The sequence below is a fragment of the Pseudomonas sp. GW821-FHT10B02 genome (assembly GCF_059415665.1).
This window is the reverse complement of record NZ_JBWKNR010000008.1, coordinates 1-54,524: the sequence shown is the minus strand read 5'-3', so window position 1 is coordinate 54,524 and position 54,524 is coordinate 1. Positions and strand designations below refer to the sequence as shown.

At 63.1% G+C, this 54,524-nt stretch carries 58 protein-coding genes, 2 tRNA genes and 1 pseudogene (1 of these 61 running past the window's edge); 35 read left to right on the top strand and 26 right to left on the bottom strand.

The genetic code is table 11. From position 1 onward, the window contains the following. Window positions 1-37: the start of a hypothetical protein gene (locus AC07OF_RS13690; protein WP_157192033.1), read on the bottom strand. 266 nt of this gene lie to the left of the window's left edge; only the first 37 of its 303 coding nucleotides appear in the window; it begins with the start codon at window positions 35-37; the stop codon falls past the left edge of the window. A gap of 190 nt (window positions 38-227) precedes the next feature. Between AC07OF_RS13690 and AC07OF_RS13685 the strand changes: the two genes are divergently transcribed. After that, entirely contained in the window at window positions 228-434 is a 207-nt protein-coding gene (locus AC07OF_RS13685; RefSeq protein WP_191833711.1) for a hypothetical protein, read from the top strand. Here AC07OF_RS13685 and AC07OF_RS13680 read toward each other — a convergent pair. The 7 genes from AC07OF_RS13680 to AC07OF_RS13650 all read right to left on the bottom strand — a co-directional run bounded on the left by AC07OF_RS13680 (window position 406) and on the right by AC07OF_RS13650 (window position 7,350). Then, window positions 406-1,380, bottom strand: coding sequence for a nucleoside hydrolase (locus AC07OF_RS13680; protein WP_476445501.1), 975 nt, complete (start codon window positions 1,378-1,380; stop codon window positions 406-408). The two genes, AC07OF_RS13685 and AC07OF_RS13680, sit on opposite strands and share 29 nt — an antisense overlap. A 77-nt stretch (window positions 1,381-1,457) precedes the next feature. Then, complete coding sequence (gene rbsD, locus AC07OF_RS13675) at window positions 1,458-1,862, bottom strand: D-ribose pyranase (RefSeq protein WP_495072994.1); 405 nt, start codon at window positions 1,860-1,862, stop codon at window positions 1,458-1,460. After that, entirely contained in the window at window positions 1,859-2,767 is a 909-nt protein-coding gene (rbsK, locus tag AC07OF_RS13670) for a ribokinase (RefSeq protein ID WP_495072993.1), read from the bottom strand. Before rbsK ends, rbsD begins: the two co-directional genes overlap by 4 nt. Before the next feature lie 13 nt (window positions 2,768-2,780). Further along, on the bottom strand, window positions 2,781-3,803 hold the full coding sequence (locus AC07OF_RS13665; protein WP_038609599.1) for a LacI family DNA-binding transcriptional regulator: 1,023 nt from the start codon (window positions 3,801-3,803) through the stop codon (window positions 2,781-2,783). A gap of 3 nt (window positions 3,804-3,806) precedes the next feature. Next, window positions 3,807-4,799: an ABC transporter permease gene (locus AC07OF_RS13660; RefSeq protein WP_157192028.1), complete on the bottom strand. Its 993-nt coding sequence runs from the start codon at window positions 4,797-4,799 to the stop codon at window positions 3,807-3,809. Further along, window positions 4,796-6,346 (bottom strand): sugar ABC transporter ATP-binding protein, encoded by a 1,551-nt coding sequence (locus tag AC07OF_RS13655; protein ID WP_461531161.1) that lies wholly within the window; start codon window positions 6,344-6,346, stop codon window positions 4,796-4,798. Before AC07OF_RS13655 ends, AC07OF_RS13660 begins: the two co-directional genes overlap by 4 nt. 47 nt (window positions 6,347-6,393) lie before the next feature. Continuing rightward, window positions 6,394-7,350, bottom strand: a complete 957-nt coding sequence (locus AC07OF_RS13650; protein WP_495072992.1) for a sugar ABC transporter substrate-binding protein — start codon at window positions 7,348-7,350, stop codon at window positions 6,394-6,396. A gap of 334 nt (window positions 7,351-7,684) precedes the next feature. On the opposite strand from AC07OF_RS13650, the gene AC07OF_RS13645 reads away from it, so the two are divergent. The 3 genes from AC07OF_RS13645 (at window position 7,685) to AC07OF_RS13635 (ending at window position 9,905) form a co-directional block, all read left to right on the top strand. Continuing rightward, the gene (locus tag AC07OF_RS13645) at window positions 7,685-8,773 is read left to right on the top strand and encodes an asparaginase (protein ID WP_495072991.1); all 1,089 of its coding nucleotides are present in this window, start codon (window positions 7,685-7,687) and stop codon (window positions 8,771-8,773) included. Between the two features lie 166 nt (window positions 8,774-8,939). Further along, window positions 8,940-9,209 (top strand): DUF1654 domain-containing protein, encoded by a 270-nt coding sequence (locus AC07OF_RS13640; RefSeq protein ID WP_495072990.1) that lies wholly within the window; start codon window positions 8,940-8,942, stop codon window positions 9,207-9,209. Between the two features lie 6 nt (window positions 9,210-9,215). Then, on the top strand, window positions 9,216-9,905 hold the full coding sequence (locus AC07OF_RS13635; protein WP_157192023.1) for an endonuclease: 690 nt from the start codon (window positions 9,216-9,218) through the stop codon (window positions 9,903-9,905). Window positions 9,906-9,908: 3 nt separating this feature from the next. Here AC07OF_RS13635 and AC07OF_RS13630 read toward each other — a convergent pair whose 3' ends face one another. The 3 genes and pseudogenes from AC07OF_RS13630 to AC07OF_RS13620 form a co-directional block, all read right to left on the bottom strand. Further along, on the bottom strand, window positions 9,909-10,334 hold the full coding sequence (locus AC07OF_RS13630) for an HD domain-containing protein (protein ID WP_157192022.1): 426 nt from the start codon (window positions 10,332-10,334) through the stop codon (window positions 9,909-9,911). A gap of 13 nt (window positions 10,335-10,347) precedes the next feature. Beyond that, window positions 10,348-10,464 (bottom strand): annotated as a pseudogene (locus AC07OF_RS13625) (GNAT family N-acetyltransferase); the annotation flags it as partial. A gap of 155 nt (window positions 10,465-10,619) precedes the next feature. Continuing rightward, entirely contained in the window at window positions 10,620-11,189 is a 570-nt protein-coding gene (locus AC07OF_RS13620; RefSeq protein WP_157192021.1) for an SPOR domain-containing protein, read from the bottom strand. Between the two features lie 195 nt (window positions 11,190-11,384). Here AC07OF_RS13620 and AC07OF_RS13615 point away from each other — a divergent pair, with 195 nt between their 5' ends. Further along, window positions 11,385-11,846, top strand: coding sequence for a cysteine hydrolase family protein (locus AC07OF_RS13615; protein WP_495072989.1), 462 nt, complete (start codon window positions 11,385-11,387; stop codon window positions 11,844-11,846). 60 nt (window positions 11,847-11,906) lie between these two features. On the opposite strand, the gene AC07OF_RS13610 is transcribed toward AC07OF_RS13615, so the two are convergent. Next, a tRNA-Val gene (locus AC07OF_RS13610) sits at window positions 11,907-11,983 on the bottom strand. 262 nt (window positions 11,984-12,245) lie between these two features. On the opposite strand from AC07OF_RS13610, the gene AC07OF_RS13605 reads away from it, so the two are divergent. From AC07OF_RS13605 to AC07OF_RS13575, 7 genes are all read left to right on the top strand, one after another. After that, complete coding sequence (locus tag AC07OF_RS13605) at window positions 12,246-13,571, top strand: alginate export family protein (protein ID WP_495072988.1); 1,326 nt, start codon at window positions 12,246-12,248, stop codon at window positions 13,569-13,571. Between the two features lie 63 nt (window positions 13,572-13,634). Further along, window positions 13,635-15,779, top strand: a complete 2,145-nt coding sequence (locus tag AC07OF_RS13600) for a methyl-accepting chemotaxis protein (RefSeq protein WP_495072987.1) — start codon at window positions 13,635-13,637, stop codon at window positions 15,777-15,779. A 150-nt stretch (window positions 15,780-15,929) separates the two neighbouring features. After that, on the top strand, window positions 15,930-17,084 hold the full coding sequence (locus tag AC07OF_RS13595) for an amine dehydrogenase large subunit (RefSeq protein ID WP_476445512.1): 1,155 nt from the start codon (window positions 15,930-15,932) through the stop codon (window positions 17,082-17,084). A 13-nt stretch (window positions 17,085-17,097) separates the two neighbouring features. Further along, on the top strand, window positions 17,098-17,637 hold the full coding sequence (locus tag AC07OF_RS13590) for a MauE/DoxX family redox-associated membrane protein (RefSeq protein ID WP_495072986.1): 540 nt from the start codon (window positions 17,098-17,100) through the stop codon (window positions 17,635-17,637). Between the two features lie 3 nt (window positions 17,638-17,640). Further along, window positions 17,641-18,282, top strand: a complete 642-nt coding sequence (gene mauD / locus AC07OF_RS13585; RefSeq protein ID WP_495072985.1) for a methylamine dehydrogenase accessory protein MauD — start codon at window positions 17,641-17,643, stop codon at window positions 18,280-18,282. A 21-nt stretch (window positions 18,283-18,303) separates the two neighbouring features. Further along, entirely contained in the window at window positions 18,304-18,825 is a 522-nt protein-coding gene (locus tag AC07OF_RS13580; RefSeq protein ID WP_157192014.1) for a methylamine dehydrogenase light chain, read from the top strand. Between the two features lie 13 nt (window positions 18,826-18,838). Next, on the top strand, window positions 18,839-19,360 hold the full coding sequence (locus tag AC07OF_RS13575) for a cytochrome C (RefSeq protein ID WP_157192013.1): 522 nt from the start codon (window positions 18,839-18,841) through the stop codon (window positions 19,358-19,360). 174 nt (window positions 19,361-19,534) lie between these two features. Here AC07OF_RS13575 and AC07OF_RS13570 read toward each other — a convergent pair whose 3' ends face one another. The 6 genes from AC07OF_RS13570 to paaN form a co-directional block, all read right to left on the bottom strand. Then, on the bottom strand, window positions 19,535-21,022 hold the full coding sequence (locus AC07OF_RS13570) for an aldehyde dehydrogenase family protein (protein ID WP_495072984.1): 1,488 nt from the start codon (window positions 21,020-21,022) through the stop codon (window positions 19,535-19,537). Between the two features lie 35 nt (window positions 21,023-21,057). Beyond that, window positions 21,058-21,456: a c-type cytochrome gene (locus tag AC07OF_RS13565; protein ID WP_157192010.1), complete on the bottom strand. Its 399-nt coding sequence runs from the start codon at window positions 21,454-21,456 to the stop codon at window positions 21,058-21,060. Between the two features lie 257 nt (window positions 21,457-21,713). Beyond that, window positions 21,714-22,631, bottom strand: coding sequence for a transcriptional regulator FeaR (gene feaR, locus AC07OF_RS13560; RefSeq protein WP_157192009.1), 918 nt, complete (start codon window positions 22,629-22,631; stop codon window positions 21,714-21,716). Between the two features lie 102 nt (window positions 22,632-22,733). Further along, window positions 22,734-23,657, bottom strand: coding sequence for a phenylacetic acid degradation operon negative regulatory protein PaaX (gene paaX, locus AC07OF_RS13555; RefSeq protein WP_157192008.1), 924 nt, complete (start codon window positions 23,655-23,657; stop codon window positions 22,734-22,736). A gap of 83 nt (window positions 23,658-23,740) precedes the next feature. After that, window positions 23,741-24,337, bottom strand: coding sequence for a phenylacetic acid degradation protein PaaY (gene paaY / locus AC07OF_RS13550; RefSeq protein ID WP_157192007.1), 597 nt, complete (start codon window positions 24,335-24,337; stop codon window positions 23,741-23,743). A gap of 10 nt (window positions 24,338-24,347) precedes the next feature. After that, complete coding sequence (paaN, locus tag AC07OF_RS13545) at window positions 24,348-26,033, bottom strand: phenylacetic acid degradation protein PaaN (protein ID WP_495072983.1); 1,686 nt, start codon at window positions 26,031-26,033, stop codon at window positions 24,348-24,350. Window positions 26,034-26,426: 393 nt separating this feature from the next. Here paaN and paaF point away from each other — a divergent pair, with 393 nt between their 5' ends. The 15 genes from paaF (at window position 26,427) to paaZ (ending at window position 42,017) form a co-directional block, all read left to right on the top strand. Then, entirely contained in the window at window positions 26,427-27,200 is a 774-nt protein-coding gene (paaF, locus tag AC07OF_RS13540; RefSeq protein ID WP_495072982.1) for a 2,3-dehydroadipyl-CoA hydratase PaaF, read from the top strand. A 43-nt stretch (window positions 27,201-27,243) separates the two neighbouring features. Continuing rightward, complete coding sequence (gene paaG / locus AC07OF_RS13535; RefSeq protein ID WP_495072981.1) at window positions 27,244-28,035, top strand: 2-(1,2-epoxy-1,2-dihydrophenyl)acetyl-CoA isomerase PaaG; 792 nt, start codon at window positions 27,244-27,246, stop codon at window positions 28,033-28,035. A 3-nt stretch (window positions 28,036-28,038) separates the two neighbouring features. Next, on the top strand, window positions 28,039-29,556 hold the full coding sequence (gene paaH, locus AC07OF_RS13530; protein ID WP_495072980.1) for a 3-hydroxyacyl-CoA dehydrogenase PaaH: 1,518 nt from the start codon (window positions 28,039-28,041) through the stop codon (window positions 29,554-29,556). Next, window positions 29,549-29,998: a hydroxyphenylacetyl-CoA thioesterase PaaI gene (gene paaI / locus AC07OF_RS13525; protein WP_495072979.1), complete on the top strand. Its 450-nt coding sequence runs from the start codon at window positions 29,549-29,551 to the stop codon at window positions 29,996-29,998. The genes paaH and paaI overlap by 8 nt, the downstream gene beginning before the upstream one ends. Further along, complete coding sequence (gene pcaF, locus AC07OF_RS13520) at window positions 29,991-31,196, top strand: 3-oxoadipyl-CoA thiolase (RefSeq protein WP_495072978.1); 1,206 nt, start codon at window positions 29,991-29,993, stop codon at window positions 31,194-31,196. Before paaI ends, pcaF begins: the two co-directional genes overlap by 8 nt. Before the next feature lie 86 nt (window positions 31,197-31,282). Next, entirely contained in the window at window positions 31,283-32,596 is a 1,314-nt protein-coding gene (gene paaK, locus AC07OF_RS13515; protein WP_476445521.1) for a phenylacetate--CoA ligase PaaK, read from the top strand. A gap of 267 nt (window positions 32,597-32,863) precedes the next feature. Next, window positions 32,864-33,856 (top strand): 1,2-phenylacetyl-CoA epoxidase subunit PaaA, encoded by a 993-nt coding sequence (gene paaA / locus AC07OF_RS13510; protein WP_157191999.1) that lies wholly within the window; start codon window positions 32,864-32,866, stop codon window positions 33,854-33,856. Between the two features lie 27 nt (window positions 33,857-33,883). Beyond that, window positions 33,884-34,165 (top strand): 1,2-phenylacetyl-CoA epoxidase subunit PaaB, encoded by a 282-nt coding sequence (gene paaB / locus AC07OF_RS13505; RefSeq protein WP_128324817.1) that lies wholly within the window; start codon window positions 33,884-33,886, stop codon window positions 34,163-34,165. A 10-nt stretch (window positions 34,166-34,175) separates the two neighbouring features. Next, window positions 34,176-34,937, top strand: a complete 762-nt coding sequence (paaC, locus tag AC07OF_RS13500) for a 1,2-phenylacetyl-CoA epoxidase subunit PaaC (RefSeq protein WP_495072977.1) — start codon at window positions 34,176-34,178, stop codon at window positions 34,935-34,937. Continuing rightward, the gene (gene paaD, locus AC07OF_RS13495) at window positions 34,924-35,457 is read left to right on the top strand and encodes a 1,2-phenylacetyl-CoA epoxidase subunit PaaD (protein ID WP_476445523.1); all 534 of its coding nucleotides are present in this window, start codon (window positions 34,924-34,926) and stop codon (window positions 35,455-35,457) included. The genes paaC and paaD overlap by 14 nt, the downstream gene beginning before the upstream one ends. A gap of 27 nt (window positions 35,458-35,484) precedes the next feature. After that, on the top strand, window positions 35,485-36,561 hold the full coding sequence (gene paaE / locus AC07OF_RS13490; RefSeq protein WP_495072976.1) for a 1,2-phenylacetyl-CoA epoxidase subunit PaaE: 1,077 nt from the start codon (window positions 35,485-35,487) through the stop codon (window positions 36,559-36,561). Between the two features lie 115 nt (window positions 36,562-36,676). Continuing rightward, entirely contained in the window at window positions 36,677-36,985 is a 309-nt protein-coding gene (locus tag AC07OF_RS13485; RefSeq protein WP_495072975.1) for a DUF485 domain-containing protein, read from the top strand. Further along, window positions 36,982-38,628 carry a cation acetate symporter gene (locus tag AC07OF_RS13480; RefSeq protein ID WP_157191994.1) on the top strand — a complete coding sequence of 549 codons (1,647 nt, stop codon included), beginning with the start codon at window positions 36,982-36,984 and terminating at the stop codon, window positions 38,626-38,628. Before AC07OF_RS13485 ends, AC07OF_RS13480 begins: the two co-directional genes overlap by 4 nt. 21 nt (window positions 38,629-38,649) lie before the next feature. After that, window positions 38,650-39,906, top strand: a complete 1,257-nt coding sequence (locus tag AC07OF_RS13475; protein ID WP_157191993.1) for an OprD family porin — start codon at window positions 38,650-38,652, stop codon at window positions 39,904-39,906. A gap of 56 nt (window positions 39,907-39,962) precedes the next feature. Then, on the top strand, window positions 39,963-42,017 hold the full coding sequence (gene paaZ / locus AC07OF_RS13470) for a phenylacetic acid degradation bifunctional protein PaaZ (protein ID WP_476445525.1): 2,055 nt from the start codon (window positions 39,963-39,965) through the stop codon (window positions 42,015-42,017). A gap of 103 nt (window positions 42,018-42,120) precedes the next feature. Here the strand turns inward: paaZ and AC07OF_RS13465 are convergent, their stop codons facing one another. Next, window positions 42,121-42,558, bottom strand: coding sequence for a hypothetical protein (locus tag AC07OF_RS13465; RefSeq protein ID WP_495072974.1), 438 nt, complete (start codon window positions 42,556-42,558; stop codon window positions 42,121-42,123). Between the two features lie 177 nt (window positions 42,559-42,735). Further along, a tRNA-Val gene (locus tag AC07OF_RS13460) sits at window positions 42,736-42,812 on the bottom strand. Window positions 42,813-42,999: 187 nt separating this feature from the next. Between AC07OF_RS13460 and AC07OF_RS13455 the strand changes: the two genes are divergently transcribed. Next, window positions 43,000-44,283 (top strand): NAD(P)/FAD-dependent oxidoreductase, encoded by a 1,284-nt coding sequence (locus AC07OF_RS13455; RefSeq protein WP_038609560.1) that lies wholly within the window; start codon window positions 43,000-43,002, stop codon window positions 44,281-44,283. Between the two features lie 21 nt (window positions 44,284-44,304). On the opposite strand, the gene AC07OF_RS13450 is transcribed toward AC07OF_RS13455, so the two are convergent. Then, entirely contained in the window at window positions 44,305-45,048 is a 744-nt protein-coding gene (locus AC07OF_RS13450) for a PA2778 family cysteine peptidase (RefSeq protein ID WP_476445526.1), read from the bottom strand. Window positions 45,049-45,209: 161 nt separating this feature from the next. Here AC07OF_RS13450 and AC07OF_RS13445 point away from each other — a divergent pair, with 161 nt between their 5' ends. Then, window positions 45,210-45,386, top strand: coding sequence for a hypothetical protein (locus AC07OF_RS13445; protein WP_198325408.1), 177 nt, complete (start codon window positions 45,210-45,212; stop codon window positions 45,384-45,386). Between the two features lie 74 nt (window positions 45,387-45,460). Here the strand turns inward: AC07OF_RS13445 and AC07OF_RS13440 are convergent, their stop codons facing one another. Together AC07OF_RS13440 and AC07OF_RS13435 are read right to left on the bottom strand one after the other, a co-directional pair. Further along, window positions 45,461-46,210 carry a TerC family protein gene (locus AC07OF_RS13440; protein ID WP_038609554.1) on the bottom strand — a complete coding sequence of 250 codons (750 nt, stop codon included), beginning with the start codon at window positions 46,208-46,210 and terminating at the stop codon, window positions 45,461-45,463. A gap of 30 nt (window positions 46,211-46,240) precedes the next feature. Further along, window positions 46,241-46,480 carry a hypothetical protein gene (locus AC07OF_RS13435; protein WP_038609551.1) on the bottom strand — a complete coding sequence of 80 codons (240 nt, stop codon included), beginning with the start codon at window positions 46,478-46,480 and terminating at the stop codon, window positions 46,241-46,243. Between the two features lie 135 nt (window positions 46,481-46,615). Here AC07OF_RS13435 and nhaR point away from each other — a divergent pair, with 135 nt between their 5' ends. Further along, window positions 46,616-47,512 carry a transcriptional activator NhaR gene (nhaR, locus tag AC07OF_RS13430; protein ID WP_038609548.1) on the top strand — a complete coding sequence of 299 codons (897 nt, stop codon included), beginning with the start codon at window positions 46,616-46,618 and terminating at the stop codon, window positions 47,510-47,512. On the opposite strand, the gene AC07OF_RS13425 is transcribed toward nhaR, so the two are convergent. Further along, the gene (locus tag AC07OF_RS13425; protein WP_157191989.1) at window positions 47,502-48,656 is read right to left on the bottom strand and encodes an MFS transporter; all 1,155 of its coding nucleotides are present in this window, start codon (window positions 48,654-48,656) and stop codon (window positions 47,502-47,504) included. The genes nhaR and AC07OF_RS13425 overlap by 11 nt on opposite strands. 216 nt (window positions 48,657-48,872) lie before the next feature. Between AC07OF_RS13425 and sstT the strand changes: the two genes are divergently transcribed. Both sstT and AC07OF_RS13415 read left to right on the top strand, forming a co-directional pair. Then, on the top strand, window positions 48,873-50,084 hold the full coding sequence (sstT, locus tag AC07OF_RS13420) for a serine/threonine transporter SstT (protein ID WP_157191988.1): 1,212 nt from the start codon (window positions 48,873-48,875) through the stop codon (window positions 50,082-50,084). A 96-nt stretch (window positions 50,085-50,180) separates the two neighbouring features. Next, a complete protein-coding gene (locus AC07OF_RS13415) occupies window positions 50,181-50,825 on the top strand; it encodes a YceH family protein (protein ID WP_157191987.1) in 645 nt (214 codons plus the stop codon). 95 nt (window positions 50,826-50,920) lie between these two features. Here the strand turns inward: AC07OF_RS13415 and AC07OF_RS13410 are convergent, their stop codons facing one another. After that, window positions 50,921-51,739: a shikimate 5-dehydrogenase gene (locus AC07OF_RS13410; RefSeq protein ID WP_495072973.1), complete on the bottom strand. Its 819-nt coding sequence runs from the start codon at window positions 51,737-51,739 to the stop codon at window positions 50,921-50,923. Between the two features lie 161 nt (window positions 51,740-51,900). On the opposite strand from AC07OF_RS13410, the gene AC07OF_RS13405 reads away from it, so the two are divergent. From AC07OF_RS13405 to pbpG, 3 genes are all read left to right on the top strand, one after another. After that, complete coding sequence (locus AC07OF_RS13405; RefSeq protein WP_157191985.1) at window positions 51,901-52,266, top strand: hypothetical protein; 366 nt, start codon at window positions 51,901-51,903, stop codon at window positions 52,264-52,266. A gap of 99 nt (window positions 52,267-52,365) precedes the next feature. After that, on the top strand, window positions 52,366-52,548 hold the full coding sequence (locus tag AC07OF_RS13400; protein ID WP_157191984.1) for a hypothetical protein: 183 nt from the start codon (window positions 52,366-52,368) through the stop codon (window positions 52,546-52,548). A 317-nt stretch (window positions 52,549-52,865) separates the two neighbouring features. Further along, window positions 52,866-53,789: a D-alanyl-D-alanine endopeptidase gene (pbpG, locus tag AC07OF_RS13395; protein ID WP_157191983.1), complete on the top strand. Its 924-nt coding sequence runs from the start codon at window positions 52,866-52,868 to the stop codon at window positions 53,787-53,789. Window positions 53,790-53,831: 42 nt separating this feature from the next. Here pbpG and AC07OF_RS13390 read toward each other — a convergent pair whose 3' ends face one another. Beyond that, window positions 53,832-54,272: a hypothetical protein gene (locus AC07OF_RS13390; RefSeq protein WP_157191982.1), complete on the bottom strand. Its 441-nt coding sequence runs from the start codon at window positions 54,270-54,272 to the stop codon at window positions 53,832-53,834. Window positions 54,273-54,524 lie beyond the last annotated feature (252 nt).

The following is a 54,524-nucleotide window of genomic DNA, read 5'->3' as shown; positions in this document are numbered from 1 at the left end:
GGGTGAACTGTTCGGGGTTGTTCAAATCGATCTGCACAGCGCTGTTCCGACTAGCTGGAAACCGTTAGTTTGCCACGACCCCCGCGCTTATGCCTAAGTCGCAGTGCCTTGGCAGGCATTGGCATGATTTACTGCAGCCTACGGCGGAGCGCAATCAGGCCTCCCCTTTCAAACGCCAGGGCCCGGCATTTGAACCCACAGTGCGCGCAGTTTTTTCGGAACCGCTTATGACAAGCCACATCATCGATGCCGACATCAAGGTCAAATGGCCCGAGGGCCAGAGCGCCTACAGCCCGGCCAGCGCCGAAGAATTGATGCTGATTGCTGTTGACCTGCTGGTCAAAGACCTGGGCAACGAGGCTGCGCGCAGCTTCGTCGATCAGGTCTTTGAGCGCTATGCGCACGCTACTCCAGACGCGCAAGCCGCGTACTGAGCAGGTCAAAAAAGCCCTGGGCATCAGCGCTGTCGATCCACATCACGTTGCTCGGCTGCTCCAGGGTGTTGTACCAGTCAGCAATGGTCTGGCCGTAGGTCGGGCCTTCGCGGCTGTCTACCTGCATGTGAATTTGCCGCCCCTTGAACAGCTCAGGCTTGAGCAGGTAGGCGATCACGCTGGCGTCATGCACCGGGCCTCCGGGCATGCCGTAATGGTCCATGTCGGTCTTGATGTAGGCATTGAGAATATCCACCACCAGCTTGCTGGCCTGGTTGTTCACTGCCGCCAGCTGGCTGAGGCGCGCGTCGCTGGTCAGCACTTTGTGGGTGACGTCCAGCGGCAGGTAAGTCAGTTTGACCCCGCTGCTGAGCACCACTTCAGCGGCCTCCGGGTCGGCGAACAGGTTGAACTCGGCCACCGGGGTGATGTTGCCACCGTTGAAGTGCGCGCCGCCCATCACCACCACTTCCTTGATGCCCTTGGTGATTTCCGGTGCCTGGATCAGCGCCAGGGCCAGGTTGGTCTGCGGGCCTAGCATGGCTACCGTGATGCTGTGCGGCTCGGCCTTGCCCAGGGTGTCGATCAGGTACTGAACGGCGTTGCCTTTGGCCAGGCCGGCCTTGGGCTCATGCACCGGAACACCGGGCAAGCCCTCCTCGCCATGAATATTCGCCGCGTAGATCGGAGCGCGCAGCAACGGTTTGGGTGCACCGGCATACACCGGAATGTCCTCGCGCCCGCCCCACTCCCTGGCCAGCCGTGCATTGCGCGAGGTCTTGTCCAGGCGCACGTTGCCGGCCACGGTGGTGATGGCGCGAATCTTCAGCTCATCGGGCGAAGCCATGGCCAGCAGCAAGGCCACCACGTCGTCGGCACCGGGGTCGGTGTCGATAATCAGATCGATCGGTGCAGCCTGGGCGGCACCTGCCGACAGCAGGGACATCAGCAGTACTCCTTGGAGCAAACGTTTGGCAGGTTGAATCCATTCAATCATCGGACAGGTCCTTGTGAGGCAAGCTTCTAGAAAGTAACGCCAGCGATCAAGACGATATTGCTGTAGGGCTGGCATTCACCCGTGCGCACCACGGCGCGGGCACCACGGCTGAGCTGTTTGAACTCGACGTGGCTAAGCAGGTTGCGGACACCGAGCTGGCCATGCGCATGGCACTGCTCGATGGCGGTCAGGCCGGGGGGATTGGCCTTGAAAATTTCATCGGCGAGCACGTGGCTTTCTACCTGCATCTCGCTCAGCACTGTGCGCAGAACGCTGGCAAAGTCGGGTATCCCGGGGGTCAGCGCCAAGTCGATCAGCTCGACGCCGGGCGGCACCGGCAAACCGGCGTCGCCGATGACCAGGATGTCCCCATGCCCCAGCGAGGCAATGACCCGTGACAGGGCGATATTGAGCAAGGGCGTCTTTTTCATGGCTGCAACTCGGCCAGGTAAGGGATCGAAGGCTGCGCACCAGCGCGGGTGACCGACAGGGCCGCAGCGCGCTGCCCGAAAGCAATCGCCTCGCCCTCCTCCGCCCCGCGTGCCAGCGCAGCGGCAAAGCCACCGACAAAGGTGTCGCCCGCCGCCGTGGTATCCACTGGCTGCACCACCGGCGCCGGGAAGTGCTTGAAGCCTTGGGCATTGGCGAACAAAGCCCCTTGGGCGCCGAGGGTGACGATGACGTTTTTCACCCCGAGGCTGCGCAGGTGACTGGCGGCGGCTTCGGCGCTGGCAAGGTCAGTCACCGGCAACCCGGTCAGCGCCTGTGTTTCGCTTTCGTTGGGGATCAGGTAGTCGATTGCGCCGTACCAGTTCAACGGCAAAGGCCCCGTGCAGGGCGCAGGGTTGAGGATCACCGTTTTGCCCAAGGCACGGCCACGTTCCAGGGTGTAGGCCACGGTCTGCGCAGGTACTTCCAGCTGGCAGATGATCACTTCGGCGCCTTGCAGCAAGACATCGAAGGCTTGCACCGATTCAGGCATCAGCTGGCCGTTGCCACCAGGAATGATGACGATGGAATTCTGGCTGCTGGCATCGACCACGATCAACGCCAGGCCGCTCGATACCCCTGCACACACCGCCACGCCCTGGCAGTCGATCTGCTCGTCGAGCAAGGCCTGGCGCAGCTGTTGACCGTAGGCATCGTCGCCGACGTTGCCGATCATCGCCACCGCCGCCCCCAGGCGCGCCGCGGCCACCGCCTGGTTGGCGCCCTTGCCGCCCGGCACGGTGGCAAACGACTCACCTGCCAGGGTCTCGCCGGCACGCGGCAGGCGCTGGGCGCGGGCTACCAGGTCCATGTTGAGGCTACCTACCACTACTACCTTGGCGTGCATGACTGTTCTGTTCTCAGCGGTATTCATTGAAGAGGTCTGGACGCGGTGCGGTGGACTCACGCAGCACGATCTTCGGTGCGACGATGCGCTGCTCCGGCGCGCCGCGCAGCGGTTGGGCGATACGCGACAGCAACAGGGCGGCGGCGCTCTCGCCCAGTTCGCGAATCGACTGGCCGACGGTGGTCAGCGCCGGGAATACGTAGCGGCTGAGCTGGATGTCGTCGAAACCGATCACCGACAGCTCGCCGGGCACGCAGATGTTGCGCTCGGCGGCGGCGCGCAGCACGCCGATGCCGATCATGTCGTTACCGGCGAAGATCGCCGTCGGCCGCTGGCCGTCGAGCAACTGCGCGGCGGCGGCATAACCGCCCAGGCTGGTGAAATCGCTGTTGACGATGTGCTCGTCGGCAACCGCAACCCCGGCTTCAGCCAAGGCACGCCGGAAGCCGGCCAGACGCAATTGCGCGGTGCTGGTGCTGGCCGGGCCGCCGATGCAGGCGATTTCACGATGGCCCAATTCGAGCAAATGCCGGGTCGCCAGGTATGCACCCTGCTCGTGGTCGATGCTGACCAGATCGGCTTCAACCCCTTCCAGGGCGCGATCTACGATCACCATCGGTGTACGTACATTGGCCAGGCTGCCCTGCAGGTCGCTGTCTTCCCCCACCGAGGCGACGATCAAGCCGTCGATGCGTTTCTCCAGCAGCACGCGCAGGTAGCTGCGCTGCTTTTGCGGGTTGTCGTCGGAATTGCACAGGATCACGCAGTAGCCGTTGCGCTCGCAGGCATCCTCGATGCCGCGGGCCAGCTCGGCGAAGTACGGGTTGACGCTGTTGGGCACCAACAGGCCAATGGTGGCGGTGCTGCGCGCCTTGAGCGAACGGGCGACGGCGCTGGGCACGTAGTCGAGCTCGGCGATGGCCGCCTCGACTTTCAGGCGCACCGGCTCGCTGACCGGTCGGGTCTTGTTCAGTACATGGGACACGGTGGTATAGGAAATCCCCGCCAGTGCCGCGACATCTTTGATAGTTGCCATGGGTCAGTTCCGCCGATTTGAACGTCGGCTACGGTAGGTGTCGAGGACCACGGCGATCACAATGACCGCCCCGGTGATAATGCGTTTGGTCGGCTCTGATGCGCCGATCTGGGCCAGGCCTGCAGCCAGCACGGAGATGATCAGCACACCGAAGAAGGTGCTGATCACCGAACCGCGCCCGCCCATCAGGCTGGTGCCGCCGATAACCACGGCGGCGATGACTTGCAGTTCAAGGCCGGAGCCGGCATTGGGGTCGGCGGCTTCCAGACGGGAGATCTGGAACAGTGCGGCAAGGCCGGCCAGCAGCCCCATTAGCGAGAACACCAGAATCTTGTACGGACGCGGGTCGATACCGGCCAGGCGCACCGCTTCTTCATTGGTGCCGATACCGATCAGGTAGCGGCCGAACACCGTGCGGGTCAGCACCAGCTGGGCAAGGATGATCACCAGCAAGGCGATGATGAACGATGGCGATACGCCAAACGCCAGCGGATTGGAGAGCCAGGCAAAAGCGTCGCCGATGTAGGCAGTGCGCGAGTCGGTCAGCTGGTAAGCCAGGCCGCGGGCCATTTCCAGCACGCCGAGGGAGACGATGAACGATGGAATCCGCCAGGCCACGGTAATCGAACCGGTGATGCTCCCGGCCAGCGCTGCCACGCCCATGCCGAGTAACGCCGCCGGCAGCACGCTCCAGCCCCAGCCGAGGATCGCCACACTGACCGCCGAGGCCGCCAGGGCCAGCACCGAGCCGACCGAGAGGTCGATGCCGCCAATGATCAAGACGAAGGTCATGCCGACCGCCAGGACCATCAGGTCGGGGATCTGGTTGGCCAGGGTGCTGAAGGTGCCGTAAGACAGGAAATGACTGCTGAGGAAGGAAAACAGCACAATCATTGCCAGCAAGGCGCCCGCCAGGCCCAGGTAGGTACCCAGGCCGTAATAGCTGCTGTTGCGCTTGCCGTTGGGAGCAGCGGTGTCCACTGGAGTGGTTTTCATGAGGTTGTCCTGGGTGCCGCTTCATGCAGCAACGCATCACGTTTCTGATAGCCGGCAAAGGCTGCGGCCAGTAGTTGATCCTGGGTCCAATGCTCGCGTTCGAAGGTGTCGATCAGGTGTCCGGCACTGAGCACAGCGATGCGGTCACAAATCAGCATCAGTTCGCGCAGGTCACTGGAGACCACCACCAGCGCCTTGCCCTGGCGCGCCAGTTCGGCGAGCAGGCCGTAGATGTCGAACTTGGCACCGACGTCGATGCCACGGGTCGGTTCGTCGAACAGCAGCACCGTACAATCGCGCTCCAGCCAGCGGCCGATGACCACCTTCTGCTGGTTGCCACCGGACAGCTCGCCAACCACCTGGTCGGGACTGGAACTGCGAATGCGCATGGCGCTGATCTGGCGTTGGGCCAATTCACGTTCGGCATTACCGTCGAGCACGCCAGCGCGGGAAATCGCCGGCAGGTTACCCAGGGCGATGTTGGCGCTGATCGATTGCGACAGCAGCAGCCCTTCACCCTTGCGGTCTTCGGTGATCAGGGCGATGCCTTCGCGCACTGCGGCTACAGGGGAGTCGATCTGCACCGGGCGCAACGGTTGGCCCAGCTCGATAGCGCCGCTGTCGGCGCGATCGGCACCGTAGATCAAACGCAGCAGTTCGGTGCGACCGGCACCGATCAGCCCGGAAATGCCGAAAATTTCGCCGCTGCGCACTTCGAAAGAGACATCGCGCACCTTGTCGGCGCGGCTCAGGCCATTGACCTTGAGAATCGGCGCGCCGATCTGGCGCTGGCCCAGGTCAATGTGCTCGGCCAGTTCGCGGCCGACCATCAGGTTGACCAGCTCTGCGCTGCTGTAGCGCGCCATGGGCTCGACGCACACCAGCTTGCCATCACGCAGCACGGCGATGCGCTGGGCGATGCGCTTGAGCTCTTCCAGGCGGTGAGAGATGTAGACGATGGCCACCCCACGCTGCTGCAGGCGTTCGATCTGGGTGAACAGCAACTCGACCTCGCGCGCGGTGAGCATGGCCGTCGGCTCATCGAAAATCAGCACATGGCAGTCGCCGATCAGGTTGCGGGCAATTTCCACCATCTGTTGATGGCCGATGCCCAGTTCGCCGACCGGGGTGTCCGGGTCGATAGCGTCGAGACCGACCTGAGCCATGGCGGCCCGGGCCTGCTCACGCAAGCGCTTGCGACTGATCCAGCCGCCACGGCTGGGCAGGTTGTCGAGAAACAGGTTCTCGGCCACCGTCAGGGTCGGCAGCAGGTTGAGCTCCTGCATGACCATGCGCACGCCAAGACGCTCAGCAGCGGCACGGCTGCCGGGCTGGTAAGTCTGCCCCTGATAGTGCATCTGCCCGGTGGTCGGCAGCTCGAGGCCGCCGATGATTTTCGACAGGGTGCTCTTGCCCGCGCCGTTCTCGCCAGTGAGGGCCAATACCTCGCCACGATACAGACTCAGCTCGATATCACCGAGCACCGGCTGGGCGTAGGTTTTGCCGATTGCGCTGACTGAAAGCACGACATCCGCAGTCGCTGACATTACTTGATCTCCTGGCGCCCGCCGTCGGGCAGGCGCACGCCATGCCGCTACTGGGTGACCAATTCGACCGGGGTCTGGATGACGTTGTCAGCGTCCACTTCAGGCTTTTCGCCTTTGAGCATCTTCAGCGCCGCCTCGATGCCGAACACCGCCTGTTTGGCGGCGTACTGGTCGGCGGTGGCAAGCACGCGGCCGTCCTTGAGCATCGGTTTGATCGCGTTGATATTGTCGTAGCCGACCACCTGAACCTGGCCAGCCTTGCCCGCCGCGCGCACCGCCGAAACGGCGCCCAGGGCCATGCTGTCGTTACCGGCCAGCAGCGCCTTGAGCTCGGGGTGGGCATTGAGCATGGAGGCGGCAACTGCATTGCCTTTGGCAATTTCCCAGTCGCCCGACTGCACCGAGACGATCTTGATCTGCGCGGCTTCCATCGCGTCTTTGAAGCCGGCGGTACGCTGCTGGGCGTTGGTGGTGGTCGAAACGCCTTCGATAATGCCGACCTGGTCACCGGCCTTGAGTTTTTCCTTGGCCAGGTACTCACCCACCAGACGCGCGCCTTTGCGGTTATCCGGGCCTACGAACGGTACGCTGAGGTTTTTGCTCTTGAGGACTTCAGGGTCCAGGCGGTTGTCGATGTTGACCACGGTGATGCCGGCGTCCATGGCCTTTTTCACCACCGGCACCAGAGCTTTGGAGTCCGCCGGGGCAATGACTAAGGCGTTGACCCCGGAAACGATCATCTGCTCGACAATGCGAATCTGGTTGCCGGAATCGGTCTCGTCCTTGATGCCGTTGGAAACCAGCTCGAATTCACTGGCGTGGTCTTTCTGGTAGGCCTTGGCGCCGTCTTCCATGGTCAGGAAGAACTCGTTGGCGAGGGATTTCATCACCAGCGCCACTTTCGGCTTGGCGTCGTCGGCCTGGGCCTGGGACAGGGGCATTGCGAGGGAGAGCGAGGACAGTACGGCGACCGCCAAAAGGCGTCCTGCGAACGGCAGCTTCATGTATTTACTCCGAATCTTATGATTTTTATCGGGTCGCAAACGTTTGCTTTAACTCACTATGGGAACGCAACCAGACTTTGTCAAATTCGACGGCGCAAACTTGCTGGAAGTTGCCTGTGGGAATTATCGTCAAATTACTCGGAAAACCGAACCCCCCAGATAGGGTTATTCGGGTTTTCGAACGCCAAGCCCCTCGTACGCCTTCGTCACGTCAAATGAAAACTCATATAAATCAATCGATTGAACATGAAACACGACGAACGGCAGAGCTGGCTCGATTTCTGCTCTTTCCTGCGGGTTACACAGCGAACTCCAGTCATAAGAGAGAACAACGATGAAAGCTGCGCTTCACTCCTTCGTTCCGGGCGCTTTGGCCCTGCTGCTGTTACTGCCCGCAGGCGTCAACGCCAAGGAAGTCGAGAACCAACAGAAACTGGCCAACGTGGTGATTCTCGCCACCGGTGGCACCATCGCAGGCGCCGGCGCCAGCGCCGCCAACAGCGCGACCTACCAGGCCGCCAAGCTGGGGGTGGACAAGCTGATCGCCGGTGTTCCGGAACTGGCAAACCTTGCCAATGTGCGCGGCGAACAGGTGATGCAGATCGCCTCTGAAAGCATCAGCAACGACAACCTGCTGCAACTGGGCAAGCGCGTGGCTGAGCTGGCCGACAGCAAGGACGTCGACGGCATCGTCATCACCCACGGCACCGACACCCTGGAAGAGACCGCCTACTTCCTCAACCTGGTCGAGAAGACCGACAAGCCGATCGTGGTCGTCGGCTCGATGCGCCCGGGCACCGCGATGTCCGCCGACGGCATGCTCAACCTGTACAACGCCGTGGCCGTTGCCAGCAACAAAGACTCGCGCGGTAAAGGCGTACTGGTCACCATGAACGACGAGATCCAGTCGGGTCGCGACGTCAGCAAGACCGTCAACATCAAGACCGAAGCCTTCAAGAGCGCATGGGGCCCGCTGGGCATGGTGGTCGAAGGCAAATCCTACTGGTTCCGCCTGCCAGCCAAGCGCCACACCCTGGATTCGGAATTCGACATCAAGAAGATCAGCAGCCTGCCCCAGGTGGACATCGCCTACGGCTACGGCAACGTGACCGACACCGCCTACAAGGCGCTGGCTCAAGGTGGCGCCAAGGCGATCATCCACGCCGGCACCGGCAACGGTTCGGTGTCGTCGCGCGTAGTGCCTGCCCTGCAGGAACTGCGCAAGGACGGCGTGCAGATCATTCGGTCCTCCCACGTCAACGCCGGCGGCTTCGTGCTGCGCAACGCCGAGCAGCCTGACGACAAGAACGACTGGGTCGTGGCCCACGACCTGAACCCGCAAAAAGCACGGATCCTGGCCATGGTCGCCCTGACCAAGACCCAGGACAGCAAAGAGCTGCAGCGGATCTTCTGGGAATACTGAGTCCAGTGCCCCGCCGACGCTTGCCCGCCCCGTAGGACGGGCAAGCGTACCTCCCCCACCCTCAGCAAAAAAACTTTAAACAGACCGCAGCAAACTGCGCGGTTTGCGGTCACATGCGCTCTTTCACTGACGAGCTGTTGCGAAATTGCTTACAGTAAAATACTGTATGCACATACAGCTCAATAAGGAACGTTTCGTGGCCACCACTTCCGCCCCTGCCAGCAGTTACGAGCAACTGGGCATTCGCATCCAGAAAATCATCAATTCACCGACGGCGCAAAAGTCCCGCGCCGCCTTGATCTTCCGCCTGGAGCACGAGTCACCTGATGACTGGGCCACCCTGCTCGAGGAAATCGGCGAGAACGACAACGTCACCCTCGCCTATCGCGATGACGGTGGCGTGCAGATTTTCTGGGTTGTGCCAAAGGAAGACTGAACCGGCATGAGAGTTTCGTTTTTTGCAGTTGCTTGCCTGCTGTTCAGTGTCACCGCCTACGCCGATGCGCCGCGCACCTTCAACGAAGCCAAGAAGGTCGCCTGGCGTTTGTATGCGCCGCAGTCCACCGAGTTCTACTGTGGCTGCAAGTACAACGGCAACAAGGTCGACCTCGCCGGGTGCGGCTATGTCCCGCGCAAGAATGCCAACCGCGCTTCGCGCATCGAATGGGAGCATATCGTTCCGGCCTGGCAGATCGGTCATCAGCGCCAGTGCTGGCAAGACGGCGGGCGCAAGAACTGCACGCGCAACGACAAGGTTTACCAGCGCGCCGAAGCCGATCTGCACAACCTGGTGCCGAGCATTGGCGAGGTCAACGGTGACCGCAGCAACTTCAGTTTCGGCTGGTTGCCAGAACAGCGCGGGCAGTACGGCTCATGCCTGACCCAGGTCGATTTCAAGGCCAAGAAAGTCATGCCGCGGCCGTCGATCCGCGGCATGATCGCGCGCACCTACTTCTATATGAGCAAGCAGTACAACCTCAAACTGTCGAAACAGGACCGCCAGCTCTATGAGGCCTGGAACAAGACCTACCCGCCGCAGCCCTGGGAGCGCCAGCGCAACCAGCGGGTGGCCTGTGTGATGGGGCACGGCAACGCGTTTGTCGGCCCGGTCAACCTCAGCGCCTGCGGCTAAGCATCAGGCCAGCGCCTGCAGGTAGGCGCTGGCTTGCTGGTAACGGGCCAGGCGCGCCATGTCTTCAGGGCCGGGGATGGCGATGCGCGAGAGATCGCTGTTGTCGGCAAGGTCAGCCAGTTTCACCACCCGCGCCAATGGATCGCCGCCCAGGCGCATGACGAACGCCTCATAGCTTTCCTGATCGCGGCGACTCAATGCCTGCACCGCCGCGAGGATCTTCAGGGCAAAGCCCTCGCGCGCCAGGTCCGACAAGGTCATGGGAGAGTCTTCAAGCACATCGTGCAACACCGCAACGATGCGCTGTTCGACGGTCGAGACCCGCATCATCACCCGCAACGGGTGCAGGATATAGGCTGCGCCGCCCTTGTCCTGCTGCCCTTCGTGTGCCCTGGCTGCCACCGCAATGGCTCGCTCCAGCGTAGACATAAGGCCCTCCCGCTCAACGTTCGCGTCGTTGCAGACGCGCCATGCTGTAGACATCGGTCAACCTGCCGTCACGCATAGCATAGTCGCGCAATTGTCCTTCGACTTCAAAGCCATGGCGTTTGTACAGGGCCTGGCGGGTTACCTGCGGATGACTGTACAGCGCGACCAGCCCTTCGATGTGCTGTTCGATTGCGCGCTGCAGGGTAATGGCGGGGGATGCTTCCTTCATCATCACGGCTCTCCTTGCGTTGAACCGTGAGTGTACGGGGCCGGGAAAGCTACTGGCTAGCGCGGCGCGTCGTGCTGGATGACGATAGAGTCAGTGCCCAGGCGCGCCATTACATCAGCCTGCCTGGCTTCGGCTTCGGCTTTGCTCGGGAACGGACCAAGCAATACCACCGGTTTGCCGTCGCGGTACACCACTGACGAAGGGATCTGTTTTTCGATCAGACGGGCAGTCATGTCGCTCAGGGCGCCCATGTTCGGGCCTTGCACGATTTCGACATCCCAGCCCTCAGGGGCGGGTTTATCGGCCACGGCTTCGGCGCTGCGTTGCAGCTCGGCACCGCCACAGGCTTCGCGAATGCGCAGGTTGCTGCCCTTGTCGGCGAGGACGATGTCGTAACCCTCGCCCTGCTTGAAGGCTACATAGCTGCGGTAAGGCAAGAAGGTACCGGCGTCATCTTTACTGCGCACCTGACCGCAGATTGTGCCCTGCTTGTCGATGCGCACGTTGCCGAACTTGGCCGTCTTCGGATTGGGCAACTGCTCGGCAATCTGCTTGTGCACGCCTTCGACTGCATTTTCGCAGCCGGCCAGAGCCAGTACTGCCATTACCATCGCCACTTTGCGCACGCGTCTATCTCCTGGATACAAGCGGCGGATTTTAGCATTTGTGCGCAGGGCAAAGGTTACAATCGGTGGCCTTATCGACCCTATCGCCGGCAAGGCCGGCTCCCACAGGGGCGGGTGAAAGCCGAACTATTGTGGGAGCCGGCCTTGCCGGCGATGGCTGCAAAGCAGCCCCACTGCATCCATCAAAGGAGCCTCATGCGCCAGGCACTGCTGATCATCGACGTACAACCCTCGTTCAACCCGCCGCAATGGTTGATCGACGGCATCAACGGCCTGCTTGGGCGCATGCCCTCGGTGGCCACGGTCGAGCGTCATGATGAAAGCCGCACGCCGTTCCAGCGCCAGCTCGGCTGGCAACCGGCCAAGGATGACGACAGCCTGATCGCTGCCGACCAGGTGTTCATCAAGTACGGCTACAGTCCGTCGCCAGAAACCATCGCCCACCTCAGGCAGCTCAACCCCGAGCGCGTGCTGGTGTGCGGCATCCAGACCGATACCTGCGTGCTGGCTGCAGGCTTTGCCCTGTTCGACGCCGGGCTGACCCCGACACTGATCACCGACCTGACCGTCGGTTCGTCCCTGGACCGCAGCGGGCAACTGGGCGCCCAATTGTGGACCCACCACTTTGGCCACACCACAACCAGCGCCGAGCTGTGATTCAGGCATAGCAGAATGCAAAAAGGGCGATCCTTTCGGATCGCCCTTTCTGTCGAGATTTGGTAGGCACAATTGGACTCGAACCAACGACCCCCACCATGTCAAGGTGGTGCTCTAACCAACTGAGCTATGTGCCTGCTGTGGGGCGCATAATACGCAGGTCTGTACCTGTCGTAAAGCGAAATCTTATAAAAAAACCAAAAAAATCAGCAGCTTTAGTCTGCGCTGAAAACGCGGCGCCTGCCGCCTGGGAACAAGCGCTTGAGCTGCACAGACAATCTGGCAGACACACGCAAACGGATGGCAAGCAGGCAAAAGGACAGCCCGAAGCGACGACTTAGTATCCGCAGCAACTCAACCGAGTTGCACGCCGACACTAATAAGAACGGAACCCCGTCCATGCACAAGTCGCCCTTGCTTCGCCTCTCCACGCTCGCCCTGCTGCTCGCAGCTGCCACTCAAGCCAGCGCTTATGAGCTGTATGCCGATGACAACAGCCACCTGAACGCCAATCTCGAAGCAGTGTTCGGGATGTTCCACAGCGAGGAGAATTACGCCATCAGCGGACGCTTGCAACAAGGCTCGTCCTCCTGGCGCGAGGGGTACATCAAATATGGACTCAGTGGCGACCAGAGCCTGGCCGGCGCCGGCACCGCCTATGGCGCATTCTCGCTGCTCAGCTCAGGAACCTGGGGCGACGGCGATGCCGCAGGCTTCAGCGATGGTTCCGAGCGCACCACCAAAATCGAAGACGCCTACCTCGGCTGGCGCTCCGGCAACCTGCTCCAGGCCCTCGGCGAGGATGGCATCGACTTCTCTTTCGGTCGCCAGAACATCAGCGTCGGCGACGGTTTTCTGATCCAGGGCGATGCGCTCAACCTCGGCAAAGGCCTGGCCGATGGCGAGTTCAACCGCGGCGGCGCCTACTACCTGGCCGCGCGCAAAGCCTTTGACCAGACCGCCGTGCTGCGCCTGGGTGGTAAACAAGGCTGGCGCAGCGACCTGATGTGGCTGAAGTCGGACAACCGCGCCCAGGCCAAGACCGAAATGTACGTAGCGACCCTGGAGCACGTAGCCGATGCCGGCACCGTAGGCCTGACCTACATCGACACCACCGATGTGGATGAGCAGTACGCATCGCCGGTCCAACTCGAGCGCGACGGCATGAAGACTTACAGCCTGCGTGCCGCCGGCAATGCCGGGGTAGAAAACCTGTTCCTCTCCGGCGAATACGCCAAGCAGGACAAACCCCACACCAGCACCGAAGACGCCTGGTACCTGGAGGCCGGCTGGACCTTCGCCGATGTCGCCTGGTCGCCGAATGTCAGCTATCGCTACAGCCGCTACTCGCAAGGCTACGACCCACTGTTCAATGGTTTTAGCCGTGGCTACGGCACCTGGTTCCAGGGTGAGGTCGCCGGCAACTATGCCGGCCCGTTCAACAGCAACACGCGCGTCCAGAAAGTCGAGCTCAAGGTATCGCCGCTGGAAAACCTGAACATCGGCCTGCTGGCATTCAACTTCGACACCATCGACCGTAACCTTGGCAACACCGACGGCCAGGAATTCAACCTGTATGCCGAATGGGCCGTCAACGAGCACCTGATGGTGATGCCGCTCGTTGGCCTGTACCAACCGGACAAGAGCGCGGAACAAGGCGGCACTCAGCTGGGCAGCAACAGCAACAACCTGTACAGCCAGCTGGTATTTGCCACCTCCTTCTGAAGCCTTGCGGGTGGCGGCAGCGCCGTCACCCGCTGAGCATTCGCCTCGATCCGGGTCCCTTTCATGCGCTCCAGTCTCCTGACTATTCAAAGCAAGATCACCCTGCTCGCCAGCCTCTGCCTCTTGTTGATTGTCGCCCTGTTGGTAGGGCTGTCGCTGTACCAGGCCGGGAACAGTAGCGAACAGGTCAAGCACGCCAGCAGCGCCATGCTCGCCAGCGCCGCCGAAAGCCATATGCAGGCACTGGCCAAGGTGCAGGCCTTGCAGGTGCAACGCACCTTCATGCAAACCCATGAGTACGGCCAAGGGCTGTCACGCTATCTGCTCTATCTGCGTCAACGCGCGCAACACGGTGAGCTGGCGCCGCAGCAATTACGCCAGGAACTGACCCGGCAACTGCGTCAGGCCTTGATCGACAAGCCCGACCTGCTCGGCCTTTATGTGATTTTCGAAGCCAACGCCCTGGACGGCGCCGACAGCCGTTTCGCCGGTCAGACCGAGCTGGGCAGCAACGAGGCCGGACGTTACGCCCTGTACTGGGTGCAGAGCACGCCAGGCGAACTGCAACCGGTCATCGGCGACGAAGGCCTGCTGGCCAATACCCAGCCCGGCCCCAGCGGCAGCCCGTACAACGCGTTCTATACCTGCGCCCGCAACCGTCAGGCGGCCTGCGTACTTGAGCCCTACTTCGACGAGGCTTCCGGTACGCGCAAGCTGGTCACCAGCATCGCTTTCCCGCTTATGGAAAACGGCAAGGTCATCGCTGTCATCGGCCTCGACATCAACCTCGCCGCCCTGCAACAGAGCAGCGAGGCCAGCAGCCGTGGCTTGTTCGACGGCAACGGCAGGATCAGCATCATCAGCCCGAGCGGTGTGATAGCAGCGCACAGCCAGGATGCCAAGCGCCTCGGCCAGCGCCTGAGCCAGGTCCTGGGCAGCGAGGCCGACGGGGTGCTGGGCGCTCTGCGACAAAAGCAGGCCAAGGTGTTCGTCGACCAGCAACAGATCAACGTACTCGAGCCGCTTGCCCCCATCACCGATGCCGCGCCCTGGGGCATCCTCGTAGGCGTGCCGCAGAACATCCTGCTGGCGCCAGCTGAGCGTCTGCAACAACAGCTCGACCGCCAGCGCGAACAGGCCACTACCCTGGAACTGCTGCTCGGTAGCGGCGCGGCCTTGCTCGGCGTGCTGCTGATCTGGCTGGCAGCCCTGCGCATCACCCGCCCGCTGCAGAGCCTGACCCACATGCTCGCAGACATTGCCGAGGGTGAAGGCGACCTGACCCGTCGCCTGGCTGTGCAGTCGCGCGACGAGATCGGCCAGTTGGCCAAGGCCTTCAACCGCTTCGTCGAACGTATCCACACCTCGATCGGTGAAGTGTCGTCGACCACTCGCCAACTCAACGAGGTCGCCACCCGAGTGGTCAACGCCTCCAACTCGTCCATGAGCAACTCCGACGAACAAGCCAGCCGCACCAACAGCGTAGCTGCCGCGATCAACCAGTTGGGCGCCGCCGCCCAGGAAATCGCGCGCAACGCCGCAGACGCTTCCCATCAGGCCTCGGACGTCCGGCAACTGGCCGAAGAAGGCAGCCAGGTACTGAAAAAGACCATCTCGGCGATGCACCAGCTGTCGAGCAAAATCAGCGCCTCCAGCAGCAATATCGAAATGCTCAACAGTAAAACCGTGGATATCGGCCAGATCCTCGAAGTGATCAAAAGCATCTCCGAGCAGACCAATCTGCTTGCCCTTAACGCCGCCATCGAAGCGGCGCGCGCCGGGGAAGCCGGCCGCGGCTTTGCCGTGGTCGCCGACGAGGTGCGCAACCTGGCCCACCGCACCCAGGCCTCGGCGCAGCAAATCCAGAGCATGATCGAGGGCCTGCAGGTGGACGCCCGCGACTCGGTCACCACCATGACCGAAAGCCAAAGCCACAGTGCAGAAAGCGTGACCATCGCCAATCAGGCCGGCGAACGCCTGGGCAGCATGACTCTGCGTATCGGTGAGATCGATGGCATGAACCAGTCAGTGGCCACCGCAACCGAAGAGCAAACCTCGGTGATCGAAGCCCTGAACATGGACATCAGCGAGATCAACACCCTCAACCAGCAAGGCGTGGAAAACCTCAACGCCACCCTGCGCGCCTGTGGCGATCTGGAACAGCAGGCTGCCCGCCTCAAGCACCTGGTGGACAGTTTCCGCATCTGATTCACACCGCAAGCACGGACTGGCACAGGCAAACAACGGGTTGGCAGGCACAGCAATGTCGCCTGTACGCCCTCAGGGCAGACTAAGCCTGCACAACCCTGCCAATGCCTTCGCGATCCGCTAAATCCAATAATTAAGGGAGCCCCCCTGATGCGAATAACCAGGATCCTTGCTCAAACCACCCTGGCTCTTGGCGTGTCGCTCGCCGGCGCGTACCCCGCCCTCGCCGAGCTGCCCGCTGACAGCGGCATCGGCCAGACCGTGTTGCCGTTCCCGCCATCGCCGCACCGCGCCTATATGGTCGATGTCGAGTTCGACAATTTTGTCACCGGCCGCGTGGTCGTGGTCGACCCGGACCAGAAGCGTTTCCTCGGCATGATCAGCACCGGCTTCGCCGCCCCCTCGACCCTGAGCCGTGACGGCAAGCTGCTGTACAGCGCCGACCTGTTCTATTCGCGCGGCACCCGCGGCACCCGCACCGACGTGTTGACCGCCTGGGATACCTCCAAGCTGGCACCGGAGTGGGAAGTGGTCATTCCGGCCAAGCGCGCCGAGTCGCTGACCCAGCGCTTCGGCCTTTCCACCAGCGCCGACGACCGCTTCGTCTATGTCTACAACTTCACTCCGTCGACCTCGATCACCGTGGTCGACACCCAGTCCAGGGCCGTGGCCGGCGAAATCGCCATTCCCGGCTGCGTGCTCAGCTATCCGGTGGGCAAGCGCCGCATCGCCTCGCTGTGCGGCGACGGCAGCATCCAGCTGCTGACCCTCGACGACAGCGGCAAGGAAACCGCGCGTACCCAGACCAAGTTCTTCGACCCGAATGCGGAGAAGCTGGTGGAGCGCGGCGTGAACGTCGGCGACACCTTCTACTTCACCACCACCACCGGCACCGTGTACACCCTGGACCTGTCTGGGAAGGAAGCGAAAATCCTGCCGACCTGGTCGCTGGTCAACGACGAAGAGAAGAAAGCTGGCTGGGCGCCGGGCGGCTGGCAGTTGATAGCTGTCGCACCAAAGCTCAACCGCCTGTACGTGCTGATGCACGACGCCCACGAGGCGATGAAGTGGGAAGACCCGAGCAACACCATCTGGGCCTTCGACCTCAAGAGCCAGAAGAAGATCGCCACCCTGAGCACCGAAGGCGCGCCGATCTGGAGCCTGCAGGCCACCAGCGACGACAACCCGCTGCTGCTCGGCATCAACGTCGGCGGCGGCATGGACATCTTCGACCTCAAGAGCGGCAAGCACACCGGCACGATGGAAAAGTTGCATAAAACCGCCACGCAGATTCTCAGCCACTGAGCGAGGTGAGTCCATGCACATCGATCCGATCCTGATCCTCGCCAGCGCGATCACCGTTGCGGTGATCCTGGCCAGCGCCGCAACCCACAAGCTCCGTGCGCCGGTACGCTTTCGCAAACAGCTGGAGGATTACCAGCTGCTGCCGCAGGCGCTGCTCAAACTGGTCGCCCGCGGCCTGCCGCTGGTGGAAATCGGCGTGGCCTTCGCCCTGCTGGTTCCGGCCAGCCGGCCGACCGCCGCCCTGCTGGCCGCAGCGCTACTGGCGCTGTACGCAGCCGCTATTGGCATCAACCTGTGGCGCGGTCGCGCCGACATCGACTGCGGCTGCTCGGGCCCCGACCAGGCGCAACCGCTGCGCCCAGTGCTGCTGGTGCGCAATAGCGTACTGGTGATGTTGGCGCTGGCCGCCGGCATCGCCCCGCAGGCGCGCGACCTCGGCTTGTTCGACGGCTTCGTGGTAATCGCCGCGAGCGCCGTTGCGCTGCTCATCTACGCCGCCGCCGAAGGCCTGCTGGCCAACGGTCCTCGTCTGTTCAAACTTATTGGAAGGTAAATTATGGAAGGCCTGATCGTCTCCAACATCCTGCTCTGGGCACTGCTGATCGCCCTCGCCTTCGCCGTGATGGGTCTGGTCCGCCAGATCGGCGTACTGCACTCACGCCTGGCCCCGGCCGGTGCACTGATGGTCGACAAAGGCGTTGCGGTCAACGAGCCGGCGCCACAAGTCACCGCCGCCGATCGCAACGGCCGCCCGGTCAACTTCGGCTACGCCGGTGAAAAAGCCCAGCTGCTGTTCTTCCTCTCGCCGACCTGCCCGATCTGCAAATCGCTGCTGCCGGCGATCAAGTCGATCGCCAAGGAACAAGCCAACCGCCTCGACGTGGTGTTCGTCAGCGACGGCGACATGGACGCCCAGCAGAAGCTGATCCAGGAACACAAACTGGAAGACGCCACCTACGTGGTCGGCCCGCAAGTCGGCATGACCTATCAGATCGGCAAGCTGCCCTACGCGGCGCTGATCGACCAGAGCGGCGTGTTGCGTGCCAAGGGCCTGGTCAACTCGCGCGAACACCTCGACAGCCTGTTCGAAGCCGAGCACCTGGGCAGCGCCACCCTGCAGCAGTACCTGCACGGCAACAGCGACACGCATGGTCATGCCCATGCCCATGACCACAGCACTCCACACTCCCACGCATAACGATAACGAAAGGACAGGCCCATGAAACTCCTCGACCTCCTGTTCGAGCGCTCTGCCCGCCACGTCGCCGACACCACCTCGCGGCGCAAACTCCTCGGCCGCATCGGTTCGCTGATGATTGCCGGCGCGGCCCTGCCTGTACTGTTGCCGATCGACCGCACCAGCAAGGCGCTGGCCGCCGACAAGCCGATGGCTGGCGATCCGGGTGACCCGAACAGCTGCGACTACTGGCGTTACTGCTCGATCGACGGCTTCCTGTGCTCCTGCTGCGGCGGTAGCGTGAATTCGTGCCCACCCGGCACCGAGGCTTCCCAGGTGACCTGGATCGGCACCTGCCGCAACCCTGCGGACGGCAAGGACTACATCATTTCCTACAACGACTGCTGCGGTAAGCACAGCTGCAACCAGTGCGCCTGTACCCGCAACGACAGCGAGGAACCGGCCTATCGGCCGTTCAACAACAACGACGTGAACTGGTGCCTGGCCGCCAAGTCGCACATCTACCATTGCACCGTGTCGATCATCCGCGGCATCGCGGTCTGAGGTGGCGACGATCATGCGCTCTTTGCTGATCATCGGTCTGACCTGCGCCCTGGCAGCTCCGCTTGCCATGGCACGGGCCATTCCCGACCCGAACCAGAAACACGCGCCCGGCAACGAAGCGGTGCAAACCCCTATCGCCCAGGCGGGCTACAGCGCGGCGGTGAACTATCAGTTGCAGTGCGCGGGCTGCCACCTCGGCGACGGCAGCGGCTCCAGGGCCAATGATGTGCCGCGCATGAAAGACTTCGTCGGGAATTTCCTCAAGGTCGACGGTGGACGCGAGTTCCTTGTGCGGGTGCCGGGTATGGCCCAGTCGGCACTCAACGATGAGCAACTGGCGGTGCTGATCAACTGGCTGATGCGCAAGGACGGTATTGCCGGTACGAGTCTGCCTGAGCACTACCAGCCGTACACCGGCGAGGAAGTGGCGGCGGTGAGACACAGGTCGGTGCTCAATGTACCGAATGCCCGTGCCGAGCTGATCAGTCAGATGCGTGCCAAGGGGATCGCGATAGAAGATGGTATGAGTTATTGAGAGTGTGCTGAGATTGAGCCCGCCTATTGGCGGGCTTTTTGTTGGGGGGTGTTGCGGCTGCGGGCTTATCCATTTTTTGTGGCGATGCTGCCGGCAGTATCGCCACACAAAATGGATAAGCTCGCAGCAAAAAAAATGGCAGGCCTATGGCCTGCCCGAAAGAGCAAAAAACAATCAGTGCGCGATACACACCGATTTGATCTCGGTATAAGCCTCAACCACCGCCCGACCAAACTCACGCCCCATGCCCGATTGTTTGACCCCGCCGAACGGCATGTTCGGATCGAGCAACACATGAGCATTGACCCATACAGTCCCCGCCTCGATACGCGGCACCAGGTTCATCGCCTTGGTCAGGTCATTGGTCCACAGACTGGCAGCCAGGCCGTATACGCTATCGTTGGCCATGGCGATGGCCTGGTCCTCGTCGTCGAACGGAATGACCGACAGCACCGGCCCGAACACTTCAGCACGAGCCACCGCCATGTCATGGTTGACGTCAGCGAGCACCGTCGGCTGCACGTAGAAACCGGCACCCTCCACCAACTCGCCACCGGTAACCACACGGGCGCCTTCCTGCTTGGCCGTCTCGATGTGCTTGAGCACACTTTGCTGCTGCTTGCGCGACACCAGCGGGTTGACCGCTGCGGCGGTATCCATGCCCGCTCCGATCGACATGGTCGAAACCGCTGCCGCCAGGCCGGCGACGAAATCATCGTAGCGCGAACGGTGCACATAGAAGCGCGAGGCGGCGGCACACACCTGGCCGTTGTTGAGCAGGCCACCCAGCAGCGCACCCTGCACGGCTTTGTCGATATCGGCATCAGCAAGAATGATCATCGGATTCTTGCCACCCAGCTCGAGCGCAAAGCGGGTCATGTTCTGCACCGCGACGCCGCCGACGATCTTGCCCACAGCGGTGGAACCGGTGAACGACACCTTGTCGATCTTCTGGTGCGAGGCAAGCGCCTGCCCGACGTTGCCCGCCCCGGTCACCAGGTTGAACACGCCAGCAGGAATGCCCGCTTCGATGGCCAGCTCGGCCAGGCGCAGGGCGGTCAGCGGGGTTTCCGGCGACGGCTTGATCACTACCGTACAGCCGGTGGCCAGTGCTGGCATCAACTTCCAGGTGGTGATCATCAGCGGGAAGTTCCACGGCACGATACCGGCCACTACCCCCACCGGCTCGCGGCGGGCAAACGCCGTGTAGCGCGCGCCCTCCGGCAACGGGATGGAGACATCGAGAGCCTGCCCTTCAATTTTCGTCGCCCAACCGGACATGTAGCGCATGAATTCAACGGTGGCCCCGACATCAAGCATCCGTGCCATGTTGATCGATTTGCCCTGGCACAGGGTTTCCAGCTGCGCCAACTCCTCTCCGTGCGCTTCCACCAAAGCAGTGAAACGCAGCAGGATGCGCTCGCGATCAGCCGGGCGCAGGCCCGACCAGACCCGTGCTTCGTGCGCCTTGTGCGCCGAGAGCACAGCGCGCTCGACCAGTTCGACGCTGGCGTCGGCCACCTGGGCGATGGTCTCACCGGTCGCCGGATTCAATACCGGCGAGGTGGCACCTTCAGGCACAACCCACTGGCCATCGATGAAGCAACCGTGCCGACGCTGCAGAAAAGCGGCGACCTGCGGCAGTACATCAACCTTGCTCATTGTCATTCCTCATCATTCATTGGGTCGACCCTGGCTCACTGCCGGGTCAGGAAACAGGCAACCGCTGCGCTATCTTCGGCAGCGGCCATCCCCGTGTAGGGCATGTAGGTTCCAGGCACGAAGGCCTGCGGCTGGGTGATGAAGGCCTGCAGGCTTTCGGCTTTCCAGTCCACGGCCTTGTCCTTCATCGCCTGGGAATAGCTGAAGCCCGGGAAGGTGCCCGAGGTGCGGCCCGCCACCCCATTGAGGTTGACCCCCATCATGCCCGTCACGCCTTTCTGGACGGCATGACACACCGAGCACTCCTGAGCGAACAGCTTGCTGCCCTTGTCCACCGATGCTGGCGCGCAGGCGGCTGCCTGCACCTGAGAAACCTGGAACAGCGCCAGCACGGTGAAGCCGGCCAGGCACTGGCGAATCTTGTTGTTATGCATGGAACTGAAACCTCTGACCTGAGCATCCGCTTTGCCCACTACAACTCCTGCCATGGGAGAAACCATCGGCTGCGCAGGACGGACGATGGTCTTTGACCTGTCGATTTAAACCGCAGTGGCCAAACAAGGTTTTTTTCTGCATGCCAGTCGTATTGGCTGCGCTGCCAACCTGACGGGCATTGATGAGCGAAGCGCGCTATTGGCGGCTCAGGAGACACAACCCTTCACGTCTGATCAGGGTTGTGGTGGGCGGGAAATCAGTGCTGGTAACGCTTGCGGTACTCGCCGGGCGCTACGCCAAAGCGGGCTTTGAAGGCGGTGGAGAAATAGCTGGCGTCGGAGAACCCCCAGGAATAACCCAAGGCGGAAAGCTTCTGCTCCGCCCCACTGTGGCGCAAGGACTCGGCGCAAAAATCCAGGCGACGGTTCTTGATGTACTGGGCAACCACCAGGCCTTTCTTCGAGAACATGCGGTACAAACCGCGCACCGACACCCCTACTTCGCGCGCCAGAAGCTCGGGGCACAATTCTTCGCTACGAATGTTTTCATCGATGAACGCAAGGGTCTTGCGGAACATCCGCTCGTGCACATCCGGGTCAGCCTCGGTACTGCCAATGACCGGGCGCAACAAGCTGACGATGGCATCCAGCGTGGCTTCGCTCTCGTGCAGGCTGAGCGTGTCCAGACGGCTCGCCTCCAACACCAGTCGATTGGCCAGCAGCGCAATCGGCGAGCTGGCATCGATCCGTTGAGCGCAGCGAATATTACTGAAACGCTGGCTGTGCTCGACCAGATGCCGGGGCAGAATCAACGACAGCTGGCGCGAGTTGTCGCTGTAGGTGAAATCGCTTGGCAAGGTCGCATCGATCAGCGTGATATCGCCAGGACGCAACGTCACGCGCTGGCCGTCCTGCTCCATAGCCGCATGGCCCTGCAGCTGGAACGCGGCGAAGAAATGCCTGCCCTCGCTCTGCTCTACTTCACGCCCGGTGCGATAGAGACGAGCTTGAGCGACATCAACGAGACTCAGCTTGATCGCGCCGACCTTGTGCTCCTTTACCGAGCCGGAAAAGTCGGGCCCCAGGGTGCTGGCACAAAAACGGCCACAAGCCTGGTTGATTTGCTGCAGCCATTCATCAAAACGGTCTGCCCTGAGCGCACTTGCAGTCATCACGATGTCACAGGCCTCTCTGCTATTTTTATTATTAGCCAGGCACCGACCTCATCGCGCCTGGGTTACCTCAATGTCCGGCAATTTCCCCGTCACCTGCCGCGGCTATTTAAGCCCGCCGAAGCGCCGATAGAAACTCTCTCCGACCTCCGGTAACGGACCGTCGGCCGTTTCCAGCGCGCTGCTGAGAAACTCTTCGCCTCTGGCCTGGACCAGACGATAGATATTGCGGCACAGCTGACGCGCCGCTCGCCCTTCCCAGTCTCCTGGGAGCAGCTCTTCGGGCAGTTGCGGATCGCGCAACAGCAACTTGCGGTATTCATGAATCAGCAAGGTTCGCGCCAGGAAACAGTCCATCGGCTGCAGCTCATCCTGCTCGCGCAGCGCTTGCCACAATGGCCGGAACAACTGGATGAACTCGCTGTACTGCGCGGCCAGCGCCTCGATGTTCCAACTCTCGCGCACCTGCATGCGCAGTGCCTTGGAGGCCAGTACGTCCTGCGCGGTGGTTTCGAACAGAATGGTGTCTTCCAGTACCTCAAGATCCTGCAAGGTCGCCACCACATCGGCGCGTTCACAGCGCGGGCAAGCCAGCATCACCGGCGAGATCGCACCAAAACCTTGCCACTCCAGCTCTTCGCGCACCTGTTTGCGCTTGTCCTGCGGCAGTTGCGAAAGCAGCACCAGGGTCCAGGAACCATCCCAGGCGGGCAGCGCCGAACTGTAAACGCGCTTGAACGCTTTCTCGAATCGCCGACGACCGGTCCCTGTGAGGCTGTAGTAACTGCGTCGGCCGACCTTCTCGGCGCTCAACCAACCTTCCTTGGTCAAGCGGAAAATGGACGTACGAATCAGCCGCTCGTTGATGCCAATGGGTTCGAGCAACTGGATCAGGCTACCGAGCCAGACCGTTCCACCGTGTGGTTCGATGGCATCACCATAGAGGGTGATGATCAACGAACTGGCACGCAGCGGAGTCTGCTGCTGGAAGCGGGTGATCAACTGATTGAGGGGAGCAAGGGACGTCATGGGAGAACCGGGCATGAGATTGCTGCGAAATATACCCGCTGAGCGCCAGTCCTGACCATTGCCAGCAAGCTTCACCGCACTGTTCATTGCCCCTCCCCTTTGGGCCGCAAGGTGCTGGCGCTGATCCGCGGACGAGCCGCTTCGACCTCGCGCAGCGGCTCGCAGGCGACCAGGCCCTGCAGGCAACGCTGGGCAAGGCGCTGGTATTCCTCGGTACCCGCCAGCTTCCAGGCCACCTCCTCATCACTGAGGCGACGTTTGACCTGCGCTGGCGAGCCGAGCACCAGCGACTGCTCGTCGCAGCGAAAGCCGGCTTTGACGAACGTAGTGGCGGCAACGAACGAGCGCGCACCGATCTCGGCGTTGTCCATCACCACCGCATTCATGCCGACCAGTACGTCGTCACCGATGCGGCAGCCGTGCAGCACCGCGCCGTGGCCGATGTGGCCGTTGCGCCCGACCACCGTGTCACTCTCAGGGAAGCCGTGCATCACGCAGGTGTCCTGAATATTGGCGCCCTCTTCCAGGACGATGCGCCCGAAGTCGCCGCGCAGGCTGGCCAACGGGCCGACATAGCAGCCGGCAGCGATGATCACGTCGCCGATCAGCACCGCACTGGGGTGCACATAGGCGCTGGGGTGGACGACCGGGGTCAGGCCGTCGAGGCTGTAGCACGTCATGGCAGTGTCCTCATTGGGCCGCGTGGCGGCGGCTCTGGACGATGACGAAGCGCCGGCTGACAAAGGCGCCGTCGCTGATCGAAGCATTCGCCGCCGGGTTGCCGCCAGTGGCATGGAAGTCGCTGAAAGCCGCCGACTGGTTGACGAACACGCCGCCGTCGAGGTTCACCGACAGCGCCACGGCAACATCCTGAGCCAAGGCTTCAGCCTGTTCGAGGAACGCCTCGTCGGTGGAGTACACGCCAAGGGTCATGGCGCCCTTGGCGGCGATCACTTCGCGGGCGACCTGCAAGCTGTGCGCGCTGTCGTCGGTGGCAACGATGAACGCAATGGGGCCGAAGCGCTCTTGCGTATAAGCGTCGCGCTGCGTCGCGTCGACCTTCAGCAGCAGCGGCGTATGCACCCGTGCACCGGGGAACTGCGGGTGCTCGCGTACTTCGCTGTCGAGCAGCACGTCGCCCAGCTCACGGCAGGCGTCGATGCGTGCCGCTGTCGCTTGCGCCTGGATGGCGCCGAGCACCGCACAGGCGCGGTCGTTGTCGGCGAGTAAAGCGTTGATCGCAGCGCTCAGTGCTTCGGCAACCTGAGCGAAGCTGAGCTGTTCGTCGCCATTGCGGATCCCGCCGCGCGGCACATAGATAGCCTGGGTAGTAGTGCACATCTGCCCGGAATAGAGGCTGAGGGAAAACGCCAGGTTCTTCGCCACCGCCTTGAGATCGCGGGTGCTGTCGATGATCACCGTGTTGATGCCCGCCTTCTCGGTGAACACCTGGGCCTGCAGCGCGTGACGCTCCAGCCACTCGCCGAAGGCATTGGAGCCGGTGAAGTCGACCAGCTTGACCCGCGGATCGAGCGCCAGCTGCTGCGCCACCGGCGCCTCAGGGGTGTCGACCACCAGGCTGACCAGCGCCGGGTCGAAGCCCAGTTCGGCGAGCACCTCTTGTGCCACCTGGACGCTCATCGCCACCGGCAGGATCGCCCCCGGGTGCGCCTTGACCAACACCGGGTTGCCGGTGGCCAGGCTGGCGAACAGGCCCGGATAGGTGTTCCAGGTCGGGAAGGTCGAACAGGCGACCACCAGCGACAGGCCGCGCGGCACGATGTGCCAGCGCTTGTCCAGGTGCAGCGGATCGAGCTTGCCCTGTGGCTTGAGCCATTGCGCCGCCTGCGGCACCTCGGCCATCGCCCGCCAGGCGTAGGCCACAGCTTCCAGACCACGGTCCTGGGCATGCGCGCCGCCGGCCTGGAAGGCCATCATGAAAGCCTGGCCCGTGGTGTGCATCACCGCATGAGCCAGGGTCGGGCTCAGCGCGTTGAGGCGCTGGAGAATTTCCAGACAGGCGCCGACCCGCGCCTGCGGGCCGGCATCGCGCCAGGCCGGCAGCGCCTGCTGCTGACGTGCCAGTAACTGTTCCGGGTCGTACTGATCGTAGCTGACACCAAGGTCGAAACCATAGGGCGAACGCTCGGCACCTGCGCGCCCCACCGCAGCCGGACCTTGCAGCACGAACGGCCGGTTGAGCAGCGCCTCGAATGCCGCCTGTGCGCCCTCTATCGCCGCTTGCGGGTATTGCTTGAGCTGCTCGCTGTAGGGCGACCAGTAGCCGCGTTCGGCAATGGCCTGCAACGCGCGGTCGAGCGTGGCGCGGTGGTGGTCGAACAGTTCCTGGGCGGCACGGGTGGCAGTGGACGGCATCGCGTAGATCCTCGAAAAGCTGGCGGCACGGCACAAAGCTACAGAAAGCGATGCGCTTGATGGGATTTTCTGTATCACAACGCTTTTTGATAAATAAGTAAAGACACCTGTATCGGAATATCAGCGAAACGTAGCGACTACTCTGCACCAACAGCGCGCTACAACCCTCATTCCAGCCGGGTTTAGCAGCCTTAACCCCGGAACAAGCACCACTAAAGCATCAACACATAAGACACAAAATTATATTTTTGCGTTGTTGTTTTGTATCGCTTTGTGCGTATACTCGGAAAAAGTCGGCCCTGGCAGGCACCCTCGTCGCTGCCCGGCAGATCGCCGCAACTACCAATAACTAGCCGGCCAACCAAGCCGCGCGTGCAGCCTGAGGAGCGTTTGATGCCTCGCACCCTTGCCGTCCTTGCCACCGAAGCGGGCGTACGCCTGATCACCCTGCAGCGCCCGGAAGCGCTGAACGCCCTGAACACCGAGCTGCTCGGTGAACTGGCGGCCGAACTGGACCACGCCGAACGCGACCCCGACACCCGCGCGGTGGTCATCACCGGCAGCCGCAAGGCGTTCGCCGCTGGCGCCGACATCAAGGAAATGGCCGAGCGCGACCTGGTCGGCATCCTCAACGACCCGCGCGTCGCCCATTGGCAGCGCATCGCCGCCTTCTCCAAACCGCTGATCGCCGCGGTCAACGGCTTTTGCCTGGGCGGCGGCTGCGAACTGGCCATGCACGCCGACATCCTCATCGCTGGCGAAGACGCCCGCTTCGGTCAGCCGGAAATCAACCTCGGCATCATGCCCGGCGCCGGCGGTACCCAACGCCTGCTGCGCGCGGTCGGCAAATCGCTGGCCATGCAGATGGTGCTCACCGGCGAAGCCATCGATGCACGCTTCGCCCAGCGTGCCGGCCTGGTCAGTGAAGTGACCCAGCCCGAGTTCACCGTCGATCGCGCCATCGCCATCGGCCGCGTGATCGCACAGAAAGCGCCGTTGGCGGTGCGCCTGGCCAAGGAAGCGCTGCTCAAGGCCCAGGACACGGACCTGGCCAGCGGCCTGCGCTTCGAGCGCCACGCCTTCACCGTGCTGGCCGGCACTGCCGACCGCAATGAAGGTATCGCCGCCTTCCAGGCCAAGCGCCGCCCCGAATTCACTGGCCAGTAAGCCTGGCTGCCCGTTCCCTGGTTATCCCTAGAGCACCCCTGCCATGAATTTCCAGCACATCCTGTTTGCCATCGAGGAAGGCGTTGCCACCCTCAGCTTCAATCGCCCGGAACAACTCAACAGCTTCAACGCGCAGATGCACGCTGAAGTGCGCGAAGCCCTCAAACAGGTGCGGCAGAACCCCGAAGTGCGCGTGCTGTTGCTCAGCGGCGAAGGCCGCGGCTTCTGCGCCGGCCAGGACCTGGGCGACCGCAACGTCGCCCCGGACGCCGCCGCACCCGACCTGGGCGAGTCCATCGAGCAGTACTACAACCCGCTGATTCGCGCCCTGCGCGACCTGCCGCTGCCGGTGATCTGCGCGGTCAACGGCGTCGCCGCCGGTGCCGGGGCGAACATTCCGCTGGCTTGCGACCTGGTCCTGGCGGCGCGTTCGGCGAGCTTTATCCAGGCGTTCTGCAAGATCGGCCTGATCCCCGACTCCGGCGGCACCTGGACCCTGCCGCGCCTGGTCGGCACTGCCCGCGCCATGGCGCTGATGCTGCTCGGCGAGCGCCTGAGCGCCGAGCAGGCCGAGCAATGGGGGCTGATCTACCGGGTGGTCGACGACGCCGAGCTGCGCGATCAAGCGCTGAAACTGGCGCGCCACCTGGCCAGCCAGCCGACCTACGGCCTGGCGCTGATCAAGCGCAGTCTGAACGCCAGCCTGAACAACAGCTTCGACGAACAGCTCGACCTCGAACGCGACCTGCAGCGCCTGGCCGGGCGCAGCGAAGACTACCGTGAAGGCGTCAGCGCCTTCATGGCCAAACGCACCCCAGCTTTCAAGGGACGCTAAGCGATGAGCGCACTGAACCACAGCACCGTCGTCGCCGTGATCGGCGCTGGCGCCATGGGTGCCGGCATCGCCCAGGTAGCCGCGCAGGCCGGCCATCCGGTGAAACTGCATGACAGCCGCCCCGGCGCCGCCGCCCAGGCCATCGACGGTATCGACCGGCAGCTCGGCAAGCTGGTGGAAAAAGGCCGCCTCAGCGCCGAGGCGCGCGCCGCTACCGTGGCCCGCCTGCAGCCGGCCGACGCCATCGAGGCGCTGGCCGATGCCGGCCTGGTGATCGAGGCGATCGTCGAGAACCTTGAGGTCAAGCGCGGCCTGCTGCGTCAGCTGGAGGCGCTGTGCAGCGCCGACTGCATCTTCGCCAGCAACACCTCATCGCTGTCGATCACCAGCCTGGCCGCCGGCCTCGCCCACCCCGAGCGGGTGATCGGCATGCACTTCTTCAATCCGGCGCCGCTGATGGCCCTGGTCGAGATCGTCTCCGGCCTGGCCACGCCACGGGCGCTGGCCGAGCGGCTGTACGCCACGGCAAGCGCCTGGGGTAAACAGCCGGTGCACACCAAATCCACCCCCGGCTTCATCGTCAACCGCGTGGCCCGGCCGTTCTACGCCGAAAGCCTGCGCCTGCTGCAGGAAGGCGCCGCCGACTGTGCGACCCTCGACGCCCTGCTGCGCGACGCCGGCGGCTTTCGCATGGGTGCCTTCGAACTCACCGACCTGATCGGCCACGACGTCAACTACGCGGTGACCTGCTCGGTGTTCGCGGCCTATTACAACGACATGCGCTTCCAGCCGTCGCTGATCCAGAAGGAACTGGTCGACGCCGGCCGCCTCGGCCGCAAAAGCGGCCATGGTTTCTATAACTATGCCGAAGGCGTTGAGCGCCCGCAGCCGGTGGAGCTGAGCAGCGCCGCCAGCATCGACAGTTGCGTGGTGGAAGGCCACCTGGGTGTCGCCGAACCGCTGATCCAGCGCCTGCAGGACGCTGGCGTGCAGGTGGTGCGGCGTGACGGCAGTGGCCTGCTGCGTGTCGGCGATGCAGTGCTGGCCCTGTCCGACGGGCGCCTGGCCAGCCAGCGCGCTCAGGAAGATGGCCTGCGCAACCTGGTGCTGATCGACCTGGCACTGGACTATGCCAAGGCCGGCCGCCTGGCCATCGCCTGCGCCGCCGACACCAGCGCCGCTGCCCGCGAGCAGGCCGTGGCCCTGCTGCAGCGTGCCGGGATCAAGGTCAGCCAACTCGCCGACCTGCCTGGCCTGGCGGTGCTGCGCAGCGTAGCGATGCTCGCCAACGAAGGCGCCGACGCGGTGCTGCAGGGGGTCGGCAGTGCCACCGATATCGATCTGGCGATGCGCGCCGGGGTGAATTACCCGCAAGGTCCGCTGGCCTGGGCCGACGCGATCGGCCTGCCAGGCGTGCTGCGCACCCTGGAGCACTTGCAGGCCAGCTACGGCGAGGAGCGTTATCGCCCTTCCCTGCTGCTGCGCCGCCTGGTCGCCGAAGGGAGGTGCTTCCATGACTAACCACGACGCCTTGTCACTCGCCACCCGCTGCGCCGAGGAAATGTTCGAGCGTGATACCGCCAGCCAGCGCATGGGCATGCGCCTGCTGTCGATCGCCCCCGGGCGGACGATGATCGGCATGAGCGTGCGCGAAGACATGATCCAGGGCCACGGCACCTGCCATGGCGGCTACCTGTTCGCCCTCGCCGACTCGGCCTTCGCCTTCGCCTGCAACAGCTACAACGACGCCTGCGTGGCGATCGGCTGCAGCATTGATTACGTCGCCCCGGCCCGCCTGGGCGACACCCTGACCGCGCACGCCAGTGAGCAAAGCCGCAGTGGCCGCACCGGTAACTACGACGTACGCATTGAAAACCAGCACGGCCAGTTGATCGCCCTGTTCCGTGGCAAGTCCTACAAAGTGCGCGGCACTGTGCTGGCGCAGGAGACCCCGAATGAATGACGCCCTGATCATCGACGCCATCCGTACCCCCATCGGCCGTTACGCCGGCGCCCTCTCCAGCGTGCGCGCCGACGACCTCGGCGCGATTCCGCTGAAGGCCCTGCAAGCGCGCCACCCGCAACTGGACTGGAGCGCCATCGACGATGTGATCTACGGCTGCGCCAACCAGGCCGGCGAAGACAACCGCAACGTCGCGCACATGGCCTCGCTGCTCGCCGGCCTGCCCGCCAGCGTTCCGGGCACCACGCTGAACCGCCTGTGCGGTTCGGGCCTGGACGCCATCGGCTTCGCCGCGCGCACTCTGCGCTGCGGTGAAGCCGGGCTGATGATCGCCGGCGGCGTCGAGTCGATGTCGCGCGCCCCGTTCGTCATGGGCAAATCCGAGCAAGCCTTCGGCCGCAGCGCGGAAATCTTCGACACCACCATCGGCTGGCGCTTCATCAACCCGCTGTTGCAGGCGCAATTCGGCACTGACTCGATGCCGGAGACCGCCGAAAACGTCGCCGCGCAGTTCAATATCTCGCGCGCCGACCAGGACGCCTTCGCCCTGCGCAGCCAGCACAAGGCCGCCGCAGCCCAGGCCAGCGGCCGCCTGGCCAAGGAAATCGTGGCGGTGGAAATCGCCCAGCGCAAAGGCCCGGCCAAACGCGTCGAACATGACGAACACCCACGCGGCGACACCACCCTGGAGCAGCTGGCCAGGCTCGGCACGCCGTTCCGTCAAGGCGGCAGCGTCACTGCCGGCAATGCTTCGGGGGTCAACGATGGTGCCTGCGCACTGCTGCTGGCCAGCCCGCAAGCCGCCGCACGGCATGGCCTCAAAGCCCGTGGCCGGGTGGTGGCGATGGCCACTGCCGGTGTCGAACCACGCCTGATGGGCATCGGCCCGGTACCGGCCACGCACAAGGTGCTGGAACTGGCCGGCCTCAGCCTGGCCGACATGGACGTCATTGAACTCAACGAAGCCTTCGCCGCCCAGGGCCTGGCGGTACTGCGCGAACTCGGTCTGGACGACGACGACGCGCGGGTCAACCCGAACGGTGGCGCCATCGCCCTCGGCCACCCGCTGGGCATGAGCGGCGCGCGCCTGGTCACCACCGCGCTGCACGAACTGGAAGAACGCCAGGGCCGCTACGCACTCTGCACCATGTGCATCGGCGTCGGCCAGGGCATCGCACTGATCATCGAACGGCTCTGACACGTAAGCCGCCGAAGGTTATTCTGCTCATCAGCACTCATAGGCCTGCGTGCGGGCCAATGCACAAAAATAATTCGAGTGAAGCCATGAATATGTTTGTTAACACTTCCCCGCTTGATCCGATGGAAACCGCCAGCATCGATCAGTTGCGCCAGCACCAGCTGGAGCGCCTGCGCTGGAGCCTCAACCACGCCTACCACAACGTGCCGCTGTACAAGCAGCGCTTCGACAGCCTGGGCGTGCACCCGGACGACCTGAAATCGCTGGACGACCTGGCCAGGTTCCCGTTCACCGGCAAGAACGACCTGCGCGACAACTACCCCTATGGCATGTTTGCCGTGCCGATGCACGACGTCGTGCGCCTGCATGCCTCCAGCGGCACCACTGGCAAGCCGACCGTGGTTGGTTACACGCAAAACGACATCAACACCTGGGCCAACGTGGTCGCCCGCTCGATCCGCGCGGCGGGCGGCCGGCGTGGCGACAAGGTGCAGATCTCCTACGGTTACGGCCTGTTCACCGGCGGTCTGGGCGCCCACTACGGCGCCGAGCGTCTGGGGTGCACAGTGATCCCGATGTCCGGCGGCCAGACCGAGAAACAGGTCCAGCTGATCCGTGATTTCCAGCCGGACATCATCATGGTCACCCCCTCGTACATGCTCAATATCGCCGACGAGATCGAGCGCCAGGGCATCGATCCGCAGAAGCTGGCACTGCGCCTGGGCATCTTTGGCGCCGAACCCTGGACCGCCGAGCTGCGTCGCGCAGTCGAAGAGCGAATGGGTATCACCGCCCTGGACATCTATGGCCTGTCGGAAATCATGGGCCCGGGCGTGGCCATGGAATGCGCCGAGACCAAGGACGGCCCGACCGTCTGGGAAGACCATTTCTACCCGGAAATCATCGACCCGGTGACCGGCGCGGTGCTGCCCGACGGCGAATACGGCGAGCTGGTGTTCACCTCGCTGAGCAAAGAAGCGCTGCCGATGATCCGCTACCGCACCCGCGACCTCACCCGCCTGCTGCCGGGTACCGCACGGCCGATGCGACGCATCGACAAGATCACCGGGCGCAGCGACGACATGCTGATCATCCGCGGGGTCAACGTGTTCCCTACGCAGATCGAGGAACAGGTACTTAAAATAAAACAGCTTTCCGAGAATTATGAGATACATCTGTATCGCAATGGCAACCTCGACAGCATGGATGTGCACGTGGAGCTCAAGCATGACCTGCAAGGCCTGGACGGCGATCAGCAAAAACTGATCGGCAACGAACTGAGCAAGCAGATCAAGACCTACATCGGCATCAGCGCGCGCGTGCTGATCCAGCCCTCGCACAGCCTGAAACGCTCGGAAGGCAAGGCCTGCCACGTATTTGACAAACGCGTCCAAGGCTAACCCCTGCGTGTCTCTGCCCCGCTTCGGCGGGGCTTTTTTTTGCCCGTAAAAAGCGTTGTAACCCCGCTAATCATCACCCCCGCAAGCCCTGACCAGGTGCTGGCAGCCAGCACCTGCCACCGCCCTTTCTCCCTCGATCCAGCAATGCGATACAAAAATCACATGCGACACACAATTTAATGTTTGATATTTATTTTTGTATCATTTAAAAATACAGCCATGGCCAAGGCCTCCCGACAAAAACCTTTAAAAGGCTGGAGACGCAGCATGTACGCACAACTGGTTGAGACCGGCGTTAAGCGGGTCAAAGCGCTGGACGAAATGTCCCCCGAAGAACGCGCCTTCCAAGAGAAGATCGATGCCGAGATCAAGATCGAAGCAAAGAACTGGATGCCGGACGCCTACCGGCAGACCCTGATCCGCCAGATCTCCCAGCACGCCCACTCCGAGATCGTCGGCATGCTGCCGGAAGGTAACTGGGTAACCCGCGCCCCGACTCTCAAGCGCAAGCTGCAGCTGATGGCCAAAATCCAAGACGAAGCCGGTCACGGCCTGTACCTGTACAGCGCAATGGAAACCCTCGGCGCCGACCGCGATGAAGAAATCGCCAAGCTGCACAGCGGCAAGGCCAAGTATTCGAGCATCTTCAACTACCCGACCCTGAGCTGGGCCGACATGGGCGCGGTCGGCTGGCTGGTCGACGGCGCGGCGATCGTCAACCAGGTGGTGCTGCAGCGCACCTCCTACGGCCCCTACTCGCGGGCGATGATCCGTATCTGCAAGGAAGAGAGCTTCCACCAGCGCCAGGGCTACCAGCTGCTGCTGACCATGATGAAAGAAGGCACCCAGGCGCAGAAGGACATGGTCCAGGACGCGATCAACCGCTTGTGGTGGCCGGCGCTGATGATGTTCGGGCCAAGCGACGAGCATTCGCCGAACAGCGCCCAGTCGATGGCCTGGAAGATCAAGCGCCAGGGCAACGATGAACTGCGCCAGCGTTTTGTCGACCAGACCATCCCGCAACTGGAACTGCTCGGCTGCACCGTGCCAGATCCCGACCTGAAGTGGAACGAAGCACGCGGCCACTACGACTTCGGCGACATCCAGTGGGACGAGTTCTACGACGTACTCAAAGGCAACGGCCCATGCAACGCCGAGCGTATCGACACCCGCCGCAAGGCCATCGAGGACGGCGCCTGGGTGCGCCAGGCCGCGGTCGCCCACGCCAAAAAACAACAAGCCAAGCGCAACGCCGCTTGATAAGCCACTGATCTGGAGAGTCCCGCCATGTCCGAATGGACCCTGTTCGAAGTTTTCGTGCGCAGCAAGCACGGCCTCAACCACAAGCACGTCGGCAGCGTGCATGCCGCCGACGCAGCGATGGCCATCGAGAACGCGCGCGAGCTGTACACCCGCCGCAACGAGGGCGTGAGCCTGTGGGTGGTGCCTTCGGCGCTGATCACCGCCTCTTCGCCGGACGAGAAAGACCCGCTGTTCGTGCCCTCGGAAGACAAGGTCTACCGCCACGCCAGCTTCTACGAGCTGCCGGCCGAAGTCGGTCATATGTGAGGCCACTGCCATGACCCAACGTGAAGACCTCATCCAATACCTGCTGCGCCTCGGCGACAGCGCCCTGATTCAGGGCCAGCGCCTGTGCCAATGGTGCGGCAAGGCCCCGGCACTGGAAGAAGAACTGGCGCTGATGAACGTCGGCCTCGACCTGGTCGGCCAGGCGCGCAACTGGCTGGACTACGCCGCCGAGCTGCTGGCCGACGGCCGTGACGCCGACCACCTGGCGTTCCGTCGCGACGAGCGCGCCTACCGCAACCTGCTGCTGGTCGAACAACCCAACGGCGACTACGCGGTAACCATCGTCAAACAGTTCCTCTACGATGCCTGGCACTTCCAGGTACTGAGCGCCCTCAGCGCGTCCAGCGATGAGCGCATCGCCGGTATCGCCGCCAAGGCGCTGAAAGAAGTCACCTACCACTTGCGCCGCTCCGGCGAGTGGGTCGAGCGCCTGGGCGACGGCACCGAAGAAAGCCACCAGCGCATGCTGGCAGCGATCGACCAGGTCTGGCGCTTCAGCGGCGAACTGGTCGATGGCGACGAGGTCGAGCAGCGCCTGGCCGAGGCCGGTATCGCCGCACAGCCGGAAGCAATCGCCAGCGCCTGGCGCGCCAAGGTTGAGGAAGTGTTCACCAGGGCCACCCTGCCGGTACCGGCAGCGCCCAACCACTTCTACCTCAGCGGACGCCGTGGTGTGCACAGTGAGCACCTGGGCATCCTGCTGGCCGAAATGCAGTTCCTGCCGCGAGCCTATCCCGATGCGACCTGGTGAGCTGATCGCCAGCGACCGCGGCGCCCGCCCACTCCAGGCCAACGACCTGGAACAGGCCTGGGCCGTGCTCGGCGCAGTCATGGACCCGGAAGTCCCGGTCGTCAGCGTGGTCGATCTGGGCATCGTGCGCGGCCTCGACTGGCAAGATGGCCACCTGCATGTGGTGGTCACCCCGACCTACTCCGGCTGCCCGGCCACCGAGGTGATCGAGCAGGACATCGCCGACGCCCTGCAGCAGGCCGGCTTCGCCGCACCGCAACTGGAGCGCCGGCTGACCCCGGCGTGGACCACCGACTGGATCAGCGACAGCGGCCGCGAGCGCCTGCGCACCTACGGCATCGCCCCGCCTGCCGGCAGCACCAGCAAGCGCAGCCTGCTCGGTGAGCATGACCAAGTGTGCTGCCCGCAGTGCGGCAGCGCCCACACCGAACGCCTCAGCGAATTCGGCTCGACCGCCTGCAAGGCGCTGTACCGCTGCATCGAGTGCCGTGAGCCGTTCGACTACTTCAAGTGCATCTGAGCAGCGTGCTGCCGGAGACCAATAAAAATGAGCAAGTTCCACAGCCTGAAGATTAAAGAAGTGCGCCCGGAGACCCGCGACGCGGTGTCGATCGCCTTCGACGTGCCGGCCGAGCTGGCCAACGATTTCTCCTTCACCCAGGGCCAGCACCTGGTGATGCGTACCCACCTCGAAGGTCAGGAAGTACGCCGTTCGTACTCGATCTGCACCGGGGTCAACGACGGCGAACTGCGCGTGGCGATCAAGCGCGTGCCCGGCGGGCTGTTCTCCGCCCACGCCAACGACAGCCTCAAGGCCGGGCAGAGCCTGGAAGTGATGCCGCCGTCCGGACACTTCTACGTGCCACTCGATGCCGCACGTCACGGCCGTTACCTGGCAGTGGCCGCCGGCAGCGGCATCACGCCGATCCTGTCGATCATCAAGACCACCCTGGAACGCGAACCGCACAGCAGCTTCACCCTGCTCTACGGCAACCGCTCGAGCAACTCCGCGCTGTTTCGCGAACAGCTCGAAGACCTGAAGAACCGCTACCTGCAGCGCCTCAACCTGATCTTCGTATTCAGCCGCGAGCAACAGGATGTCGACCTCTACAACGGCCGCATCGACGCCGACAAATGCGCGCAACTGTTCAGCCGCTGGCTCGACGTCAAGGCGCTCGATGCCGCCTTTATCTGCGGCCCGCAGGCCATGACCGAAACCGTGCGCGACCAGCTCAAGGCCAACGGCATGCCCGCCGAGCGCATCCACTTCGAACTGTTCGCCGCCGTTGGCAGTACGCAGAAACGCGAAGCGCGCCAGGCCGCTGCCCAGGTCGACAGCGCCAAGAGCCAGATCACCGTGATCAGCGACGGGCGCGAGCTGTCCTTCGAACTGGCACGCAACAGCGCCAGCGTGCTCGACGCCGGCAACGAACATGGCGCCGAACTGCCCTACTCGTGCAAGGCCGGGGTGTGCTCGACCTGCAAGTGCAAGGTGATCGAAGGCGAGGTGGAAATGGACAGCAACTTCGCCCTTGAGGACTACGAGGTGGCGGCCGGCTACGTGCTGTCCTGCCAGTCCTTCCCGCTCAGCGACAAGGTCGTACTCGACTTCGACCAGCTCTGACCGCCCGGTGCCTTGCAGGTGTCACCTCGCCGGCGAAGTGACACCTGCAAGGCCCGGGCTTTGCCGCACCCCCGAAAACACTGACTCGACAATCACAACAAGAGAGCGTGCAACCATGACCCCACAAGACCCCGAACGTCTCCGGCAACATCCGGATTTCATTCAGCTGGTGCGCCGCAAGCAGCGCCTGACCTGGTCACTGACCCTGGCGATGCTGGCGATCTACTACGGCTTCGTGTTGATGATGGCATTCGCCCCGGGGGTACTCGCCCAGCCGCTGAACGGCGGCGCCACCAGCATCGGTATTCCGGTGGCCGTGGTGGTGATCCTGCTCTCGTTCATTTTCACCGCGTACTACGTGCGCCAGACCAACCAGGTGCTCGACCCGCTGGTTGCCAAACTGCAGCAGGAGGTACAGCAATGAAGACCTCTCACCTGCTGTTGCTCAGTGGCGGCCTGCTCTCGAGCGGCGCCGCCATGGCTGCTGAGACTGCCGCGCGGCCGCTGAACTGGAACGCCATCGGCATGTTCCTGGTGTTCGTCCTGTTCACCCTTGGCATCACCCGCTGGGCCGCCCTGCGCACCCGCTCGGCCAGCGACTTCTACACCGCCGGCGGCGGCATCAGCGGCCTGCAGAACGGCCTGGCGATTGCCGGCGACATGATCAGCGCCGCGTCGTTCCTGGGCATCTCGGCAATGATCTTCATGGCCGGCTACGACGGCCTGCTCTACTCCCTGGGCGTGGTCGCCGCCTGGCCGATCATCCTGTTCCTGATCGCCGAACGGCTGCGCAACCTTGGCAAGTACACCTTCGCCGACGTGGTCTCCTACCGCCTGGAGCAGACCCCGATCCGCATCGTCGCCGCCGTCGGCACCCTGATCGTGGCGCTGATGTACCTGATGGCGCAGATGGTCGGCGCCGGCAAGCTGATCGAACTGCTGTTTGGCATCAGCTACCTGCATGCGGTGCTGCTGGTTGGCGTGCTGATCGTCTTCTACGTGACCTTCGGCGGCATGCTCGCCACCACCTGGGTGCAGATCATCAAGGCGGTGATGCTGCTCTGCGGCGCCACCTTCATGGCCTATGCGGTGCTCAAGCACTTCAACTTCAGCACCGAGGCGATGTTCGCCGGCGCTGCCGCCGTGCACAGCAAGGGCCAGGCGATCATGGCCCCGGGCGGTCTGCTGGGCAATCCCATCGACACCATCTCGCTAGCGGTCGGCATGATGTTCGGCACCGCCGGCCTGCCGCACATCCTGATGCGTTTCTTCACCGTCAAGGATGCCCGCGAAGCGCGCAAGAGCGTGCTCTATGCCACCGGCTTCATCGGCTACTTCTATGTGCTGCTGATTGCCATCGGCTTCGGCGCCATCGTCATTGTCGGCACTGACTCGACGTTCCGCGATGCCAGCGGCGCGATTGTCGGTGGCGGCAACATGGTTGCGGTACACCTGGCGCAGGCGGTGGGCGGCAACCTGTTCCTCGGCTTCATCTCGGCGGTGGCCTTCGCCACCATCCTCGCCGTGGTCGCCGGCCTGGCACTGTCCGGCGCCTCGGCGGTGGCCCACGACCTGTACGCCTGCGTGATCCGCAAGGGGCAGGCCAGCGAACGCGAAGAGATGCGCATGTCGCGCCTGGCGACCCTGGTTATTGGCGCGCTGGCGGTGATTCTCGGCCTGCTGTTCGAATCGCAGAACATTGCCTTCCTGTCCGGCCTGGTGCTGGCCATCGCCGCCTCGGTCAACTTCCCGGTGCTGTTCCTGTCGATGTTCTGGAAAGGCCTGACCACCCGTGGCGCTGTCGCCGGCAGCCTGGTTGGCCTGGCTTCCGCTGTCGTCCTGCTGCTGTTGAGCCCGGTGGTCTGGGTCGGCGTGCTGCACCATGAAAAAGCACTGTTCCCCTACTCGAACCCGGCGCTGTTCTCGATGACGCTGGCGTTCCTCGGCGCCTGGGTATTTTCGGTGACCGACCGCTCAGAGCGTGCGCAAACCGAGCGTGGCCGCTACCTGGCCCAGTTCATCCGCTCGATGACCGGTATCGGCGCAGCCGCCGCCAGCCGCCACTGACTCAACGGAACAACAATAACAATGACTAATATCCGTTACCCCGCGCCGCTGCTGGCGGCGCTCGGCCTGGCCCTGTCACCGGCGGCCATGGCCGGCTTTATCGAAGACAGCAAAGGCAGCTTCGAAGCCCGCAACATGTACATGAACCGCGACTTCCGGCAAAGCAACGCGCCGCAGGCAAAGGCCGAAGAATGGGCGCAGGGTTTTACCGCACGCGTTGAATCGGGGTTTACCGAAGGCGTTCTGGGCCTGGGCCTGGACGCCATTGGCGAAACGGCGATCAAACTCGACTCCAGCCGTGATCGTCGCGGCACTGGCCTGCTGGCCTTCGGCGCCGAAAGCCAGGAGCCGGAAGACACCTACAGCGAACTGGGCCTGACCGCCAAAGTACGGTTGTCGAAAAGCGTGCTGAAAGTCGGCACCTTGCAGCCTCAGTTGCCGGTCGCCGCCTACAACGACACGCGCCTGCTCTCCTCCACCTATGCCGGGACCTTGCTCAACTCCCAGGAAATTGGTGGTTTGACCCTCAACGCCGGGCGTCTGGAAAAGATCAACCTGCGCGACTCGTCGAGCAATGACGAGATGAACTACAACGGTGTCGAAAGCGCCCACCTCGACCTGGCGGGCGGCAGCTACGCCATCAACCCGAGCCTGCTGCTCAGCTACTACTACGCACAGATGGACAACATCTACCAGCAGCACTACGCCGGCCTGCTACACAACGCCACCCTGGCCGAAGGCATCACCCTCAAGACCGACCTGCGCTACTTCAACACCGGCGAAAGCGGTGACCACAACTTCCGTAGCGCCGCCCGGGTCGACGGTGGCCATATCGACAACCGCTTCTTCAACGGCATGCTGACCCTGGGCGTTGGCGCCCACAAGTTCGGGGCCGGCTACCAGAGCCTGTCGGGCGACGGCGACTTTGCCTTCGTCGGCCTGGACCCGTACTCGGTCAACCTGGTAACGGTCAACACCTTTACCAAAGCCGAGACCGACGCCTGGCAGGCCCGCTACGACTACGACTTCGCCGCCCTCGGCGTGCCCGGGTTGGCCTTCATGACCCGTTACGTCAACGGCCGCAACATCGAAACGGCAAAGGTCAGCGGTGGCAAAGAATGGGAGCGTGACACCGACCTGGTTTACACCTTCCAGTCCGGCACCTTCAAAAACTTCAACATCCGCCTGCGCAACGCCACCTTCCGTTCTGGCGCCGGCCTGACCTCGGACATTGATGAAAACCGCCTGATCCTCGGCTATTCCCTGGCCCTCTGGTAAGACTTGCAGCCGGCCCCACGGGCGCCGGCCGCCCCCGACACCCTGGAGAATGTTTGATGAGCAACAACCCCACCCTGCAAAGCTTCATCGGCGGCCGCTGGATCGGCCAGCACGGCGCCCAGACCCTGCGCAGCGCGATCAACGGCCAGCCGCTGGCGTGCACCCATGAAGAAGTGCTGGACTTCGCCGAAGCCGTCGCCCATGCCCGCCAGCGCGGCATCGCCGAACTGATGGCGATGGACTTCCAGCAGCGTGCAGCGCGCCTCAAGGCCCTCGGCAAGTTCCTGCTCGAGCGCAAGGAGCAGCTTTACGCCCTGTCTCACCACAGCGGCGCAACCCGTGCCGACAGCTGGATCGACATCGAAGGCGGCGCCGGCACCCTGTTCGCCTACGCCAGCCTGGGCAGCCGCGAGCTGCCGTCCGGCAATGTGGTGCATGAAGGCCCGGTGATCGCGCTGGGCAAGAACAACACCTTCGCCGGCAGCCACATCCTGGTACCGCGCGGCGGCCTCGCCGTGCACATCAACGCTTTCAACTTCCCGATCTGGGGCATGCTCGAGAAGTTCGCCCCGAGTTTCCTCGCCGGCATGCCGTGCATCGTCAAGCCGGCCACCGCCACCAGCTACCTGACCGAAGCCGCGGTACGCCTGATGGACGAGTCCGGCCTGCTGCCGGCCGGCAGCCTGCAGTTGATCGTCGGTGGCACCGGCGACCTGCTCGACCGCCTGCAGGGCCAGGACGTGGTGACCTTCACCGGTTCCGCCGACACCGCCGCCAAGCTGCGCGTCAACGCCAACCTGGTGCGCAATTCGATTCCGTTCAACGCCGAGGCCGACTCGCTGAACTGCGCGATCCTCGCCCCGGAAGTCACCCCGGACGACGAGGAGTTCGATCTGTTCGTCAAGGAAGTCGCCCGCGAGATGACCACCAAGGCCGGGCAGAAGTGCACCGCGATTCGCCGTGCCATCGTTCCGGCCAAGCACATCGACGCGGTTGCCGAGCGCCTGCGCGAACGCCTGGCCAAGGTTGTGGTCGGTGACCCGTCGGTGGAAGGCGTGAAAATGGGCGCGCTGGCCTCGCACGCCCAGCAGGCCGACGTCGCCGAGCGCGTCGCCGCGCTGCTGCAATCGAGTGACCTGCTGTTCGGCGCCAAGGACGGCTTCGCCCCGCGCGGCGATGGCGTCAACGAAGGCGCGTTCTTCGCCCCGACCCTGCTGCGCAGCCGCGATCCGCATGCCGAGGGTGGCGCCCACGACATTGAGGCGTTCGGCCCGGTCAGCACCTTGATGGCCTACGACGACCTCGACGAAGCCATCGCCTTGGCCGCCCGCGGCAAGGGCAGCCTGGTCGCCAGCCTGATCACCAAAGACCCACGCGTCGCCGCCAAAGTGGTGCCAGCGGCCGCCGCACTGCATGGCCGCCTGCACATCCTCGACCGCGAGTCGGCCGGCGAATCCACCGGCCACGGCTCGCCGCTGCCGCAGCTCAAGCACGGCGGCCCGGGGCGTGCCGGCGGCGGTGAAGAGCTGGGCGGCCTGCGTGCGGTCAAGCACTACCTGCAGCGCACCGCGGTACAAGGTTCGCCAAGCATGCTGATGGCGGTCACCGGCGAATACGTACGCGGTGCCAAGGTCTACGAGAGCGAGGTGCATCCATTCCGCCGCCACTTCGAAGACCTGCAGATCGGCGAATCGCTGCTGACCCACCGGCGCACCGTCACCGAATCGGACCTGGTCAACTTCGGCTGCCTGTCCGGCGATCACTTCTACATGCACTTCGACGACATTGCCGCCAAGGACTCGCAGTTCGGCAAGCGTATCGCCCACGGCTACTTCGTGCTGTCGGCCGCCGCCGGCCTGTTCGTCTCCCCCGGCGTCGGCCCGGTACTGGCCAACTACGGCCTGGACACCCTGCGCTTCATCACCCCGGTGGGCATCGGCGACACCATCCAGGCGCGCCTGACCTGCAAGCGCAAGATCGACCAGGGCAAGGTCAGCCCGAAAGGCGAGCCGCAAGGCGTAGTGGCCTGGGACGTCGAGGTGACCAACCAGAACGGCGAGCTGTGCGCCAGCTACGACATCCTCACCTTGGTGGTGAAGCGCAACGCTTGATCCATGCCCCCGCCCCATCGCAGGCAACGCCTGCTCCCACAGGTTGAGAACACTGTGGGAGCAGGCGTTGCCTGCGATGGGCTGCAGAGCAGCCCCTGCTTAACTAGATGACCTTGGCACAGAACAGATCCTGATTGCCGTCTGCAGCACTGCTGCGCACCACCAGGGCATAGTTGCCCGAGCGCAGGCTATCGAGCGACAAGGGCGCGACCTTCACCAGCTCCATACCCGGGCCATGCAGATCCGAACGCACGGTGTCATTCATCGAGTAAGCCGGCTTGCCAGTCAAAGCGCCGCACCCACCTGCGTAGAGGTAGGTATAGAGGCGCGCAGGAAGGGTCGTTGAATCAGGCACACCACTGACAGCGATCCGGATTTGCGTCTCGCTGCCCATCGCCACCAGGCTGGCATGAGCGATATGCCCGGCATTGTCCTGAGTTGCATTCAGCGGGACGCTGACCAACTGATGATCAGGTGCTGTAGCACACCCCGACATCCAACCGGCCGCTATCACTAGCGCCAGCGAATATAGAATCTTCATCGTAGGACTCCTTACAAGCAGTACGCATGAAAGTTATCCCCCTGTTAATTCTAGCGGTGCTGTCTATACAGGCTGTTCTTCGGATGGCCGGTCCCCGAGGAGACGGAATTGCAGAAACAAAAAAGGCGACCCTTTCGGATCGCCTTTTTGGTACCGCCAGCAGGGGCGGATTTGATTTGGTAGGCACAATTGGACTCGAACCAACGACCCCCACCATGTCAAGGTGGTGCTCTAACCAACTGAGCTATGTGCCTGCTGTATGGCGGCATTCTACGGAATCGGCTGAGCGTGTCAACTCTTTTTTTCTAGCTAAGCCACTGAATAACAAACGTATTTGTGAAAACCGGGGGTAAAGGATTTTCAACACACGACTAGCGGGTGTTTATTATTATTGATAGCATCGGTACAGTCGTAAAAAATATAAAACAGAGGTTTCGCAGCATGGCCAATACCCCCTACCCTCAGTCCTACTACGCCGCATCGGCCAATCCGGTTCCGCCGCGCCCGGCGCTGCAGGAAGAGGTTCAGACCGATGTCTGCGTGATCGGCGCCGGCTACACCGGTCTGTCCAGCGCCCTGTTCCTGCTGGAAGCGGGCTTCAGTGTGACCGTGCTGGAAGCCGCGAAAGTCGGTTTCGGCGCCTCGGGCCGCAACGGTGGCCAGATCGTCAACAGCTACAGCCGCGACATCGATGTCATCGAACGCACCGTCGGCCCCAAGCAGGCGCAACTGCTCGGCCAGATGGCCTTCGAAGGCGGACGCATCATCCGTGAGCGCGTGGCCAAGTACAACATCCAGTGCGATCTGAAAGACGGTGGCGTGTTCGCCGCCCTGACCGCCAAGCAGATGGGCCACCTGGAATCGCAAAAGCGCCTGTGGGAACGCTTCGGCCACACCCAGCTGGAACTGATGGACCAGAAGCGCATTCGTGAAGTGGTCGATTGCGACCAGTACCTGGGTGGCATGCTCGACATGAGCGGCGGCCATATCCACCCACTGAACCTGGCGCTGGGCGAAGCCGCAGCCGTCGAGTCGCTGGGCGGCAAGATCTACGAGCAATCCCCGGCAGTGCGCATCGAGCGTGGCGCCAACCCGGTGGTGCACACCCCACAAGGTAAAGTACGCGCCAAGTTCGTCATCGTTGCCGGTAACGCCTACCTCGGCGGCCTGGTGCCAGAGCTGGCGGCCAAGTCCATGCCGTGCGGCACCCAGGTGATCACCACCGAGCCGTTGGGCGAGGAGCTGGCGCGCAGCCTGCTGCCGCAAGACTACTGCGTCGAAGACTGCAACTACCTGCTCGACTACTACCGCCTGACCGGCGACAAGCGCCTGATCTTTGGTGGCGGCGTGGTGTACGGTGCCCGTGACCCGGCGAACATCGAAGCGATCATCCGTCCGAAGATGCTCAAGGCCTTCCCGCAGCTCAAAGACGTGAAGATCGACTACGCCTGGACCGGCAACTTCCTGCTGACCCTGTCGCGTCTGCCACAGGTCGGCCGTCTGGGCGACAACATCTACTACTCCCAGGGCTGCAGCGGCCACGGCGTCACCTACACCCACCTGGCGGGCAAGGTACTGGCCGAGGCCCTGCGTGGTCAGGCCGAGCGCTTCGACGCATTCGCCGAACTGCCGCACTACCCGTTCCCGGGTGGCCAGATGCTGCGTGTACCGTTCAGCGCCATCGGCGCCTGGTACTACAGCCTGCGCGACCGTCTGGGCTTCTAAGCCCGGGCCCGGCCGGCGCCGTCATTGCCCCAGGGCGCTGACGGCCTGGCGGGCCGCTTGTTCCTGGCCCGCCTGGGCCAGGTCATTGGCCGCCTTCAGCCAACGCTGACGGTCAACCTGAGCCGGCAACTGGCTCGGCGGCTGCACCAGCACTGCCCAACTCCCCTGCTTGTTCCACGCCGATGCGAAGTCGTCGAAGTCCATCAACAGCCGTCGATTGTTCCCCGCCCGCAGCAACACCCGTTGCTTGTAGCTGTCGTAACCGACCAGCAAGGCGTAACGCGGCTCACCCCAGAACGCCGCCCCCTGCTCGAAACGCAGCAGTACCGGATTGCCTGCGGCCACCTGGGTCAGCAGCGCATTCAGCTTCGGCTCCAGCGGATACACCACCATGCCGTACTGACGGGCGACGTTCTGCATCGAGCCCTGCAATTTGTCGATGCCCTCGGGCAGGCCCAATGGCTGTTCGAGCAACCCCGGGGTGATACGCACGCCCTGTTGCGACAGGATCGCCGCCAGGGCCATCGGCGCGCTCTGGTTGGCGTTGCCGCGGTAGAACGGCACCGAGCCGATTTCCACCCGTTGTGGCAGGCCCTTGATCGACGCGGGAGGCTGACTGGCGCAACCGGCCAGGGCCAGGGCCATCGCGCAGGCGGCCAGCCAGCGGCGCGGGGCGAAGGCGGAGAATGTGGTAGACAGTGGCAGCATGAACACTCGCTTGTGCTGATGCCCGGCAGACAGCGCCCGGCCCTGGGGTGCGATCATAGGCCGGCAGGCCGCGTGGGTATAGTGTGCAGGCGGCTTAGAACAAAGCGACCCAAGGGGCTAGACCATCGGTCAATGGATTGAAACAGGGCTTGGGCTAGACTCTAGGGGTGTCCGCGTGGCAAGCATCATGGGCTGGCCAGGGACCTGAGGAGGCAGACATGAGCCTGACAATGGCCATTTTCATGCTGGTGAGTGCCTGGTTGAGCGTCGCCGCCGCCATGCTCTGGGGCGTGCTGCGGATTGCCCGCCGCCATCACCCGCACCATACCTTGCCGAAGAAAACCAGTGAGGCGGTGCCGACGCGACGTAGTCGTCGGCATGCCAGTGCGCATTGATTGATCGTTAAACGCATCGCGGGGCAAGCCCGCTCCCACCGGTTGGTAGGAGCGGGCTTGCCCCGCGATTTACATCAACCCTCAGCCGCTTCGCGCTTGAGCCGTGCCCGGCGCGACAGAATGTTCAAAGCTTCGATCGCGGTAGAGAACGCCATCGCTGCATACACATAACCTTTCGGTACATGGGCGCCAAAGCCTTCAGCGATCAGGGTCATACCGATCATGATCAGGAAGCCCAGGGCCAACATCACCACGGTCGGGTTGTCGTTGATGAACTTGGCCAGCGGGTCGGCCGCCACCAGCATCACGATCACGGCACTGATCACGGCAATGATCATGATCGGCAAGTGCTCGGTCATGCCCACGGCGGTGATGATGCTGTCGATCGAGAAGACGATGTCCAGCAGCAGGATCTGACCAATAGCGGCCGCAAAGCCCAGGGTGATGGTCGAGGACGCTTTGCTTTCTTCCTTGGCCCGCGGGTCGACGCTCTCGTGGATTTCAGTGGTCGCCTTCCACAGCAGGAACAGACCACCGGCAATCAGGATCATGTCCTTCCAGGAGAAGGCATGGCCGAACACATCGATGACCGGCTCGGTCAGTTGCACGATCCAGGCAATGGTGCTGAGCAGACCCAGGCGCATTACCAGCGCCATGCTGATACCGATTCGACGCGCCTTGGAGCGGAATTCCTCGGGCAACTTGTTGGTCAGGATGGAGATGAAGATCAGGTTATCGATGCCGAGCACGATCTCCATGGCCACCAGGGTGGCCAGGGCTACCCAGGCGGTCGGGCTTGCAGCGAGTTCCAACAAGTATTCCATGAATCATTCCTGCATCAAGGTAAGGGTGGGTCAGATTTCTTTGGCGCTGTCGTCGCGCTCGGGCTTGGCGGCCTTCTCGCCCTCGGAGCCAGTGGCTTCGCTGAGGGCCTGCTGGGCGGCTTCGTTGGTTTGGTCGATGGCTTCCTTGGCGGACTCTGCGGCCTGGTTGAGCATCTGCTGGGCGGATTTTTCCGCCTGCTCGCAACCGCTCACGGCAAACAGGGCCAGCAGTAGCACCAGGGGTGTTCCGATGGATTTGAGTTGCAGCATCTGTGGTTCTCCGTGTCGATGATCAGTGCCCAGTCAGTGGCACCGTGATGGCTGGGGATTGTAAATATCTCGATACATCAGGAAAATTCGTATTTTCAGCGCTTATACTTCGGTTTTTACGAATCGGGAACCGGCATGCTCAACTACCGTCAGCTGCATTACTTCTGGGTGGTGGCCCGTACCGGCAGCATCGTGCGCGCCGGCGAGCAGTTGAACCTGACGCCACAGACCATCAGCGGGCAGATCAGCCTGCTCGAACAAACCTACGGCATCGAGTTGTTTCGCCGGGTCGGGCGGCAGCTGGAACTGACTGAAACCGGTCGCCAGGCGCTGACCTACGCCGAGCAGATGTTTCAGATCGGCGGGGAGCTGGAGGCCATGCTGCGTGCCCGTCCAGACGAACAGCAGATCCTGTTTCGGGTCGGGGTCGCCGATGTGGTGCCCAAGTCCATCGTCTACCGCCTGCTGGCACCGACCATGGACATGGAAGACGCGCTGCGCCTGAGCTGCCGCGAAGACAAACTCGAACGCCTGCTGGCCGACCTGGCGATCCAGCGCCTGGACCTGGTGATCTCCGACAGCCCCATGCCCAGCCACCTGGACATCAAGGGTTACAGCCAGCGCCTGGGTGAATGTGGCATCAGTTTCTTCGCCACCCCTGCCCTGGCCGCCGAGTTGAGCGAGGATTTCCCGGCCTGCCTGCAACATGCCCCGCTGCTGATTCCCGGTCAGGAAACCGTGGTGCGCAGCCGCTTGCTGCGCTGGTTCGCCGAGCAGCAGATCCAGCCGCGGATTGTCGGTGAGTTCGATGACAGCGCGTTGATGCAGGCTTTCGGCCAGTCCGGCAGCGGCATCTTCATCGGCCCCAGCGTGATTGCCGATGAGGTGTGCCGCCAATACGGTGTCGAACTGATCGGCCAGACCGACGCGGTGATCGAGTCGTTCTACGCCATTTCAGTGGAGCGCAAGGTCAAGCACCCCGGCATCCTCGCCATCACCGAAGGGGCCCGCCGCCAATTGTTCAACTGGTAGCGGTGGGGCCGCGCATCCGCATCAAGCCCAACGCCAGCAGCACCGCAGCGCCAATCAGTACCGCGGCGGCATAGCCGAGGCCGGCCAGGCCCACGCTGTCGATCACCCGACCGCCGATGATTGCCCCAAGACCGATCCCCAGATTGCCCCCGGCGATGTTCAGCGAAGCGGCAAACGCCGGTGCCTGCGGTGCAGCCTTGATCAAGCGGACGTGACTGACCAGAAACAGCGCCGCCTGGGTCGCGCCCCAGATCGCCAGTGCGCCGATCAGGCCGTAGGTGGAATGGATGCTCGGCACCAAGGCAATCAGGCCGACCAGCATCAACGCACAAAAGCCCGCCGAGGCCAGCAACGGGTGACGATCCACCGCGCGGCCACCCAGGCTGTTGCCGATCAGGCCCACCGCACCAAACCCCATCAGGTACCAGCCAACCCGCGCGCCATCGAATCCGGCCAGACGTTCAAGGATATCGGCCAGGTAGGTATAAACAGTGAACATGCCGCTGAACACCAGCACTGAAAGCAGCACATGGCCCTGCAGCAAGCGACTGCGCAGGATGCCGAACTGCCCGCGCAACGAGGTGGCCTGGTTATGCCGCGGTGTCCGCGGCAGGTAAAGGTGCAGCAGCAACGCCTTGGCCAGCGCCAGCACGGCCAGCAAGGCAAAGGCCGCCCGCCAGCCCAGGGCATCGCCGACCAGGGTACCGACCGGGATACCAAACACCGTGGCACACACCACACCGAAGCTGATCTTGGAGATCGCCCGCCCGGCATACGCCGGCCCGACGATGTCCACCGCCGTTTCACTGGCCAGCGACCAGAACACCGGCAGACCCAGGGCCGGCAACAGCCGCGCCAGGCCCATGACATAAATGTTCGGCGCGATCGCTGCCAAGGCGTTGCAGGCGGCGAACAGCAAGAGGATGCCGACGAACAGGCGCTTGCGCTCGAAGCGTGCGCACCACGCAGTAAGGAAGGGGCCGAAGCAGGCCACGGTAAAGGCAAACAGGGTCACCAGCAGCCCGGCCTGGGGCACGCTGACCGCCAGATCGCGGGCTATTCCCGGCAACAGGCCGACAATCACGAACTCGGTAGTCAACACAGTGAAGCCGGCCGCAGCCAGCAACAGAATCGGCAGTAACATCTACACTCCAGAACGCTAAAAATTCACGGCCGACAGCCGTTTCAAAGGGGCGCGCATACTACACGCCCGTCCTACCGCCTGACACAGGGCAATCACCCATTGTGCCTCGCTGTGCTAAAGTCGCGCCCCTTTCATGCCCCTGATCGCCTGACGCCCTGTATTTTCCGGCGTCGCAACGGGCTGGCGACCCCTCTACAAGACAGAGAAACACCCGACATGACACCCGTTCTAAAACTATTGAACCGTACCAGTCTGGTCCTGCAGATCATGATCGGTCTGGTGGCCGGTATTGCCCTGGCCCTGATCGCCCCCGAGGTTGCCTTGAGCCTGGGCTTCATCGGCAAGGTGTTCGTCTCGGCCCTCAAGGCCGTGGCGCCGATCCTGGTGTTCATTCTGGTCATGGCCTCGATCGCCAACCATAAACACGGGACCGAAACCCATATCCGGCCGATCCTGGTGTTGTACCTCTTCGGTACTTTCGCTGCGGCGGTGGTCGCGGTCGTAGCGAGCATGGCCTTCCCGTCGAACCTGGCCCTGAGCACTTCGGACGTTGCCCTGAGCGCTCCGGGCGGCATCACTGAAGTGCTGCAGAGCCTGCTGCTGAGCGTGGTCGACAACCCGGTGAGTGCGCTGATGAACGCCAACTTCATCGGCATCCTGGCCTGGGCCATCGGCCTGGGTGTGGCGATTCGTCACGCCGGGCAAACCACCCGTACCGTCGTCGAAGACCTGTCCAACGGCGTCACCCTGATCGTGCGGGTGGTGATTCGCTTCGCGCCGCTGGGTATTTTCGGCCTGGTGGCTTCGACCCTGGCACAGTCGGGCCTGGACGCCCTGCTGGGCTACCTGCACCTGCTAGCGGTGCTGATCGGCTGCATGCTGTTCGTCGCCCTGGTGGTCAACCCGCTCATCGTGTTCTGGAAAATTCGCCGCAACCCGTTCCCGCTGGTGTTCCTGTGCCTGCGTGAGAGCGGCATCACCGCATTCTTCACCCGCAGCTCGGCGGCCAACATTCCGGTCAACCTGGCCTTGAGCGAACGCCTGGGCCTGCACGAAGACACCTACTCGGTATCGATTCCGCTGGGTGCGACCATCAACATGGCCGGCGCGGCGATCACCATCACTGTGCTGACCCTGGCCGCCGTACACACCCTGGGTATCGCCGTCGATATCCCGACTGCCATTCTCCTCAGCGTCGTCGCCGCCGTGTGCGCCTGTGGCGCTTCGGGGGTGGCCGGTGGTTCGCTGCTGCTGATCCCGCTGGCCTGCAGCCTGTTCGGCATTCCTAGCGAAATCGCCATGCAGGTGGTAGCCGTGGGCTTCATCATCGGCGTGCTGCAAGACTCGGCGGAAACCGCGCTGAACTCCTCCACCGACGTGCTGTTCACCGCCGCCGCGTGCATGGGCGAAGAGCGCCGTAGCGCCTGAGCCTGACCCGCAGCCGGTGCGTCCTGCACCGGCTGCTTGTGTTTTACCCTGTCGCGCACCTAGGCTAGAGGCCTTTCTTCGCATAGAGACAGGGTTATGTCCGACGATCATCAATCCCCTTCCGAAGCCCGCTTCAACAGCAGCGAAATCCGCGTTCTCGGTGCGCTGATCGAAAAACAGGCCACCAGCCCGGAAACCTACCCGCTGACCTTGAACGCCCTGGTCCTGGCCTGTAACCAGAAGACCAGCCGCGAGCCGGTGATGAACCTGAGCCAGGGCCAGGTTGGCCAGGCCCTGCGCGCCCTCGAGGGGCAAGGCCTGACCCGCTTGCAGATGGGCAGCCGCGCCGACCGTTGGGAGCAGCGCGTGGACAAGGCTCTGGAGCTGGTGCCAGCGCAGGTCACCCTATTGGGCCTGATGTTCCTGCGCGGCCCGCAGACGGTCAATGAACTGCTGACCCGCAGCAGCCGCATGCATGAATTCGAAGACGCCGAACAGGTGGTGCATCAGCTGGAACGCCTGATCGCCCGTGGCTTTGCCTTGCACCTGCCGCGCCAGGCCGGGCAGCGTGAAGATCGCTACACCCATGCGCTGGGTGATCCGGCGGAGATTGAAGCGATTCTTGCTGCGCGCCAGCAAGGGCCGGAGCGCAGCGCGGGTGGTGCGGTGTCGGCAGAGCGCATCGAGGCGCTGGAGGCGCGGATTGCCGCGCTGGAAGAGCGCTTGGCGGCGCTGGAATAAACCCCGGCTGCTGCAACCTTTGTGGGAGCCGGCCTTGCCGGCGATGAGGCCGATGCAGGCCCCATCGCTGGCAAGGCCAGCTCCCACAGGGTTCGCTACCCTCGGGCGTACACCACTGCTTGCGCCACCTGCTCGGAGTTCGGCCGCACGCCGGTATACAACACAAACTGCTCCAGCGCCTGCAGGGCAATCACCTCCAGCCCGGTAATCACCGCCTTGCCGTGCCGCTCGGCCTCGATGATCAGCGGCGTACGCGCCGGCATCGCCACCACATCGAACACCACCTGCGCCGCCGCAATCGCTTCGCGGCTGAACGCCAACTGCTCGGCCTCTACCCCGCCGGCCATGCCGATCGGCGTGACATTGACCAGCATCGGTGGGCACAGATCGCCCAGCTCAGCCTGCCAGCGATAGCCGCAACTGTCGGCCAGTTGCCGGCCCGCCTGTTCATTGCGGGCAACGATGATGCCCTGCTTGAACCCGGCATCGCACAAGGCGCTGGCCACCGCCTTGGCCATACCGCCACTGCCGCGCAGGGCAAAAGCCGTGTCCGGATCCAGGCGATGCTGCTCCAGCAACTGACGCACAGCCAGATAATCGGTGTTGTAAGCCTTGAGCCGACCGCCTTCGTTGACGATGGTGTTGATCGACTCGATGGCCGCCGCCGACGGGTCGATCTCGTCGACCAGCGCCATGCAGGCTTCCTTGTACGGCATCGACACACCGCAACCTCGAATACCCAGGGCGCGAATACCGCCCACGGCTGCGGGCAGGTCCTGGGTGGTCATGGCTTTGTAGTAATAGTCCAGCCCCAGTAGCTGATAGAGATGGTTGTGAAAACGGACGCCAAAGGTGCCGGGGCGACCGGCCAATGAGATGCACAGGACCGTGTCTTTGCCGGGAATGTGGGCCATTTGATTCTCCTTTGCAGTCGGTTCGGCATTATGCACAGACACAGCGCTTACCGTTGATCGGCGCTTACAAAACCTTTACTCAGACGCGCTTTGCAGGCCTCGGTTCCCGCTGTCTTATAGAGGTATCCCCGGCATCGGGGTTGCTCTGTGAGGAGTCTGAAATGAACCGTCTTCTCCCGAAAGTCGTCCTGCTGGTCGGCGCCCTGGCCGCCAGCGCGCAAGCTATCGCGCATGGAGGTGGTCATGGTGGCGGTCATGGCTGGTACGGGCCTGGACCGGTGATCGGTGCGGCGGTGGTCGGTGCTGTGGTCGGGTCGATGCTCTACGGCGGGCGTGATCGAACGGTGTATATCGAGCGCCAACCGATCTACTACGGTCCACCTCCAGGGTATTACCAGGCACCGCCGCCACCGGTGTATTACCAGCCGTACCCAGTGGTCGAGCGATATGTACCGCCACCGCCTGTGTATTACCGGGAACGCTACTACGGCCCGCCTGCGGTCTATTACGGCCCCCCGCGCTGGTAAAGCCGGGTCGGTGACAGTGATGAGCACTATCAAGCCGGTTGATTTCAACCGGCCTGCGGCACCACGTAAGGTGGGCTCATGAATCACAGGAGAGTCGCCATGGCCCCTATCACCATCATGTCCGTCATCGGCAGCGCCGTCCCCGCCTCACTCAGAAAGTCGGGCCTGTTGGCCTGCTGGTATCTGGTAAGCGACGGCGAACCGGTGTCCGGCCCCTTGACCTCATTGCCTGCGGCCCAGGCCCTGGCCCATCACTTGCAAAACGCCAGCCTGCACGCCTGAGCGGTTGCCGAATTTATCGTGCGTTGCTCCGCACAGCCCTTTGCCCCGCCCTTTGGCGGGGCTTTTTATGGGCTGGGGAAAGAGGCTTGAGTGCCACGCCCCATCGACTCGAAAATATCCCCCACACTCGTAAAATCCTCCCTGGGCAGATTGCCAGCTAATGGGTACAGAATGGGTACAGGATTAAATTTTGTTCACGTATGGCCTAATGATCACAGGCTAATCGACAGACTCTAGGCCATACTCCAGAATGCGAGCGTTTTTGGGGGAAAACCCTTGCACAGCCAACGACATACCAACTTTTAGTGAGCCTCGACGTGAAAACCTCCCTTTCGATTCTAAGCCTGCTGCTGTTGCTCACCAGTACCGCGACTGTCCCCACCGCCACTGCTGCGCAACCCCCTGCCCAGGTACAACGCGATCCTGCCAAGCTGCACCTGGCCTCCGGCGCCGCTCTGCTGATCGATCTGCAGACCAATAAGGTGCTTTACGCCAACAATGCCGACCGGGTGGTGCCTATCGCCTCGGTGACCAAGCTGATGACCGGCATGGTGGTGCTCGACGCCAAGCAGAACATGGACGAGATGCTGACCATGACCATCGCCCAGAACAAGGAAATGAAAGGGGTGTATTCGCGGGTGCGCCTCGGTAGCCAGCTCAGCCGCCGGGAGACGCTGCTGATTACCCTGATGTCATCGGAAAACCGCGCCGCCTCGACCCTGGCGCATAACTATCCCGGTGGCTACAACGCGTTCATCAAGGCAATGAACGCCAAGGCCAGGGCCCTGGGCATGAGTAACACCCGCTATGTCGAACCCACCGGCCTGTCGACCAGCAACGTGTCCACCGCACGCGACCTGGGCAAGCTGCTGCTGGCGGCACGCAACTACCCGTTGCTGAAGCAGTTGAGCGTCACTCCCGAGAAGACCGTGGCGTTCCGTAAACCCAACTACACCCTGGGCTTTCGTAACACCGACCATCTGGTCAAGAAGAGCAATTGGGATATCGACCTGACCAAAACCGGCTTCACCAACGATGCCGGGCACTGCCTGGTACTGTTGACCAGAATGGACAACCGTCCGGTGGCCATGGTGATTCTCGATGCCTTCGGCAAGTACACCCACTTCGCCGATGCCAGCCGCATGCGTCAGTGGCTGGAAACCGGCAGCACCAAACCGGCACCAGCAGTGGCCATGCGCTATAAATCCGAGCGCAGCCAGAACCGCCCTTCGGCCGACTGAGCTGACGGGCCTGCGCACCATCGGTGCCAGGCCCGCTGCCCATCAGGCGCTGGTGCTGACCATGCTGCCAGCGCTGCTGCCACCGCTGTCCAGCAGGGCTTTGAGCAACTGCGCGGTGGCCGACTGGATCGCGCCCATGGTGCTACTCACCGATGACTGCGCGGCGGCAACCGCCGCGGCCTTGGCGGTCTCTTCCATGTTGCTGGCCATGATTGCCTGCAGTTGTTTCTGCTGTTCGGCCAACTGCTTTTGCAATTCTTTGATCATTTCACGCAACTGGCTGATGTGCGCCGGCTCGCTACTTTCGCTGCTTTGGCTGGATTCGGCCTTGTTGCTTTCGGCGACGCCGGAAAGGTTGACCTTGAGCGTGCCTTCTTCAGTTTTCGCCGCCGGGTCCTGAGCGCCGAGATTGACGCTGACAACACCTGGGGTCCCGCTGCTCAGCGGGTTGCCATTGATCGATACGGCATTGATGCCAACCATGCTTCTATCATCCTGATGGTCTATGGGTTGACTCTGCTATCGGCCATCGGCCGCAAAACTTGAGCCGTCTGTCCGCGCATGAGTTTGGTTCTTCACGGAACCTTGGGGACTATGATCCTGGGGTTGGGTGGGTTGGGTTATTGAGGCTGTGAGCTTATCCATTTGGTGTGGCGATGCTGCCGGCCCCTTCCGCCCTTACGGCGGCCTACTTTTTTCTTGGAAAAAGTAGGCAAAACCGCTCGCTCCTGCATC

What these genes read in the sequence shown, in the direction of transcription:
- AC07OF_RS13480 (WP_157191994.1), top strand. Translation starts at nt 36,982, where the DNA reads ATGAAGACCTCTCACCTGCTGTTGCTCAGTGGCGGCCTGCTCTCGAGC.
- AC07OF_RS13400 (WP_157191984.1), top strand. Translation starts at nt 52,366, where the DNA reads ATGGCCCCTATCACCATCATGTCCGTCATCGGCAGCGCCGTCCCCGCC.
- AC07OF_RS13600 (WP_495072987.1), top strand. Translation starts at nt 13,635, where the DNA reads ATGCGCTCCAGTCTCCTGACTATTCAAAGCAAGATCACCCTGCTCGCC.
- AC07OF_RS13595 (WP_476445512.1), top strand. Translation starts at nt 15,930, where the DNA reads ATGCGAATAACCAGGATCCTTGCTCAAACCACCCTGGCTCTTGGCGTG.
- paaC (WP_495072977.1), top strand. Translation starts at nt 34,176, where the DNA reads ATGACCCAACGTGAAGACCTCATCCAATACCTGCTGCGCCTCGGCGAC.
- paaZ (WP_476445525.1), top strand. Translation starts at nt 39,963, where the DNA reads ATGAGCAACAACCCCACCCTGCAAAGCTTCATCGGCGGCCGCTGGATC.
- paaD (WP_476445523.1), top strand. Translation starts at nt 34,924, where the DNA reads ATGCGACCTGGTGAGCTGATCGCCAGCGACCGCGGCGCCCGCCCACTC.
- AC07OF_RS13575 (WP_157192013.1), top strand. Translation starts at nt 18,839, where the DNA reads ATGCGCTCTTTGCTGATCATCGGTCTGACCTGCGCCCTGGCAGCTCCG.
- AC07OF_RS13590 (WP_495072986.1), top strand. Translation starts at nt 17,098, where the DNA reads ATGCACATCGATCCGATCCTGATCCTCGCCAGCGCGATCACCGTTGCG.
- AC07OF_RS13635 (WP_157192023.1), top strand. Translation starts at nt 9,216, where the DNA reads ATGAGAGTTTCGTTTTTTGCAGTTGCTTGCCTGCTGTTCAGTGTCACC.
- pcaF (WP_495072978.1), top strand. Translation starts at nt 29,991, where the DNA reads ATGAATGACGCCCTGATCATCGACGCCATCCGTACCCCCATCGGCCGT.
- paaI (WP_495072979.1), top strand. Translation starts at nt 29,549, where the DNA reads ATGACTAACCACGACGCCTTGTCACTCGCCACCCGCTGCGCCGAGGAA.
- AC07OF_RS13645 (WP_495072991.1), top strand. Translation starts at nt 7,685, where the DNA reads ATGAAAGCTGCGCTTCACTCCTTCGTTCCGGGCGCTTTGGCCCTGCTG.
- paaG (WP_495072981.1), top strand. Translation starts at nt 27,244, where the DNA reads ATGAATTTCCAGCACATCCTGTTTGCCATCGAGGAAGGCGTTGCCACC.
- mauD (WP_495072985.1), top strand. Translation starts at nt 17,641, where the DNA reads ATGGAAGGCCTGATCGTCTCCAACATCCTGCTCTGGGCACTGCTGATC.
- AC07OF_RS13435 (WP_038609551.1), bottom strand. Translation starts at nt 46,480, where the DNA reads ATGCTGCAACTCAAATCCATCGGAACACCCCTGGTGCTACTGCTGGCC.
- AC07OF_RS13440 (WP_038609554.1), bottom strand. Translation starts at nt 46,210, where the DNA reads ATGGAATACTTGTTGGAACTCGCTGCAAGCCCGACCGCCTGGGTAGCC.
- AC07OF_RS13660 (WP_157192028.1), bottom strand. Translation starts at nt 4,799, where the DNA reads ATGAAAACCACTCCAGTGGACACCGCTGCTCCCAACGGCAAGCGCAAC.
- AC07OF_RS13405 (WP_157191985.1), top strand. Translation starts at nt 51,901, where the DNA reads ATGAACCGTCTTCTCCCGAAAGTCGTCCTGCTGGTCGGCGCCCTGGCC.
- paaY (WP_157192007.1), bottom strand. Translation starts at nt 24,337, where the DNA reads ATGACGTGCTACAGCCTCGACGGCCTGACCCCGGTCGTCCACCCCAGC.
- AC07OF_RS13570 (WP_495072984.1), bottom strand. Translation starts at nt 21,022, where the DNA reads ATGAGCAAGGTTGATGTACTGCCGCAGGTCGCCGCTTTTCTGCAGCGT.
- AC07OF_RS13685 (WP_191833711.1), top strand. Translation starts at nt 228, where the DNA reads ATGACAAGCCACATCATCGATGCCGACATCAAGGTCAAATGGCCCGAG.
- AC07OF_RS13640 (WP_495072990.1), top strand. Translation starts at nt 8,940, where the DNA reads ATGCACATACAGCTCAATAAGGAACGTTTCGTGGCCACCACTTCCGCC.
- AC07OF_RS13475 (WP_157191993.1), top strand. Translation starts at nt 38,650, where the DNA reads ATGACTAATATCCGTTACCCCGCGCCGCTGCTGGCGGCGCTCGGCCTG.
- rbsD (WP_495072994.1), bottom strand. Translation starts at nt 1,862, where the DNA reads ATGAAAAAGACGCCCTTGCTCAATATCGCCCTGTCACGGGTCATTGCC.
- paaH (WP_495072980.1), top strand. Translation starts at nt 28,039, where the DNA reads ATGAGCGCACTGAACCACAGCACCGTCGTCGCCGTGATCGGCGCTGGC.
- AC07OF_RS13565 (WP_157192010.1), bottom strand. Translation starts at nt 21,456, where the DNA reads ATGCATAACAACAAGATTCGCCAGTGCCTGGCCGGCTTCACCGTGCTG.
- AC07OF_RS13485 (WP_495072975.1), top strand. Translation starts at nt 36,677, where the DNA reads ATGACCCCACAAGACCCCGAACGTCTCCGGCAACATCCGGATTTCATT.
- AC07OF_RS13450 (WP_476445526.1), bottom strand. Translation starts at nt 45,048, where the DNA reads ATGATCGCACCCCAGGGCCGGGCGCTGTCTGCCGGGCATCAGCACAAG.
- AC07OF_RS13425 (WP_157191989.1), bottom strand. Translation starts at nt 48,656, where the DNA reads ATGTTACTGCCGATTCTGTTGCTGGCTGCGGCCGGCTTCACTGTGTTG.
- AC07OF_RS13615 (WP_495072989.1), top strand. Translation starts at nt 11,385, where the DNA reads ATGCGCCAGGCACTGCTGATCATCGACGTACAACCCTCGTTCAACCCG.
- paaA (WP_157191999.1), top strand. Translation starts at nt 32,864, where the DNA reads ATGTACGCACAACTGGTTGAGACCGGCGTTAAGCGGGTCAAAGCGCTG.
- AC07OF_RS13415 (WP_157191987.1), top strand. Translation starts at nt 50,181, where the DNA reads ATGTCCGACGATCATCAATCCCCTTCCGAAGCCCGCTTCAACAGCAGC.
- AC07OF_RS13455 (WP_038609560.1), top strand. Translation starts at nt 43,000, where the DNA reads ATGGCCAATACCCCCTACCCTCAGTCCTACTACGCCGCATCGGCCAAT.
- AC07OF_RS13680 (WP_476445501.1), bottom strand. Translation starts at nt 1,380, where the DNA reads ATGTCCCTGCTGTCGGCAGGTGCCGCCCAGGCTGCACCGATCGATCTG.
- AC07OF_RS13580 (WP_157192014.1), top strand. Translation starts at nt 18,304, where the DNA reads ATGAAACTCCTCGACCTCCTGTTCGAGCGCTCTGCCCGCCACGTCGCC.
- AC07OF_RS13390 (WP_157191982.1), bottom strand. Translation starts at nt 54,272, where the DNA reads ATGGTTGGCATCAATGCCGTATCGATCAATGGCAACCCGCTGAGCAGC.
- AC07OF_RS13605 (WP_495072988.1), top strand. Translation starts at nt 12,246, where the DNA reads ATGCACAAGTCGCCCTTGCTTCGCCTCTCCACGCTCGCCCTGCTGCTC.
- AC07OF_RS13445 (WP_198325408.1), top strand. Translation starts at nt 45,210, where the DNA reads ATGAGCCTGACAATGGCCATTTTCATGCTGGTGAGTGCCTGGTTGAGC.
- paaE (WP_495072976.1), top strand. Translation starts at nt 35,485, where the DNA reads ATGAGCAAGTTCCACAGCCTGAAGATTAAAGAAGTGCGCCCGGAGACC.
- AC07OF_RS13655 (WP_461531161.1), bottom strand. Translation starts at nt 6,346, where the DNA reads ATGTCAGCGACTGCGGATGTCGTGCTTTCAGTCAGCGCAATCGGCAAA.
- AC07OF_RS13465 (WP_495072974.1), bottom strand. Translation starts at nt 42,558, where the DNA reads ATGAAGATTCTATATTCGCTGGCGCTAGTGATAGCGGCCGGTTGGATG.
- paaN (WP_495072983.1), bottom strand. Translation starts at nt 26,033, where the DNA reads ATGCCGTCCACTGCCACCCGTGCCGCCCAGGAACTGTTCGACCACCAC.
- AC07OF_RS13630 (WP_157192022.1), bottom strand. Translation starts at nt 10,334, where the DNA reads ATGTCTACGCTGGAGCGAGCCATTGCGGTGGCAGCCAGGGCACACGAA.
- paaB (WP_128324817.1), top strand. Translation starts at nt 33,884, where the DNA reads ATGTCCGAATGGACCCTGTTCGAAGTTTTCGTGCGCAGCAAGCACGGC.
- AC07OF_RS13410 (WP_495072973.1), bottom strand. Translation starts at nt 51,739, where the DNA reads ATGGCCCACATTCCCGGCAAAGACACGGTCCTGTGCATCTCATTGGCC.
- AC07OF_RS13650 (WP_495072992.1), bottom strand. Translation starts at nt 7,350, where the DNA reads ATGAAGCTGCCGTTCGCAGGACGCCTTTTGGCGGTCGCCGTACTGTCC.
- nhaR (WP_038609548.1), top strand. Translation starts at nt 46,616, where the DNA reads ATGCTCAACTACCGTCAGCTGCATTACTTCTGGGTGGTGGCCCGTACC.
- paaX (WP_157192008.1), bottom strand. Translation starts at nt 23,657, where the DNA reads ATGACGTCCCTTGCTCCCCTCAATCAGTTGATCACCCGCTTCCAGCAG.
- AC07OF_RS13665 (WP_038609599.1), bottom strand. Translation starts at nt 3,803, where the DNA reads ATGGCAACTATCAAAGATGTCGCGGCACTGGCGGGGATTTCCTATACC.
- rbsK (WP_495072993.1), bottom strand. Translation starts at nt 2,767, where the DNA reads ATGCACGCCAAGGTAGTAGTGGTAGGTAGCCTCAACATGGACCTGGTA.
- sstT (WP_157191988.1), top strand. Translation starts at nt 48,873, where the DNA reads ATGACACCCGTTCTAAAACTATTGAACCGTACCAGTCTGGTCCTGCAG.
- paaK (WP_476445521.1), top strand. Translation starts at nt 31,283, where the DNA reads ATGAATATGTTTGTTAACACTTCCCCGCTTGATCCGATGGAAACCGCC.
- paaF (WP_495072982.1), top strand. Translation starts at nt 26,427, where the DNA reads ATGCCTCGCACCCTTGCCGTCCTTGCCACCGAAGCGGGCGTACGCCTG.